52 protein-coding genes (1 of these 52 running past the window's edge) are annotated in these 56,483 nt (G+C 64.1%); 26 read left to right on the forward strand and 26 right to left on the reverse strand.

The features are described 5' to 3' along the window. Together tssF and tssJ are read left to right on the forward strand one after the other, a co-directional pair. The coding region (gene tssF, locus AB4Y35_RS23240; protein WP_368706146.1) for a type VI secretion system baseplate subunit TssF at positions 1–1,827 on the forward strand (1,827 nt) is incomplete at its 5' end. Next, entirely contained in the window at positions 1,827–2,354 is a 528-nt protein-coding gene (gene tssJ, locus AB4Y35_RS23245) for a type VI secretion system lipoprotein TssJ (protein ID WP_368706147.1), read from the forward strand. The genes tssF and tssJ, both read left to right, overlap by 1 nt. A gap of 163 nt (positions 2,355–2,517) precedes the next feature. Here tssJ and AB4Y35_RS23250 read toward each other — a convergent pair whose 3' ends face one another. After that, positions 2,518–3,435 (reverse strand): LysR family transcriptional regulator, encoded by a 918-nt coding sequence (locus tag AB4Y35_RS23250; protein ID WP_368706148.1) that lies wholly within the window; start codon positions 3,433–3,435, stop codon positions 2,518–2,520. Positions 3,436–3,566: 131 nt separating this feature from the next. Between AB4Y35_RS23250 and AB4Y35_RS23255 the strand changes: the two genes are divergently transcribed. The 6 genes from AB4Y35_RS23255 (at position 3,567) to AB4Y35_RS23280 (ending at position 10,304) form a co-directional block, all read left to right on the forward strand. Beyond that, positions 3,567–4,856: an MFS transporter gene (locus tag AB4Y35_RS23255; protein ID WP_368706149.1), complete on the forward strand. Its 1,290-nt coding sequence runs from the start codon at positions 3,567–3,569 to the stop codon at positions 4,854–4,856. A 75-nt stretch (positions 4,857–4,931) separates the two neighbouring features. Continuing rightward, on the forward strand, positions 4,932–6,434 hold the full coding sequence (locus AB4Y35_RS23260; RefSeq protein ID WP_368706150.1) for a M81 family metallopeptidase: 1,503 nt from the start codon (positions 4,932–4,934) through the stop codon (positions 6,432–6,434). A gap of 209 nt (positions 6,435–6,643) precedes the next feature. Next, positions 6,644–6,964 (forward strand): DUF4148 domain-containing protein, encoded by a 321-nt coding sequence (locus AB4Y35_RS23265; RefSeq protein ID WP_368706151.1) that lies wholly within the window; start codon positions 6,644–6,646, stop codon positions 6,962–6,964. Positions 6,965–7,087: 123 nt separating this feature from the next. After that, positions 7,088–7,489 carry a PPC domain-containing DNA-binding protein gene (locus tag AB4Y35_RS23270; RefSeq protein WP_368691355.1) on the forward strand — a complete coding sequence of 134 codons (402 nt, stop codon included), beginning with the start codon at positions 7,088–7,090 and terminating at the stop codon, positions 7,487–7,489. 164 nt (positions 7,490–7,653) lie between these two features. Beyond that, positions 7,654–8,097 (forward strand): hypothetical protein, encoded by a 444-nt coding sequence (locus AB4Y35_RS23275; protein WP_368706152.1) that lies wholly within the window; start codon positions 7,654–7,656, stop codon positions 8,095–8,097. A gap of 89 nt (positions 8,098–8,186) precedes the next feature. Continuing rightward, positions 8,187–10,304 (forward strand): phosphocholine-specific phospholipase C, encoded by a 2,118-nt coding sequence (locus AB4Y35_RS23280; protein WP_368706153.1) that lies wholly within the window; start codon positions 8,187–8,189, stop codon positions 10,302–10,304. Positions 10,305–10,384: 80 nt separating this feature from the next. Here the strand turns inward: AB4Y35_RS23280 and AB4Y35_RS23285 are convergent, their stop codons facing one another. Together AB4Y35_RS23285 and AB4Y35_RS23290 are read right to left on the reverse strand one after the other, a co-directional pair. After that, positions 10,385–10,678 carry a hypothetical protein gene (locus AB4Y35_RS23285; RefSeq protein WP_368706154.1) on the reverse strand — a complete coding sequence of 98 codons (294 nt, stop codon included), beginning with the start codon at positions 10,676–10,678 and terminating at the stop codon, positions 10,385–10,387. A gap of 46 nt (positions 10,679–10,724) precedes the next feature. Beyond that, entirely contained in the window at positions 10,725–11,225 is a 501-nt protein-coding gene (locus AB4Y35_RS23290; RefSeq protein ID WP_368706155.1) for a Spy/CpxP family protein refolding chaperone, read from the reverse strand. Positions 11,226–11,371: 146 nt separating this feature from the next. On the opposite strand from AB4Y35_RS23290, the gene AB4Y35_RS23295 reads away from it, so the two are divergent. After that, positions 11,372–12,736 (forward strand): phospholipase A, encoded by a 1,365-nt coding sequence (locus tag AB4Y35_RS23295; protein ID WP_368706156.1) that lies wholly within the window; start codon positions 11,372–11,374, stop codon positions 12,734–12,736. 207 nt (positions 12,737–12,943) lie between these two features. Then, positions 12,944–13,204 (forward strand): DUF2934 domain-containing protein, encoded by a 261-nt coding sequence (locus tag AB4Y35_RS23300; protein WP_368691348.1) that lies wholly within the window; start codon positions 12,944–12,946, stop codon positions 13,202–13,204. Between the two features lie 61 nt (positions 13,205–13,265). Here AB4Y35_RS23300 and AB4Y35_RS23305 read toward each other — a convergent pair whose 3' ends face one another. Beyond that, complete coding sequence (locus tag AB4Y35_RS23305; RefSeq protein WP_368706157.1) at positions 13,266–13,535, reverse strand: hypothetical protein; 270 nt, start codon at positions 13,533–13,535, stop codon at positions 13,266–13,268. Positions 13,536–13,807: 272 nt separating this feature from the next. Between AB4Y35_RS23305 and AB4Y35_RS23310 the strand changes: the two genes are divergently transcribed. After that, on the forward strand, positions 13,808–14,596 hold the full coding sequence (locus AB4Y35_RS23310) for a hypothetical protein (RefSeq protein WP_368706158.1): 789 nt from the start codon (positions 13,808–13,810) through the stop codon (positions 14,594–14,596). Positions 14,597–14,606: 10 nt separating this feature from the next. Here the strand turns inward: AB4Y35_RS23310 and AB4Y35_RS23315 are convergent, their stop codons facing one another. From AB4Y35_RS23315 to AB4Y35_RS23335, 5 genes are all read right to left on the reverse strand, one after another. Further along, positions 14,607–16,286 carry a tannase/feruloyl esterase family alpha/beta hydrolase gene (locus AB4Y35_RS23315; RefSeq protein WP_368706159.1) on the reverse strand — a complete coding sequence of 560 codons (1,680 nt, stop codon included), beginning with the start codon at positions 16,284–16,286 and terminating at the stop codon, positions 14,607–14,609. Next, positions 16,283–17,398: an OpgC domain-containing protein gene (locus AB4Y35_RS23320; protein ID WP_368706160.1), complete on the reverse strand. Its 1,116-nt coding sequence runs from the start codon at positions 17,396–17,398 to the stop codon at positions 16,283–16,285. Before AB4Y35_RS23320 ends, AB4Y35_RS23315 begins: the two co-directional genes overlap by 4 nt. 238 nt (positions 17,399–17,636) lie before the next feature. After that, positions 17,637–18,113: a VOC family protein gene (locus AB4Y35_RS23325; protein WP_368691343.1), complete on the reverse strand. Its 477-nt coding sequence runs from the start codon at positions 18,111–18,113 to the stop codon at positions 17,637–17,639. A 99-nt stretch (positions 18,114–18,212) separates the two neighbouring features. Further along, positions 18,213–18,473: a hypothetical protein gene (locus AB4Y35_RS23330; RefSeq protein WP_368706161.1), complete on the reverse strand. Its 261-nt coding sequence runs from the start codon at positions 18,471–18,473 to the stop codon at positions 18,213–18,215. 124 nt (positions 18,474–18,597) lie between these two features. Further along, positions 18,598–19,515, reverse strand: coding sequence for a helix-turn-helix domain-containing protein (locus tag AB4Y35_RS23335; RefSeq protein WP_368706732.1), 918 nt, complete (start codon positions 19,513–19,515; stop codon positions 18,598–18,600). Between the two features lie 195 nt (positions 19,516–19,710). Between AB4Y35_RS23335 and AB4Y35_RS23340 the strand changes: the two genes are divergently transcribed. Then, the gene (locus tag AB4Y35_RS23340) at positions 19,711–20,610 is read left to right on the forward strand and encodes a DMT family transporter (protein ID WP_368706162.1); all 900 of its coding nucleotides are present in this window, start codon (positions 19,711–19,713) and stop codon (positions 20,608–20,610) included. Between the two features lie 7 nt (positions 20,611–20,617). On the opposite strand, the gene AB4Y35_RS23345 is transcribed toward AB4Y35_RS23340, so the two are convergent. Beyond that, a complete protein-coding gene (locus tag AB4Y35_RS23345) occupies positions 20,618–21,466 on the reverse strand; it encodes a hypothetical protein (RefSeq protein WP_368706163.1) in 849 nt (282 codons plus the stop codon). Between the two features lie 593 nt (positions 21,467–22,059). Between AB4Y35_RS23345 and AB4Y35_RS23350 the strand changes: the two genes are divergently transcribed. The 3 genes from AB4Y35_RS23350 to AB4Y35_RS23360 all read left to right on the forward strand — a co-directional run bounded on the left by AB4Y35_RS23350 (position 22,060) and on the right by AB4Y35_RS23360 (position 24,321). Then, positions 22,060–22,449, forward strand: a complete 390-nt coding sequence (locus AB4Y35_RS23350; RefSeq protein WP_368706164.1) for a hypothetical protein — start codon at positions 22,060–22,062, stop codon at positions 22,447–22,449. A 106-nt stretch (positions 22,450–22,555) separates the two neighbouring features. After that, positions 22,556–23,050 carry a DUF2844 domain-containing protein gene (locus tag AB4Y35_RS23355; RefSeq protein WP_368706165.1) on the forward strand — a complete coding sequence of 165 codons (495 nt, stop codon included), beginning with the start codon at positions 22,556–22,558 and terminating at the stop codon, positions 23,048–23,050. Continuing rightward, positions 23,047–24,321 carry a DUF3443 family protein gene (locus tag AB4Y35_RS23360; RefSeq protein ID WP_368706166.1) on the forward strand — a complete coding sequence of 425 codons (1,275 nt, stop codon included), beginning with the start codon at positions 23,047–23,049 and terminating at the stop codon, positions 24,319–24,321. Before AB4Y35_RS23355 ends, AB4Y35_RS23360 begins: the two co-directional genes overlap by 4 nt. Before the next feature lie 84 nt (positions 24,322–24,405). Here AB4Y35_RS23360 and AB4Y35_RS23365 read toward each other — a convergent pair whose 3' ends face one another. Then, on the reverse strand, positions 24,406–25,278 hold the full coding sequence (locus AB4Y35_RS23365) for a LysR family transcriptional regulator (protein WP_368691338.1): 873 nt from the start codon (positions 25,276–25,278) through the stop codon (positions 24,406–24,408). A gap of 104 nt (positions 25,279–25,382) precedes the next feature. Here AB4Y35_RS23365 and AB4Y35_RS23370 point away from each other — a divergent pair, with 104 nt between their 5' ends. Then, positions 25,383–26,456: an alkene reductase gene (locus AB4Y35_RS23370; RefSeq protein ID WP_368706167.1), complete on the forward strand. Its 1,074-nt coding sequence runs from the start codon at positions 25,383–25,385 to the stop codon at positions 26,454–26,456. A gap of 79 nt (positions 26,457–26,535) precedes the next feature. Here AB4Y35_RS23370 and AB4Y35_RS23375 read toward each other — a convergent pair whose 3' ends face one another. From AB4Y35_RS23375 to AB4Y35_RS23405, 7 genes are all read right to left on the reverse strand, one after another. Continuing rightward, positions 26,536–27,711 (reverse strand): aromatic ring-hydroxylating dioxygenase subunit alpha, encoded by a 1,176-nt coding sequence (locus AB4Y35_RS23375; RefSeq protein WP_368706168.1) that lies wholly within the window; start codon positions 27,709–27,711, stop codon positions 26,536–26,538. A gap of 9 nt (positions 27,712–27,720) precedes the next feature. Further along, a complete protein-coding gene (locus AB4Y35_RS23380) occupies positions 27,721–28,494 on the reverse strand; it encodes a siderophore ferric iron reductase (protein ID WP_368706169.1) in 774 nt (257 codons plus the stop codon). 2 nt (positions 28,495–28,496) lie between these two features. Beyond that, on the reverse strand, positions 28,497–30,362 hold the full coding sequence (locus AB4Y35_RS23385; RefSeq protein WP_368706733.1) for an IucA/IucC family siderophore biosynthesis protein: 1,866 nt from the start codon (positions 30,360–30,362) through the stop codon (positions 28,497–28,499). 48 nt (positions 30,363–30,410) lie between these two features. Continuing rightward, positions 30,411–31,010 (reverse strand): GNAT family N-acetyltransferase, encoded by a 600-nt coding sequence (locus AB4Y35_RS23390; RefSeq protein ID WP_368706170.1) that lies wholly within the window; start codon positions 31,008–31,010, stop codon positions 30,411–30,413. After that, positions 31,000–32,223, reverse strand: a complete 1,224-nt coding sequence (locus AB4Y35_RS23395; RefSeq protein WP_368706171.1) for an MFS transporter — start codon at positions 32,221–32,223, stop codon at positions 31,000–31,002. Before AB4Y35_RS23395 ends, AB4Y35_RS23390 begins: the two co-directional genes overlap by 11 nt. Beyond that, a complete protein-coding gene (locus AB4Y35_RS23400) occupies positions 32,220–33,575 on the reverse strand; it encodes a lysine N(6)-hydroxylase/L-ornithine N(5)-oxygenase family protein (protein WP_368706172.1) in 1,356 nt (451 codons plus the stop codon). Before AB4Y35_RS23400 ends, AB4Y35_RS23395 begins: the two co-directional genes overlap by 4 nt. Before the next feature lie 497 nt (positions 33,576–34,072). Continuing rightward, the gene (locus AB4Y35_RS23405; protein ID WP_368706734.1) at positions 34,073–34,540 is read right to left on the reverse strand and encodes a YaiI/YqxD family protein; all 468 of its coding nucleotides are present in this window, start codon (positions 34,538–34,540) and stop codon (positions 34,073–34,075) included. A gap of 186 nt (positions 34,541–34,726) precedes the next feature. Between AB4Y35_RS23405 and arcD the strand changes: the two genes are divergently transcribed. After that, positions 34,727–36,190 carry an arginine-ornithine antiporter gene (arcD, locus tag AB4Y35_RS23410; protein WP_368706173.1) on the forward strand — a complete coding sequence of 488 codons (1,464 nt, stop codon included), beginning with the start codon at positions 34,727–34,729 and terminating at the stop codon, positions 36,188–36,190. Positions 36,191–36,218: 28 nt separating this feature from the next. Here arcD and AB4Y35_RS23415 read toward each other — a convergent pair whose 3' ends face one another. Further along, on the reverse strand, positions 36,219–36,809 hold the full coding sequence (locus AB4Y35_RS23415; RefSeq protein WP_368706174.1) for a dimethylsulfoniopropionate lyase: 591 nt from the start codon (positions 36,807–36,809) through the stop codon (positions 36,219–36,221). A 39-nt stretch (positions 36,810–36,848) separates the two neighbouring features. Continuing rightward, positions 36,849–37,778: a DMT family transporter gene (locus AB4Y35_RS23420; RefSeq protein ID WP_368706175.1), complete on the reverse strand. Its 930-nt coding sequence runs from the start codon at positions 37,776–37,778 to the stop codon at positions 36,849–36,851. A gap of 438 nt (positions 37,779–38,216) precedes the next feature. On the opposite strand from AB4Y35_RS23420, the gene AB4Y35_RS23425 reads away from it, so the two are divergent. Then, the gene (locus AB4Y35_RS23425; RefSeq protein WP_368706176.1) at positions 38,217–39,068 is read left to right on the forward strand and encodes an N-formylglutamate amidohydrolase; all 852 of its coding nucleotides are present in this window, start codon (positions 38,217–38,219) and stop codon (positions 39,066–39,068) included. A gap of 77 nt (positions 39,069–39,145) precedes the next feature. Further along, positions 39,146–40,150 (forward strand): LysR family transcriptional regulator, encoded by a 1,005-nt coding sequence (locus tag AB4Y35_RS23430; RefSeq protein ID WP_368706177.1) that lies wholly within the window; start codon positions 39,146–39,148, stop codon positions 40,148–40,150. A 12-nt stretch (positions 40,151–40,162) separates the two neighbouring features. Here AB4Y35_RS23430 and betI read toward each other — a convergent pair whose 3' ends face one another. Further along, a complete protein-coding gene (betI, locus tag AB4Y35_RS23435) occupies positions 40,163–40,825 on the reverse strand; it encodes a transcriptional regulator BetI (protein WP_368706178.1) in 663 nt (220 codons plus the stop codon). A gap of 517 nt (positions 40,826–41,342) precedes the next feature. Here betI and pruA point away from each other — a divergent pair. The 6 genes from pruA to AB4Y35_RS23465 all read left to right on the forward strand — a co-directional run bounded on the left by pruA (position 41,343) and on the right by AB4Y35_RS23465 (position 51,217). Beyond that, positions 41,343–42,953, forward strand: a complete 1,611-nt coding sequence (pruA, locus tag AB4Y35_RS23440) for an L-glutamate gamma-semialdehyde dehydrogenase (protein ID WP_368706179.1) — start codon at positions 41,343–41,345, stop codon at positions 42,951–42,953. Positions 42,954–42,985: 32 nt separating this feature from the next. After that, positions 42,986–44,062 carry an ABC transporter ATP-binding protein gene (locus tag AB4Y35_RS23445; protein ID WP_368706180.1) on the forward strand — a complete coding sequence of 359 codons (1,077 nt, stop codon included), beginning with the start codon at positions 42,986–42,988 and terminating at the stop codon, positions 44,060–44,062. A gap of 171 nt (positions 44,063–44,233) precedes the next feature. Further along, a complete protein-coding gene (locus tag AB4Y35_RS23450; RefSeq protein WP_368706181.1) occupies positions 44,234–45,493 on the forward strand; it encodes an ABC transporter permease in 1,260 nt (419 codons plus the stop codon). Positions 45,494–45,497: 4 nt separating this feature from the next. Then, the gene (locus AB4Y35_RS23455) at positions 45,498–46,334 is read left to right on the forward strand and encodes an ABC transporter permease (protein ID WP_368706182.1); all 837 of its coding nucleotides are present in this window, start codon (positions 45,498–45,500) and stop codon (positions 46,332–46,334) included. Positions 46,335–46,411: 77 nt separating this feature from the next. After that, positions 46,412–50,191, forward strand: a complete 3,780-nt coding sequence (gene putA, locus AB4Y35_RS23460; protein ID WP_368706183.1) for a bifunctional proline dehydrogenase/L-glutamate gamma-semialdehyde dehydrogenase PutA — start codon at positions 46,412–46,414, stop codon at positions 50,189–50,191. Between the two features lie 66 nt (positions 50,192–50,257). Next, positions 50,258–51,217 (forward strand): Ldh family oxidoreductase, encoded by a 960-nt coding sequence (locus AB4Y35_RS23465; protein WP_368706184.1) that lies wholly within the window; start codon positions 50,258–50,260, stop codon positions 51,215–51,217. Positions 51,218–51,291: 74 nt separating this feature from the next. Here the strand turns inward: AB4Y35_RS23465 and AB4Y35_RS23470 are convergent, their stop codons facing one another. Beyond that, positions 51,292–52,356: a polyamine ABC transporter substrate-binding protein gene (locus AB4Y35_RS23470; protein WP_368706185.1), complete on the reverse strand. Its 1,065-nt coding sequence runs from the start codon at positions 52,354–52,356 to the stop codon at positions 51,292–51,294. Between the two features lie 215 nt (positions 52,357–52,571). Here AB4Y35_RS23470 and hutG point away from each other — a divergent pair, with 215 nt between their 5' ends. Beyond that, the gene (hutG, locus tag AB4Y35_RS23475; RefSeq protein WP_368706186.1) at positions 52,572–53,369 is read left to right on the forward strand and encodes an N-formylglutamate deformylase; all 798 of its coding nucleotides are present in this window, start codon (positions 52,572–52,574) and stop codon (positions 53,367–53,369) included. 129 nt (positions 53,370–53,498) lie between these two features. On the opposite strand, the gene AB4Y35_RS23480 is transcribed toward hutG, so the two are convergent. The 4 genes in view from AB4Y35_RS23480 to AB4Y35_RS23495 are tightly spaced (at most 20 nt apart) and all read right to left on the reverse strand, a layout consistent with a single transcriptional unit that may run on beyond the window. Further along, positions 53,499–54,428, reverse strand: coding sequence for an electron transfer flavoprotein subunit alpha/FixB family protein (locus AB4Y35_RS23480; RefSeq protein WP_368706187.1), 930 nt, complete (start codon positions 54,426–54,428; stop codon positions 53,499–53,501). Continuing rightward, positions 54,429–55,178, reverse strand: coding sequence for an electron transfer flavoprotein subunit beta/FixA family protein (locus AB4Y35_RS23485; RefSeq protein ID WP_368706188.1), 750 nt, complete (start codon positions 55,176–55,178; stop codon positions 54,429–54,431). Positions 55,179–55,198: 20 nt separating this feature from the next. After that, positions 55,199–55,792 (reverse strand): HutD family protein, encoded by a 594-nt coding sequence (locus tag AB4Y35_RS23490; protein WP_368706189.1) that lies wholly within the window; start codon positions 55,790–55,792, stop codon positions 55,199–55,201. 10 nt (positions 55,793–55,802) lie between these two features. After that, on the reverse strand, positions 55,803–56,483 hold the 3' portion of the coding sequence (locus AB4Y35_RS23495; protein ID WP_368706190.1) for an NAD(P)/FAD-dependent oxidoreductase. Its footprint extends 507 nt past the window's final position; 681 of the gene's 1,188 nt are visible here — the last part of the coding sequence; its start codon lies beyond the right edge, outside the window; it ends in the stop codon at positions 55,803–55,805.

Consider the following 56,483-nt stretch of genomic DNA (forward strand, 5'->3'; position numbering starts at 1 on the left):
GGCGCAAACCCGTTCCTGAGATATTTCGACGCCGAGATGCGCTACCTGCGCGAAACCGGTCGCGAGTTTGCGCACGACCAGCCCGAGGCCGCGCGGCGCCTGGGCATGCAGTATGGCCAGGAGCACGACCACGTCCGCGCGGTCAACGAAGCCTTCGCATTCGTGATGGCGCGATTGCGCATGAAGCTCGAAGACGGCATGCAGGAACTCACCGGCGAGATGCTCGACAACATTTACGAGCACATGGCGCGCACGATCCCTTCGCTGTCGATCATCGAATGTACGCCACTGAACAGGGGGGCGAAGGTGGCACAGATTCCCGCCGGGGCCGTGGTGCGCTCGGCACCGGTCGGTCCCGATCAGGTGCAGTGCCCGTTCCGCACGACGCAGGCAGTCGAGCTGCTGCCGCTCTCGGTCGAGGATGCGGCGGTGGCAGTACGCGCCGACGGGCGCACGGTCATCCGCCTGGCGTTCGGCCTCTGGTTCGGGGACCAGCGTGAGGCTGTCGACCTGTCGCGTATCCGCCTGTACCTGCATGGCGACCGGCCTGCCGCCGCCGCGCTGTACGCGGCGCTCACGCGCCAGATCGCATCGGTCGGACTGCGCCTGCCGTCGGTGCGCGACGGCTCGCTGCTGCCGCTCGACGGGGTGCATTTCAAGCCGGTGGGGTTCGGCCCGTCGACGCGGTTGTGGCCGGTCACGGACCCCGCGCGCAACGAGTCGGTAGACCGCGAGCAGACACTGCTGGAGTATTTCGTGTACCCGCAGAAGTTCCACTTCGTCGACCTGTGCGGCTTCGACAGCGCGATGGTGCCGGCAGGCGAAACGCGCATGATCCTCGAGATCGAACTGGACGGGCGTATGCCTGGCGACCAGCCGGTAGGGCGCGAGAGCTTTCGCCTCTTCTGCACGCCCGTGATCAACCTGTTCGAGGTCGATGCACGGCCGCTGCAGCCCGCCGACTGGCATGACAGGGAACACCGCGTACGCGTGCATCCCGCCGTGGAGAGCCACGTCGAGCCCTACGACCTGCTTGAGGTGACCGCCGCAGACCCGGAGGGCAGCGCACGGTACGCTTACAGGCCGTTCAGCAGTTTCAGGCATCGCGGATGGATGCTGCACTACGAGAGGCCGGAACGGTACTTCCGTACTTCGACGCGCTACGGCGTGCTGGGGCAGGAGCTGTGGGTGACCCTCTCAGGGCAGCTCTGGGCCGGGACGTACCGCCACGCACCGGACGATGAAGCGCGTCCACGGCCCGACCGCCATGTCACGGTGCGTGCGCTCGCCAACAACGGACGCCTGCCGCGCATGGCGCTTGCGGAGGCAACGATCACGGAGACCGTCACGGGTTTCACCGGCATCGCGTCGGTGCGCAATGTGACGGCGCCGAGCCTGCCGCAGTATCCGCCGCGCTACTACGCGGGTTACGACTGGCGCGTGCTTGGCCACTACGCCGCGAACGGTGCGAATGAATTCAACCGGATGCTGATGGAGGGCGCGCCGGTACTGCGCGAGATCCTCGAACTCTACGACTGGACGCCTGACGACGCGGTACCGCAGCGCATCGACGCGATCCGGACCGTGCATTTCTCGGAGGACCAGGAAATCCTGCAGCATGGTTACGTACTGCGGATCGTGCGCATCCACGTTGACCTTGACGCGGGCGGCTTCGACGGGCTAGGCGACGCGGTCCTGTTCGGCGACGTGCTGAACCACTTCCTGGGACGTTACGCGAGCGCGCAATGTTCCATGCAAGTGGTACTGACCATCGACGGCAAGGAGATGGTGTATCCACGCACCGACTTTAAGGGGGCACCATTCTGATGCGTGCTGGAATCCATACCGGAATCATGTGCGGTGCGCTCGGCGTGGGTCTCGCGCTGTCGGTTTCGGCGTGCGGCATGTGGCAGTCGGTCAGGGACGGGACCGTGCATGCCGCGCGCGCGGTGTTCGAGACGAAGGTCGAACAGATGAATCTTGTCATCACGGCGCGCGGCGCGCTGAACCAGGACGTGCGCGGCGCTTCGCTGCCGGTCGTGCTGCGCATCTACCAGCTCAAGGATGACAAGCCCTTCGCGACTGCGACCTATGCGCAGCTGCTGGAGGGAAACGATGCGCTGAAGGCCGCAACGCTCTGGAGCCGGGACGTGACGCTGGGCCCGGGGCAGACGCTGAAGGTGTCGGAGCCGATCGGCGAAGCGGCGAACTATGTGGGTGTCGCGGCGTTCTTTCGCGACACGGGCAACACCGAATGGTCCGTGCTGGTGCCGAAATCGCAGTGGAAGAAGACCGACCCGGTGAGGCTGGTGGCAGCGGAGCGCACGCTGGAAGTCGACTTGGAGCACCGATAGAGCCGCTGCATTGTCACGCTCTACACGATCGCTGGTGCGACGCGAACGGCGCGCCCCATGCGCCATCGGGTGATCGCCGACAGGATCGGCCACAACCTGCCGAAGAACGTGCCGCAGGCCTTTGCGCAGGCCGTGGTTGACGTGGACGCCTCCCGGCCCGCCCTTACCCCCCGGGCTGAAACATCGTCATGCGCTGCAGGATCCAGTCGAGCAACTCATGCGCGGCCGCGACGAGCGGTCGCCCCGACTTCACGAGCACGCGCGCCTTCGTGCCTTGAAAGAGCGCATGATCGATCGGCACGGTCACGAGTTCGCCGGCCTCGATCTCGCGCGAGGCGGCAAATTCGCCGATCAGCGTCGCGAAGTTTTCCACGGCGACAAAACGCTTGAGCGCGGTAAGCGAATTCGTGGTGAGCGTCGCGCGTATCTCGACGTTCTCCGCGAACGCCAGCATGTTCGCGAGATGGCCGATGCCGAACGTGCTCGGCATCAACGCGAGCGGCCACGCGAGCAGGTCGTCGATCGTCGCGGGCGTGCCCCGCCGCGCGAGCGGATGGTCGCGGCGCACCAGCAGCACGACGGGCTGCGCTGAACTCGCGCGGTACTCGATGCGCTCGTGCGGCGGCGGATTGAACGCGAGCCCGATATGCGCGCGGCTCTCGGCGACCTCATTGAGAACGTCGTCGACGGGGAGCATCGTGAGGCTCACGTCGAGCTTCGGATAGTGCGCGCAGAACGGCGTGACGACCTCGGCGACGAGCGCATCCACGTAGCCCTCGCTCACGGCTAGATCCACGCGGCCTTGCTGGAGGCCGCGCAACGCGTGCAACTGGTCCTCGAACTTCTCCTGCTGCGCGCGATAGCCGCGCCAGAACTCGAGCAGATGCGCCGCCGCTTCGGTGGGCTTCACGCCGCGCGCCTGGCGCTCGAACAGTTGCGCGCCCAGTTCGTCTTCCAGCAGCCTGATTTGCCGCGTGATGACCGAGGGCGAGGTGTTCAGGCTGTCCGCGGCGCCGCGGATCGTGCCGTGCGCGAGCACCTCGTGGAAATAACGCAGCCGCTGCTGATTGATTTCGCGCATCGCGCCCTCATTCGCGTAAACGGACTGTTGCCCAAAAAAGAACGATATGTGAACTTTGTTGCTCTTGCTAGCGAAGTATGCCCTGGCCAGGATGGTATTGCGCACGACGCAAACCAGACAGGAGACAGGACATGGCCGCCATTCTTCCCCGCGCGAGAAGCCTCGACGCTTCCGCGCTCTACAGCAGGATCAACGCGCGCTTGCTGCCGTTTCTGCTGATCTGCTATTTGTTTGCTTACCTCGACCGCGTGAACGTCGGGTTTGCCAAGCTGCAGATGCAGACCGACCTCGGCTTCTCCGATGCGGCCTATGGCGTGGGGGCGGGCATTTTCTTCATCGGCTATGTGCTGTTCGAACTGCCGAGCAATCTGCTGTTGCCGAAGATCGGGGCGCGCAAGACTTTCGGACGCATTCTCGTGCTGTGGGGCATCACGTCGGCGTGCATGCTGTTCGTGCGCAGCGTGCCCGCGTTTTACGCCATGCGCTTCCTGCTAGGCGTGTTCGAAGCAGGCTTTGCGCCGGGCATGATCTTCTATCTCTCGCGCTGGTACGGCCCCTCGCGCATGGCGCGCGCCATTGCGATGGTGTTTCTGGCCGGGCCGATCGGCGGCATTGTCGGCGGCCCGGTTTCGGCGGCCATCATGAGCACGCTTGCGGGGAAGGCGGGCCTTGCGGGCTGGCAATGGATGTTTCTCGTGGAAGGCCTGCCGTGCATCGTGCTCGGCATCGCGACGTTCCTCTATCTGCCCGACCGTCCGGCCGACGCGGCGTGGCTGAGCGACACCGAAAAGCGCCAGATCGAAGCCGAAGTCGGCGCGCCCGAGGCCCACGCCACCTCGTTCGGCAGCGTGCTGCGCGATCGCAAGGTCTATGTGCTCGCGTTTGCGTACTTCTGCATCATCGCGTCGATTTACGCCATCAGCTTCTGGCTGCCCGCCATTCTCAAGGCGCAGGGCGTGAGCAATCTGATCACGCTGGGCTGGTACACGTCGATTCCGTATGTCGCGGCGGCAGTGGGCATGCTCTATATGGGCCGCCGTTCGGACCGGCTCGGCGAGCGGCGCTTTCACTGCGCCGTGCCGGCCGCGGCCGCCGCGCTGCTTTTCGCGCTGTGCGCGGCCACGGGCAATCACCTGGCGCCCACGCTCGCGCTGCTCACGCTCGTGACAATGGCGCTGTGGATGGCCTACACGGTGTTCTGGGCGATTCCGCCCGAGTACATCAAGGGGCCGGCCGCGGCGGGCGGCATTGCGCTCATCAACACCATCGGGCTTTCCGGCGGATTCTGGGGGCCTGCGGCGATCGGCTGGATCAAGACGGCGGCCGGCAGCCTCCAGCCGGCGCTGCTCGCCATGGCGGGCGTGTCGCTCGTCGGCGCGCTGCTGATTCTTTCGGTCAGGCTCGCAGGCGCCAAGCCCTGAACGTACGTTGCTGCCTTCAAGGCACGACACGAAACCGCTTTGCTCAGTCATCCTATGCAAGTGAGGTAAAGGAAAATGAAGATTCTCATCGCGGGCTTCCAGCACGAAACCAACACGTTCGCCCCGACGAAAGCCAGTTATCAAAGCTTCGTCCAGGGCGAGGGCTTTCCGCCGCTCACGCGCGGCGCCGATGTGCTCTCGCTGCGCGACGTGAACGTTCCCGCCGGCGGCTTCATCCAGGCGGCGGAAGCGGCCGGTCATACGCTCGTGCCGGTCATCTGGGCCGGGGCGAGCGCTTCCGCGCACGTGACCGAAGACGCGTTCGAGCGCATTGCCGGCGAAATCGTCGATGCCGTGCGGCGCGGCGGCTTCGACGCGATCTACCTCGACCTGCACGGCGCGATGGTCACCGAGCATCTCGACGACGGCGAGGGCGCGCTGCTCGCGCGCGTGCGGGCCATCGTGGGCCGCGAGATGCCCGTGGTGGTCTCGCTCGATCTGCACGCCAACGTGACCGAGCAGATGTTCACGCACGCGGACGCCATGGTCGCGTATCGGACCTATCCGCACGTCGACATGGCCGAAACGGGCGCGCGCGCCGCGCAGATCCTCACGCGCCTCGTCGCGGAGCCCGGGCGCAGACTCAAGCGCTACGTGCGCCGCATTCCGTTCCTGATTCCCGTGAACGGCATGTGCACGCTCGCGGAACCGGCGCGAGGCACGTACGCCCATCTCGCGCAGCTGGAGGACGATTCGGTCGTCTCGCTTTCGTTCGCGCCGGGCTTCCCGGCCGCCGATTTTCCCGAGTGCGGCGCGGCCGTGTGGGGTTACGGCTTCGATGAAGCCGCCGTCATTGCGGCGGTGAACGAGCTGGCCGCGGCCGTCGTCGAGCAGGAGCGCGACTGGGAAGTGCGCTTTCTCGACCCTGACGCCGCTGTGCGCGAAGCCATGCGCCTCGCCGACCACGCCACGCAGCCGGTAATCATCGCCGACACCCAGGACAACCCGGGCGTGGGCGGCGATTCGAACACGATGGGCCTCGTGCGCGCGCTGTTGCGCCAAGGCGCGCAGGACGCGGCCGTGGGCCTGATCTGGGACCCGCAGGCGGCCGCGAAGGCGCACGAGGCGGGCGTGGGCGCGACGATCGAACTGGCGCTCGCGGGCGGCACGGGCGTGCCCGGCGACGCGCCGCTCGCCGGACGCTTCGTCGTGGAGCACCTCGCCGATGGGCGCGTGCGTTTCGACGGCCCGATGATGAACGGCATGTGGACCGAAATCGGGCCGGTCGCGTGCCTGCGCATCGACGGCGTGAGGATCGCGGTCAGCTCGGTCAAGATGCAGATTTTCGACCGCAATCTGTATCGCGCCGCGGGTATCGAACCGGAGCGCATGAAGATTCTGGTGAACAAGAGTTCGGTCCACTATCGCGCCGATTTCGACGCCATCGCCTCGGCGCATCTCGTGGCGAAGGCGCCCGGCCCCATGGCCGCCGACCCCGCCGACCTGCCATGGCAGCGCATCGATACGCGCTTGCGCCTGCGCCCGAACGGGGTGTCGCTGAGCGAAATGCGGGAGTAGCGAGGGGTTTTGTATCGTTGTGTATCCACCGCGGCGATGGACAAGGAGGCTTGCAAAAGCAGGGGTGCGCGGAAACAAGCGGGATACGTGTGGGGGTTCAAATACACCCATGCCAGTCAGCGACGTCGCACCAGAGACATCGAAAAAGACTGGACGCGCGAGCCACGCCATCGTGGTCCGAACCAACTCATTGCTTACAGGTGGATACCATGAAACTCATCAAGTCGCTGATCGTTGCCGCTGTCGTCGCCGTTCCCGTCGTCTCCTTCGCGCAGTCGGCCGAGCCGCTCACGCGTGCCCAGGTCCGCGCCGAACTGGTGCAGCTCGAAAAGGCCGGCTACAACCCGGCGGCCGACTACAACGACTATCCGCAGCACATCGAGGCTGCCGAAGCGAAGGTGAGTGCGCAGAACGGCGCGGTCGCATCGGCGTTCGGCGGCGTGGCGAATGGTTCGTCGGCAGCGGGCGCGGCCACGGCTGCGGCGCCGCACGACATTCCCGGCTTCGGTTCGATCTACGCGCATCAGTGATCGGCGCGTGAAGGCGCGAATGCAGGAGCGGCCCGCCTCGAGCGGGCCGTTGCCCATGTCGCGACTTGCCTCGTGCTTCGCTCCGGCCTAACCTGTGCCGGATACGACGACCCCGAGGCCAGCATGCAAATCCATCCCGTACGGCTGTCTCCCGGCGACGATCTGCGCGCCGCCGTCGAAAGCTTGCTGGGCCAGCAAGCCTCGCATGCGGCGTTCGTCATGCAGGGCATCGGCAGCCTGAGCGTCGCGCAGCTGCGCTTCGCCGGCGCCGAAACGCCGACCGAACTGCGCGGCGACCTCGAAATCCTCACGCTCGCGGGCTCGGTGTCGCCCGATGGCGCCCACCTGCACATGTCCGTTTCCGACGCGCAGGGCCGCGTGACCGGCGGCCACGTCGCGCGCGGCTGCATCGTGCGCACCACGGCGGAACTGCTGCTGGTGCTGCTGCCCGGCCATCGTTTCTCACGCGAGCTCGATTCCGCGACCGGCTACCCGGAACTGCAGATCCGCAACGCGCCAGGCTGATCCGCCTGCGCCGCACTTCGAGCGAACCCTCGCACCGTCACAAAATTTAAAAGCGGCATCGCTATGCTTCGGCGTTGCCTCGCCGCTGTCTGTGCTGCGCGCGAGGCCCCCGCTCGGGCCGCTCCTCGAGCCGTTGTTGTGCCTCTATCTGGATGGAGACTTCGATGACGGTCGAATCCGCGCCGGCGCGCTTGCCATGGCAAGGCGCGTCGCGCAGACGCTTGAGCCTGCCCGCTGCATTCACGACGATGCGTGCGCCCGCCATGCTGCTTGCATGCGCAGCCGCGCTGTGTGCGCTTGGCGCATGCGGCGCACGCGATAGCGACGCGCGCGCCGCGCTCACCACGAACGCCGCACGCGAACTCGCGCAAGCGCAGCCGGGCAGCACGCCACCGCGCCCGCAGTTAGCCAATGCCTTCACGCTGGCGTCGGATGCGGGCGCATCGAATCTCCCAGATAGTGCGAACAGCATGGCAAACGCCGGCGTCGCCTTGCCCGCGAACGCCGTGCGCTCGCCGGCGAAGCCACCCGCCGGCGGGAGCGCGCAAGACACACAAGCCGCGCAGATCGAACCGCTTGTCACACCCGTTATCCACACCGCCGATTGACGTACCCGGCCGCGCGGCCTTGCCGCCTGCCGCCCGTCAAGGCGGCGTGCCGTGCGTGCCATTCTCAACCTGAAGATGGAAACCACAAGATGACCTCGAGAAGCCGCCGTGACTTTCTCCGCACCGCCGCGATGAGCGCCGGTTCGGCCACCGCCCTGACGATGCTGCCGCAGGGCATCCGCAATGCGCTCGCGATTCCCGCGAACAATCGCACGGGGAGCCTCCGCGATGTCGAGCACATCGTGATCCTCATGCAGGAGAACCGTTCCTTCGACCATTACTTCGGCACGCTGCGCGGCGTGCGCGGCTTCGGCGACACGCGCGCGATCACGCTGCCGACCGGCAAGCCCGTGTGGAACCAGCCGCTCGCGGCCGGTGGTGTGGGCGAAGTGCTGCCGTTCCATCCCACGGCGTCCAACCTGGGCCTGCAGTTCATCCAGGACCTGCCGCACGACTGGACCACGACGCACGCCGCCTGGAACGGCGGCCGCTACGACCAGTGGGTGCCGGCCAAGGGCACGACCACGATGGCGTACCTCACGCGCGACGACATTCCGTTTCACTATCAGCTCGCCGACGCGTTCACGATTTGCGACGCGTACCACTGCTCGACGATGACGGCCACCGACCCGAACCGCTACTACATGTGGACCGGCTGGGTGGGCAACGACGGCAGCGGCGGCGGCCCCGTGATCGACAACGCGGAAGCGGGCTATGGCTGGTCCACGTATCCCGAAGTGCTGCAGAGCGCGGGCATCACGTGGAAGATCTATCAGGACGTCGGCGAAGGTCTCGACGCCAAGGGCTCGTGGGGCTGGACGGGCGACAACGCGTACATCGGCAACTACGGTGACAACTCGCTCCTGTATTTCCATCAATACCAGAACGCGCAGCCCGGCAATCCGCTGTATGACCGCGCACGCACGGGCACGAACGTGCTGGCGGGCGGTGGCTATTTCGACGTGCTCAAGCAGGACGTGGCGAACAATGCGCTGCCGCAGGTCTCGTGGATCGTTGCGCCCGAGGCGTACTCGGAGCATCCGAACTGGCCCGCGAACTATGGCGCGTGGTACGTCGACCAGGTGCTGCAGATCCTCACGTCGAACCCGGACCTGTGGAGCAAGACCGTGCTGCTCGTGAACTACGACGAGAACGACGGCTTCTTCGATCACCTGGCGCCCCCGTTCCCGCCCGCATCGAGCGCGAACGGCCTCTCGACCGTCGACACGACGAACGAAATCTTTCCGGGCAGCAGCAAGTATGCGGCGGGCCCGTACGGCCTCGGACCGCGCGTGCCGATGCTCGTGGTCTCGCCGTGGTCGCGCGGCGGCTGGGTGTGCTCGGAGACGTTCGACCATACTTCCGTGATCCGTTTCATCGAGAAGCGTTTCGGTCTGCATCACGACCTGCGTGAGCCGAACATCACGCCGTGGCGCCGTGCCGTGTGCGGCGACCTCACATCGGCATTCAACTTCGCCACGCCTAACGCGGCGATTCCCGCGCTGCCTTCCACGACGGGTTATGCGCCGCCCGACAAACTGCGTCACCCCGACTATGTGCCGGTGCCGCCAGTCGTGGGCAGCGTGCCGAAGCAGGAAGCGGGCGTGCGCAACGCGCGCGCGCTGCCGTACGAGCTGTTCGTGCGCTTCGATTCGAACGCCGGCACGGGCGACGTCACCACGCGCTTCGTCAATTCGGGCCGCGCCGGTGCCGTGTTCCTCGTCTACACGGCGGGCAGCACCGATGCGCCGCGCACCTATACGGTCGAAGCCGGCAAGCATCTGCAGGACAAGCTCGCGCTTGGCGCGAGCGGCGCGTACGACTTCAGCGTGCATGGGCCGAACGGGTTTCTGCGCCGTTTCGCGGGCACCCAGGTCAAGTCGGGCTGGTTCGGCGGCAACGAAACGGCGCGCCCCGAAGTGGTAGAGGGCTACGACGTGGCGAACGGCAACCTGCAACTGCGCCTCGAGAACAAGGGCGGCGCGCGCTGCCAGTTCACGATCGTCAACGCGTATGACCCGGGCACGAAGATCCAGCGCACCGTGACCGGCGGCGACACCGAGCAGCTCTATCTCGACCTGCGCAACGCGCACGGCTGGTACGACCTGACGATCACGGTCGATAGCGATGCGACGTTCGTGCGCCGCATTGCGGGCCACGTCGAGACGGGTCATCCGAGCTATAGCGATCCCGCGCTCGGCGCCTGATATCGCTGGGGCGTGAGATGAGCCACGGCTTTCGCGAGCCGTGGCTTTTTTTGTTTACCGTGTAATCGGGAGGGGCGTCTCTAGCGCCAGCGTGGCGGCGGCGGTCCCCAGCCGGGATGGCGGACGTGTCGCGGACCCATGAAATGCGGAGGACGGTGCCACGGAGAAAAGCCGTGGCGCGAATACACGACGGGAGGCGGCCACATCGGCGCGGCGGGATGCATGAAGAATACGGGCGGCGGCGGCGCGTAGAACGCCCCCGGAATACCGATGCCCACGCCGACATTGACGTTCACGCGCGCCTGTGCGGTTTGCATCGCGCACAGCGCCGTCGCGATACAAAGGAATGCAAACTTCAACACACGGAGTTTCATCGCCGATCCTCCGTCGCGAGCGCGCGTTGCCAGCGCTCGCGGCTGGTTATTTCGTGTGCGCTTCAGTGGGCCGGAAAGCGGCGTCCGCAAGCTTCTTCTGCGAGTCGGGCATGGCCGCGTAAAGCGCCGAGAAGGCATCGAGCATCGCCTTGCTGCCGTCGGCATTCGCCTGGGCGATCTCGTTCCACGATTGAAGGTTCTCCACCGCGGTTTGCTGCTGGGCATTATCGTGCCGCTGCTGGATCAGATCATCCACCGTTTTGGCGTTATTGCGCATGACGTCGGCCACTTTCGCCCACTGATCCTCTTCGGCGGGAGTAATCTTCAGTTCGGCATGCAGTTCTTTCACGCGGTCGTCGACGGTTTCAACGTGATGCTGATGCGACGACGCAGCCGGAGCGCTGGCCTGGGCCCAGCACGTGGAAGTGCCGAGCAGGGCTAGCGCAAGCAGGACAGGTTTCATTGTCAGCCCTCGCGAAAAGCGTACGCCGGCAATGGCCGGCAAGTCGGAACGAACCATTTTGATCATAGCAGCGGCGACAACCAATTTCGGCATCCTCTATGTAACAGCGAATAACAGGGAATAGGGCACGATTCCCGAATGCACCACGCTTCACTCGTAGAACAGCATCGGCTGGATTCGCCGCGCGGCGAATCATTCTGGCGATACAAGGAGGCAACGTGGCGAGTCGAATGGCATCTTGCAGGATTTCCGCTTCCCGTTCCGATCAGAACGTCCGGCTGCCCTGGGCAAGGCTGGCGTGCCTGACGCTGGCCGTAGCCACGCTCGCGGGCTATATGCCGGCGAGCCGCGCCGCCGTGTCGATCATGCGGCCGCCGCGCGAGGCCAGGTCCGACGAGCCGCTCGTGGTGACGATCGTCTACACGGGCGACGCACCCTCCGGCACCTCGGTGGACGTACCGCGCACTCTGAGCATTGCGCTCACCAACGGCGAGCAATTGCCGAGGGCCGTGCTGCTCACGCGCGAATCCGGCGCGCCCGAGCATGTGCGGCTCGCGGCCGGCGAGATGAAGGCAGTGAGCTATAGCGCGCCCTGGCCCGAGTGGGCGCGCGGCGCCGTGAGAGTGGACGTGCCCGGCGTGGACGTTTCGCCTTCCGTGGTCCTGCTCACGCGCAAGCCGCGCGAGGCCACGGCGAATGCGGCCGCGCCAGCCCCGGCAAGCGCGGCCGCGGCGGCCGTTGCGCCCGCATCGACCCCGCTGGCCATTGGCTCCGCCGAAGGGCCGATGGCGGGCAACGCGTCGCTCGCCGCACAAATGCCGCCTTCCACGGTGAAGCCTTCGAATTCGCTCGTGCCGGATTTGACCACTGCTATCGTGGGCCGCTTTTCGTTTTATCAACCGAATTATTTCGCGGACGGCTTTGCCTCGAATGACTCGGATCTCGCGAAATTCCAGATCAGCTTTAAATTCCGCTTTGTGTTGCCGGACGATCCGCGCTCGAGAGGTTTCGTCGACAACCTTTACTTCGCCTATACGCAAACCTCGTTGTGGGACATCAACGAGTATTCCGCGCCGTTCCGCGATACGAGCTATATGCCTGCGATGTTCTATTACCTCGAGGACACCGGGTGGAGATCGAAATGGTTCACCCGCATGGGTATCGAGGTGGGCTACGAGCACGACTCGAACGGGGAAGACGGACCGGAGTCGCGCGGCCTCGACTATTTTTACCTGAAGCCGATCTGGGACTTCGGCGACCTCAACGCGAACCACTTGACCATCGCGCCGAAGATCTATGGGTACACGCACATTGCCGGAGAGAACTCGAATATTGCCGACTATCGCGGGTATGTCGATCTGCTGGTCAAATACGGCAGCCCGGATGGCTGGCAACTCGCGACCACGCTGAGAAAGGGCACGAAATCGTGGTATGGCAGCGTCGACGCGCAATTTACATACCCGCTTGCCAAGCTGTTCGGCAACGCCTGGGGCGGGTACTTGTGGATCGGCTATTTCAACGGCTATGGCGAGGATCTGCTCGACTACAACCAGCACCGCTGGGCGGCGCGCATCGGTTTCAGCCTGTCGCGTTGAATGGGCGCGGATGTTATGAAACGCTCGTGAGATCGAGCGTCGCTCAAGCCATGGATCGACCCGCTACGAACCGGTGACCGTCCGGTGTGGCCGCGGTGCGCCCGCGCGTCGGGCACCGTGTTTGCTCGCTGCACAGGCAGTGCGCCATCCGCAACCGAGGCTAGCCGGTTGCAGTGCTGCTTACGCGCGCACATCGGAGGAATGACCATGAATGACCAACGGGAAGAGCGCGTCCGGCGACGCGCATATCAACTCTGGGAAGATGACGGCGCGCCGCAGGGGCGGGCGGACGAATACTGGAGCCGCGCCGAAAAACAGGTTGCCGCGGAATATGACGCGGAAGGAGAGACGTCGAGTATCGCCAGCGATCAGGCTGGCAAGCGCCGGCTTGCCGGTGAACCCCTGCAGGAGAGGGACGCCATGCCACCGAACGAACTGGCGCGCGACAAGCGGCGCGGCGGCGGGTGACATCCCGCATGTGCCGCGCTTTAGTCCAATGTCATGCCAGCCTGCGCGACCTGTTCGCACATCAATGATGCGCGAACAGGTCGTTGCGGCCCTCGTGTGACATGAGTACGTCGTGGCGCGACGTTTGCGCAACCGACGCATTCGAGGTGCCCGAGCTTTCCATCCCATAGCCGGAGTCGTCGGTGCGTTGCGTGCTGGCGTGCTGCGGGTTTACCGGTTGCTGCATCTGCATCTGCCTGGTTTGTGCCGCGGGTTCGGTGTTCTGTGCGAAGACGACGGGGGACAATACGACGCCGAGCGAGACAATAGCAGTAGCGAGTAGAAGTTTCATGATGCACGACTCCATATAATAAAATCGATTCGGATGACTAAAAAATGCGCGGATTGCAAAAACCGTTTTTGCAGACGCTCATTCAATCTTGCGCAGTCCGATCACTACGGCGCATGTCCCCAGACTACGCAGCCAACCTTAGAGTTTGCTTATGCGCAGGCAACGGTTCGCGTTTCGTGCGTATTCGGCCGTAGTTAAGGCTTAGTTAAGCAACGGCGGCATATAGTCCCAAGCTGTTTCGTTCCGCCCGTCATGCGGCGCAAGGAGTATTCATGTCCACCACCACACGAAGTCTCATCGAAGATGCGGTCAGCAAGGTCCCCGCCGTGACGCTCGGCTTCTGGATCATCAAGATTGCTTGCACCACGCTCGGCGAAACCGGCGGTGACTGGGTGACGATGTCACTGAACCTGGGCTATCTGGTCGGCTCGCTCATTTTCCTCGCGTGCTTCGTCGTGCTGGTTGGGGCGCAGATCCGCGCACAGCGCTTCTACCCGTGGCTTTATTGGGCGACGATCGTCGCCACGACCACGCTCGGCACGACGCTCGCCGACTTTTTCGACCGCTCGCTCGGCGTAGGCTATCCCGGCGGCGTATCGATCATTCTGCTGTTGCTCGTGGCCAGTCTCGCGATCTGGTACCGGGCAGAAGGCACGGTTTCGATCGAGAGTGTCGCGACGCCGCGCGTCGAGTGGTTTTACTGGATTACGATCCTGTTTTCGCAAACGCTCGGCACCGCGCTGGGCGACTGGGTCGCGGGCGAAGACCGCGGCGGCCTTGGCGTGGGCTACGAATACGGCGCTGCGATCTTCGGCGCGGGCCTCGTGGTCGTGGCGCTGCTGTGGTTGTGGCCGCGCGTCTCGCGCACGGCGCTTTTCTGGTTCGCGTTCGTGCTTACGCGGCCGCTCGGCGCGACGCTGGGCGATCTGCTCGACAAGCCTGTCGCGGACGGCGGCCTGCACTTCAGCCGCTTTTATGCTTCGGCGCTGCTGATGATCTTCATCGTCGGCTGCATCGTGGTGCTGCCTCAGCGTGCCGCTCGCCGGGTGCGCGACGCGTAGCGCGCATGGGTCATTGCGGCATCACGCACGTGAAACTGGTCGCGCGGTTCAGATTGCCCTTGCCCAGATAGCGCGGAAACGCCGGGTAGCGGCACAGCGGCCGCGTGCGGCCGTTCGTGGCCTGGGCAATGTCGGTCGCGAACAACGTTTCCGGCGCGCTGTCGTGCGTGACCCAGTCGTCGAGCGCGCCTAGCAGATCGACGGACGGAATGAACACGCCGTTGCCGTGCTGGTAACCCGGCACCATGTAAAGCCGCATGAAGCTGTCCACGCGCGCTTCGCCGTAGCGCCCCACCAGCCCCTGGTAATAGGCGATGGTCTGGTTCGGGCTGATGACCTCGTCGGCGAGCCCCTGCAAGGTGATGAGCTTGCCGCCTCGCGCGATATAGCGCGACACGTCGGGATTCATCGCGCCGATCGTCGTCGACAGCGTAAAAAGCCGCTCGCGGTAACGGCCGGGGCGCATGACGTCGAAGTTCGTCGAATCGAAAGTCGGGTCGTGCGTGATGAAGTATTTGAGGTAGGCATCGCCCTGCGCGTACAGGTAGCCATTGGAGACGAACCCCAGTTGAGTCAGCCGTTGCGGCGAATGCGCGAGGCCCAGCATGCTCGTGAAGCGCGTGCCCTGGAACACGTTGTAGCCGCGATAGGTGTCCGCATTCCAGGCGAGCGCGTAGGGCAGGCGCAGTCCGTCGCGCAGGCTCTCGAGCGTCACGAGCTGTGGCGGCGTGAGGCAGTCGTCGGGGGCGTGCTGGCGATCCGTCTGATCCTGTTGATCCTGTGAGGCGCAACGCAGCGAGTCGATGATCTCGGGCTCTTTCGCGCGGCAGGCTTCGACGTCGCTGATGAGGCCGTCCGCCGCGCCGTCGAGCGCATCGCATACCTGCATCACGCGCTCGTACACGTGCTCCAGCAGTTGCGGCGACAGATAGCCGCCCGGCGCGCGGTATTCGTGCTGGCCCACCACGACGCCGGTCAGGCGCACGCCCGAGAAGTTCAGCGCGGGAGAGTTCGCGATCACGCCGTCGTAGTCGTCGGGAAAGCGCTGGATTACGGTGTAGCCTTCGCGGCCGCCCGTCGAGCCGCCCGCGAAATACATGTGCTCCGGCGGCCGCCCATAGCCGAGCGTGATCAGTGCGAGCGCAACGTCATGCGCCTTCTTCAAATGCGCGTAGCCGAAGTTGGTCACGGCTTCTTCAAGCAGTCCGAAGTTGGCTTCCGACGACGTGCCGTTGTGGCCGGAGTCGTCGCCGAAGGTCGCATAGCCGCGCGCGAGCGGGGCGCGGTCGGGCGAGAAGGGCATCGGGCCGGTTCCCGTCACCACGACGCCGCTGTAGCCGCCACCGCCGAATTGCAGCGCGCGGCCGTTCCAGCGGCTCGGCAGGTTCACTTCGAAGCGGATGTCCGGCGTCCCGGCGCTCTGGGCGCGGATCACGCCGGTCAAGCGGCAGAAGTCGCCGTTGAGATTGCCTGTGGCGGTCGCGGAGATCATCGCCGCGCTCTGCACCAGCGCGCCGTTGGTCGGCAGGCCGATGCTCGCGGGCGGCAGCAGCGCGCCGGCAAGGTCGGTGCAATGCAGCGGCAGCGAAGGCGTGTGCTGGGCGAAAGCGGGGCCGCTGGCGATGAGCGTGAGCGTGGCGATGGCGATCGCCTCGAGGGATCCGATTGCGCGCGTGCCCCGTCGTATCATCCGCAGCCGGCTCCGTTGACGCACGCACGGGCCTTCTCCTTCTGGCGCCCGAGCGTGCCGCGCCAGGCCCTCGCGAGCATGAGCGTCGCGCCGATCGCGACGATGTCGCCGGCCAGCGCCGCCGCGAACGCCGCCGCGCCGTGCAGCGCGTGTGGCGTGGCGGTGTCGACGATCACCGAGATCAGCGTGCCGCCGACGAAGCATACGAGCCCCGTGCGGCCCACGGTCACGACGGCGGGCACGCGCGCGGCGATCCGCGCGATCATGCCGCGATGAACGAAATACGCTGCCACCAAGGCAATGCTGATGAAGTTGACGACGCGCGCGAAGGCCAGATGCTGTTTCATTGTCCCAGGCATGGGTTGAGTCAGGACGAACCATTTAACCGCCGCGAACAGCGCCACCGCGGCGAACGCGCATCGTACCAGCCAGCGTGCGGTTTCGGAGGTCCCGAAGCCGGACGGAACCGGGTGCAGCCGGCAGAGCATGCCGAATACGAACATCAGCTGCCACGCGAATGGGTTGAACGGCCAGTTCGCGAACGTGCTCGCGCCGATGAGCGCAGCCAGCAGCGGCGCGAAGGCCCAGAGCAGCAGGCTGCAGACCAGCGTGGCGAGCGGCGCCCGGCGGGCGAAGGGCACGGCCGCGGGCACGCACAGCGCAAATATGACATACATCGGCAGCACGCTCGACAGATACGGCTGGCGTGCGAGCAGGACGACGTGGAAGGTTTCGCGCATGGGATGCGTGGCGAACGACGCCCAGCCGCTCAGGTCGGCGGCAGCGGGGTTCAGGTGCAGGAGCGCGAGTATCGCGCCCGAGAGCAGTGTGAGCACGGCGGTCAGCAGATAGGCGCGGTAGATTTCCCAGCTGCGGCGCAGGAAGCGGCCTTGTGCGGCGCTCATGCCGCGGTGCGCGCGCACGGCCATAAAGGCCGCGGCCGACGCATAACCGCCGAGAAACACGAACACTTCGGCGGAGTCGCACAGCGCGTAAGCGTGCAACGTCAGCTGCGACAAGGCGCTGCCCGGAATGTGATCGAGCACGATCACGATCAGCACGACGCCGCGGAAAAAGTCGACTTCGATCGAACGCCCCTGGCGAGACTCCATGGTGCCCTCGCAAGCATCGCGGCGGCGCCGCTCAGGCTGGCGTCGACCGCTCGATGAATGGCCGGGCGGCGGCTCATGTATCGTGGCGCCGCCCTTGTGCGTACGAGGGCATCTCGCAGGTATCGTTCCCTGCGCGCGGCGTGGTTAGCGCATTGTGCGCCCGATATGACGCGCACGCCATGTTGGCGCCATCTGCATGCCAGCTATGCGGCGCTTGCGATGTCCGGCGGCGTGCCGCTTACTTCGCGGCAGCGGCGCGCTCGATCGCGGCGATGTCGATCTTGCGCATCGTCATCATCGCTTCCATCGCGCGCCTGCCGGCTTCGCGATCGGCGCCGAAGACGCATTCGAGCAGGCGCTTCGGCGTGATCTGCCACGAAAACCCCCAGCGATCCTTGCACCAGCCGCAGTCCGACTCCTCGCCGCCGTTGCCGACGATGGCGTTCCAGTAGCGGTCGGTCTCTTCCTGGCTGTGGGTCTCGACCATGAAGCTCACGGCCTGGTTCGCCTGGAAGTTGGGGCCGCCGTTCAGGCCCACGAAGCGCCGGCCGAGCACCGTGAATTCGACCACCAGTTCCGCTCCCGCGCCGATGCCAGGTATCGGGGAAACATGGCCAGCCCCGACATGGCTGTCCGGAAACGTCGCGGCGTAGAACTCCGCCGCTTCGCGTGCTCTACCTTCATCGAACCAGAGGCAAGTCACAAGCTCCGTCATCACGATCTCCTTTGACAAGGCGCCTGATTGCCGGCGCGTAGCGCCCATTGTGACAAAGCCTCGGCGGTATGGGGGATTTTTGCTGGTGGAGCAGGGTGGCTAGTCGATGCAACGTTCGATCGCGAGGGACTGGGCGTTGTGTGCATCTATCCTTTCGTGTTTCGACAGTGATTCGGACTGCGATGCAAGACACAGCGCAAGATTGGCGCGGGTGCTGTGGGGCGCGAACATGAGTGCAAGGATTAACGCCATCACTGCCGCAACCAGAATGACGACGCCGCGCAAGCTTGCGCGCAGAGCGGGCGACAAAGGGGTATTGGCGCTAAAGCGCGAAGTCTGTTCGACGATGGTTCGGAACATGGCGGGCTCTTTGCGGTGAGCGTCTAGGGCATGACGTCACGATAGGCAGGCCCGGCAGCCGCGACAAGACCCAGCCGCGCCTCAAAACATGGAGCCACGCACGGCGGGATCGGGGGACCTACGACTACTTCAGGAATGCTTGACGATAGCCATTCGGCGCGGCGCCAAATGCGTCGCGAAAGCGATGGCTGAAGTGACTCGCATTCGCGTACCCGCACTCCGACGCAATCTGCGCGAGCGGCAGGGCGGTCGTGCGCAACAGCAAACGCGCCCGCTCCAGACGCTGGGCGGCGATCCACGCATGCGGCGGCCGCCCGAACGAGGCGCGAAACATGCGCGCGAGATGGTACTCGGAAAGGCACGCGACATCGGCCAGTGCGCCGAGCGTCAGCGTCTCGCCCAGGTGGGCGTCGATATAGTCGTGCAGGCGCCGCCGTGTCGACACGGCGAGGCCACCCTTGAGCGCCGCGCCCGCGCGACGCACGCCCTGGCTGCGCAGCAGCAGGCTCAGCACTTCGTGCGCCGTTTCGTTGCTGCGCAAAAGGCCGTCTGGATCGGCCCAGTTTTCGTTGGCCAGCGTCTGGCAGAGCACGGCGATCCGCTCGTCTTCGAAATACGTGCGGTCGGCCAGCGTGAGTTCGCGCGGTTCCCGGTCGAGTTCGCGCACCGCGCGCTGCGTGAAGTGCTCGGGCAGGAAGTACAGATGCATGAAATGCATATGGCCGCGCACCCACCAGCGCGATTCGTGGTCGCCCGGAAGCGCGCAGAGGCGGCTTGGCGCGCCGTACACGCCGGGCAGCTTCTGCCGCTCCGTGCGGTAGCCGCCGTCGAGATAGCACGACAGCGTGTGATGGCCGGGCCGGTCATAGACGGTCTCGGCCTCGCGCGTGACGCGCGTCCAGACGGCGGCCGCAAACTGGTCGCCGAGCCACGCAAAACGCTCCAGCGTCGCGTTCGCCGCGCTCAGCGTGCGGCACACCGAATGCAGCCCAAAGGGCGTCTCGGCGAGGGCGGGCGCGGGAAGCGGCACCTGGGCGTTCATGGTCGGGGCGGCGGGCTGCAAGGCGGCGATGGGGTCCACAAAGCGGGTAGTCAAAGCGGGTTTGCAAAGTATACGCTCGCGCCCCCGCTGTTGCTGGCCGTGGCCGGGCGCAGGCAAGAAATGCGCAATCCTGGACAAGTCCGCGCCGCCCCCGTGCGCCATAGTTGGGGCATCGACTCGAGGTTTTTTCCGGCAATGAATCTTTTACTCTACGTGCTCACCGTCCTGATCTGGGGCACCACCTGGATCGCTATCAAGTGGCAGCTCGGCGTCGTGCCTGCGCCTGTCTCGATCGCCTGGCGTTTCGGGCTCGCGGCGCTCCTGGTGTTCGCGCTGCTGGGCGTGATGCGCCGCCCCATCTGGCCGCCGCGCGCGGCGTGGCGCTACCTCGTCGCTCAGGGGCTGGCGCTGTTCTGCCTCAATTTCCTGTGCTTTTACTATGCCGAGAACATCGTGCCGAGCGGGCTCGTGGCCGTGGTGTTTTCGACCGCGCCGCTGCTGAACTCGATCAACGGACGCATTTTCATGGGCCGGCCGCTGCAACCCAGCGCCGTGGGCGGCGCCGTACTCGGGCTGATCGGGATCGTCTGCCTCTTCCTGCAGCAGATGGCCGGCCATATCGGCGACCAGACCGCGTGGCTCGGGCTCGCCGTGGCGTTTCTCGGCACGCTGTGTTTCTCCACCGGCAATCTGCTGTCCAGCCGCATGCAGTCGATGGGGCTCAATCCGCTCGTCACGAATGGCTGGGCCATGCTGATCGGCACCGCGGTGCTCGTGGCGGGCAGCGCCTTCGCCGGGTTGCCGTTCAGGCTCGAAATGGATGCGCGCTATCTCGGCGCGCTGGCCTGGCTCGTCGTGGCAGGGTCGGTGATCGGCTTCACGGCCTATCTGACGCTGGTTGGCCGGATCGGGCCCGAGCGCGCGGCGTATTGCACGGTCTTGTTCCCGATCGTGGCGCTGGCGGTTTCGACGGTTTACGAGGGCTACCGGTGGTCCTTGCTCGCCGTTGTCGGGCTTTTGCTGGTCGTTTCGGGCAACCTCGTGGCGTTCGATCTGACGCGGCGCCTGTTCTCGCGGCGCGCGCCCGCTGCCTGAGCGGGCTTCAGCGGGCCAGGCTCGCCTTCAGGGTGTCGCCATAGCGTCGATATAGCCAGGCGGAACACGGCGCGCCCAGATAGAGCGCGCCGAAAGCGGCGAGTGCGGTGCCCAGCAGATTGTGGGTGTTGAGCGAAGCGAGAGCCTGGTGCCGCGTCGCGAGGCCGGATGCGGCGACGATGACCGAGGCCGAGAGCGTTGGCAGTCCTGCGCACAACTGGATGAGCCAGATGCTCCAGCAATGCCCGCGCGTATCGGTCCACACTTCCCGTATCCTGAGCGTGCCGCCAATGGCGACATGCGTGTGCAGCAGGCTCAGCCGCGTAAGCACGAAACAAGTGATGCCTCCGGCAAGCAGCACGAGACCTGCGCCAACAATCATTATCAGGAGGCGCGCCTCCACAGGATGCTGCACAATCGCGGCTTTCGCTGTGGGGTCGAGCCCGATCATCAACTCGACACACAGCGCCAAGGCCAGGCCGACGAGCGCCAGCACCAGGCAGACGAGCACTGGTGCGAGCATGGCCAGTCCCCAGGTGCAGCCAAGATATCGCCAATAGCTCGGGCCTGAGATCGGCTGTGCGTTCGCCGAATCATTGTCAAGCAATACGAAGCGTATGGCGTGAATGACGAGAAGCGAAAATAGCGCGCTCTCCAGCAGTGTGAAGACACCCAGCGGAACGTAAGTGAGGAGCCGGAACGGCGGCGTGCGGTCGGGGCGCAGGGCGTTCACGGCGTACGACGACAGCCACGCATAGGGCAGTAGCAAAACCGCAAGTGCGGGGCGGTGGCAGAGGTATCGCCAGCCATCGCGCCATGCACCCTTCACGCACTGACCAAATGTGATCGACTCCATTCGAACCCCTTTTGCGTTGTTATTTGCGGTCGTCTCGAAGCGCCGGTCGGCGTTTATGTGTTTTGCATCATGCGCCGCTGGCCCGGGCGGCCGCGTCGATTGTGACGGGATATGGGGCACGAGTATGTGGGATGGCAAACCAACCTTCCCGTGAATGATTATTCAATTGAAATTCGGATCCCTTCATTCTTATTACAAAAGAGGCGGCCTTCATAAATTCATCGTTTGCGCTAAAGATTCGTCTGACGGTTGCCGATACCCTCGGATGAGCAGATAAATATGAATGCAAACACGCGGCGTGCCAGCCGCTCCGGGGTTACCGCGTGGGCCCGCACCTGCGGGGACTGAAACGAATGCAAAGCCGATGGCCTGTCTGCGCGTGCAGCCCACGCCCGCGCTCGCTTTTCACCCTCCTGGCGGACGCGGTCCCCCCAGCGCTGTTCAGATTCGCAGCCGCACTCAAACCCGATGGCACGGCCACGACTCCAGCGGGCGGATAAGGACATGGCACGGCAGACAATGCGGAATTCGTCCAGTGCATCGCGTGATCTTCGCCGGGGACAGGGACAAGACAAGGACGGGAGAGGCCATTAATGAAGGTTCACGCTAGTGCGCTCACGCTGCTGCACTGGCTGGCGCAACGCGAAAGCGCGTCGGTCAGCGAGATTACTGCGTCGGGATTGATGAGTTCGCGCGAAGCCTCGGATGTCGTTCGCTACGCCATGCGCAACGGCGCCGCCGAACGCGTCAACAAGGGCGTGAGTGCGCGAGGAAGCGCGCGCTACCGCTCGACCGGCGTGCCTTTGCCGGAGCCACGGACGGCGCCGGCCGGTGCCTCGTTCGAAGGCTTGCTGAGCGCATGGGGAATCGCTAAGGAGCCGCCCGAGCTTCCCGCGGTGCGTACACGCGTCTACCAGATCGAAGATAACAGCCAGGAAAGCCGAGGTGATGCTCGCCTCGGCAAACAAAAACTCAATGGTTGAAATTGACTGAGGGCGACTGAGAGAATAAACGATGTGCCAACACGAGGCCGCATCCACTTCCTGTGCGGGTGCCCTCGATTAAAAAGAGAGTAAAGACGAGAAAAACATGAGAGTACGTCCTTATCAATTCCGGGGTAAACGCGCCTTGCTGATTGCCGTATTGGCAGGCGTCGCTTCATTTGCAATTTGCGAGTCTTCTGCACAGGCCGCCTTGGGCGGGAAACTCGACTCACTCCAGATCGAAGCGTCCGCGCTCAGAGGTCAGTTGTCCTCGACGGCATCGACGTCGACCTACACCACCCAGGTCATCACGCTGCCCACCGGCACGACGGTACGCGAATACGCGAACGCGGCCGGGCAGGTTTTCGCCGTGTCCTGGAGCGGGCCGCGTCCGCCGGATCTTTCGCAGTTGTTCGGCACTTACTTCTCCGAATACAAGGCCGCGCTGCAGACGCCGACCCATGCTGACCTGCATCGACATGTAGCGGTCGAGTCGGCGCAGATGCGCTATGTGGGAGGGGGCCGGATGAACAACATGCGAGGCACGGCCTGGTTGCCGGCTGCGGTTCCTGCGGGTGTCACGCCGGAGGACCTGAAATGAGCTCGACTCGCAACGCATTTTGGGCAATGGCGCTCTGTCTCGTGCTGGCCGCTTGCGGCGGCGGCGGTGGCAGCAGCGGTAACGGCGGCCAGACCGCGCAATCGAGCACACCGGGTTCGGGCACGAGCAACGGTGGGAACTCGAGCGACCCGACGCTGGGCACCGGTAACGTCCTGCCGATTCGGGTGGACACCTCATTGGCGCCATCCGGTAGCGGCTATGCGCCCAATCTCCCGGTGGCCACGGTGACGGTGTGCCTCCACGGCACCACGCAATGTGCGGTCGTGAGTGATGTTCTTGTGGACACCGGCTCGGTCGGCCTGCGTCTTACGTCCTCGGCGCTCGGTGCCCTGGCGAGTGCGTTGCCCGAGCAAAAGGACGGCAGCGGCAACGTGCTTGGCGAGTGCTATCCGTTCGCGGACGGCCGGTATTTCTGGGGGCCGGTGGCTACCGCCGATATCAAGCTGGCCGGCGAAGTTGCCAGCAACGTGCCGATGATGATTGACGGTACGCCAGGCGGATTTCCTGCCGCACCCAGCGCCTGTGGCGCCACCCTCGCGGACACGCCCTCGCTCATTGGCGCCAACGGGATTCTGGGCGTAGCGAATCTCGTGGAGGATTGCCCGGGCTGCACGAGCAACGCGTCGAACGGCTTCTACTATTCCTGTAACACGACGACCGGAACCTGCACGTCGACGGCAGTCACCGCATCGGCCCAGACTCAGAACCCGGTGGCGCTCTTCCCGCAGGACAACAACGGCGTCATCGTCGAGTTGCCCGCCATTTCGGCTGCGGGACAGGCGTCCGTCGATGGTTCGCTCGTCTTCGGGATAGGAACGCAATCGAACAATACGTTCAGTGCGACGTCGGTGCTGGGCTATGACGCCAGCCTGTTCATCTCGACCCAGTACAACGGGCAGGTGATGGCCGAGTCATACGTCGACAGCGGATCCAACGGCCTGTTTTTCGCTGACAGCTCGATTACCCAGTGTGCCGGTGGGACCGGGTGGTACTGCCCGACGGCCACCCTGGCATTGAATGCGACAGCCTTCGGCAACGCAGGGGCCACGACGCCGGTGAACATGTCCTTCATGGTCGCGAACGAAAATACGCTTGCAAGTACACGCGCCTCGGCTTTCAACAATCTCGCGGCGACCGGAAGCAGCAGCACCTTCGACTGGGGATTGCCATTCTTCTTCGGGCGTAATGTCTACTTCGCGATTGCGGGCAGGACGGCGCCTGGCGGGACCGCGCCTTACGTCGCGTTCTAATGGCTGATTGACCGCGTGCAGGCCTGACGCGGCAAAAGGGCGATCACGCTGTTGATGCGTGATCGCCCTTTGTTTTTGGGCGCGCTAGCGCGCCAACCGTTCCCGTAGAAACTCGATGAAGCGCTGCGTCTTCGCCGGCAGCAGACGCGTTTCCGTAATCGCGTAGACCGGCGTGGGCGTGCCATGCCACTGCGGCAAAATTCGCCGCAACGCTCCGCTGGCCACTTCGTCGGCCACGATTTCTTCCGGCAGCAGCACGATGCCCATGTCGAGCGTGGCGAGGCGGCGGATCATGCCGACGCTGTTGAGCGTGAAGCGTCCGCCCACCTTCACCGTGCTCGTGCGCTTTGCGTCGTGCAAGGTCCACGTGTCAGCCTTCAGGATTACCAGGCATTCGTGCCGTTCCAGATCAGCCGGCTTGCCTGGCTCGCCCGCGCGCTGAAGATAGCCCGGCGACGCATACAGGTATGGCGTGAGCGACGCCAGCGGACGCGCAATGAGTTGCGAGCTTTCGGACTCCCCCATGCGGATCGCCACGTCGAACGGGTCGCTCACCAGATCGACACGCCGCGGATTCAATTCGAAATCGAAGGAGATGGCGGGGTACAGGCCGGCAAATTCGGCGATCAGGGGCGCGAGGTAGGTGACGGCGAAATCGACCGGAAACGAGGCCCGCAGCACGCCGCTCGGCTGCGCAACCATGTCGCCTAGCTGCTCGTGCGCGAGGCGGGCTTCATCGACGATGCGCTTGCAGCGCTCGAAATAGATCTGGCCTGCTTCGGTCAACTCGATCTTGCGTGTGGTCCGATGCAGCAGGCGCAGTCCGATCGCTTTTTCCAGGCCGCTGATGCGGCGTGAAAGGGTGGAGTTCGGCATGCCCGTCACGTCTGCGGCGCTGCGAAACCCCCTGGCTTTGACGACCTCGACGAACAAGGCCATGTCGTTCAGTAGTTCCACCTTGACTGCTCCATTAACGGATCAATGATATCCAAATTACCATATTTATCCCAATCGTGAAGCAGGCGATGATGCACCCATCCAAACCAGTCGAGGTGATCATCATGAGCAAGCTTTTCGAATCCGTGCGCGTCGGGCGTTACACGCTGCCAAACCGTCTGGCCATGGCGCCCATGACCCGTTCGCGCGCGCTGGCCGACGGCACGCCCGGCGAACTGGCCGCCGAGTATTACGGCCAGCGCGCGAGCGTCGGCTTGATCGTCACAGAGGGCACGCAGCCTTCGGAAGAGGGACAGGGCTACATAACGACCCCGGGCATTTATAGCGACGCGCATGTCGCCGGATGGAAAAAAGTCACTTCGGCCGTGCATGCGAGAGGCGGCCATCTCTTCATCCAGCTCATGCACGCCGGCCGCATGTCGCATCCCGACAATACGCGGCACCATCGCGCGGGCGTCGCGCCTTCCGCCATTGCGCCGGGCACGGCCATGTTCACGGCCAGCGGCATGCAGGACATTCCGGTGCCGCGTGCCTTGACCATCGAGGAAATCCGCCGCACGGTCCAGGACTTCCGCACCGCGGCCCGCCGCGCGGTCGATGCCGGCGCGGACGGCGTCGAAATCCACGGCGCGAATGCCTATCTGGTTCAGCAGTTTTTCGCGCCGAGCGCCAATACGCGCACCGACGAATACGGCGGCCTGATCGAAAACCGCGCGCGCTTTGCGCTCGAAGTCGCGGCCGCCATTGCCGGGGAAATCGGCGCGGACCGCACGGCCATCCGCCTCTCACCGGGCACGACGCTGTGGGGCATCGACGAGGGCGCGCAAGGCCCCGATCTTTACCACTATCTGGTGGCCGAACTCGACAAGCTGGGGCTCGCCTATCTGCATATCGCGCATCAGGGCGACGAGGCGCTGCTGGCTGACATTCGCAAGCTGTGGAAGGGCGCGTTGATTGTGAACCGGGCGGGCCGCCCGCGCGAACAGGTCGGCGCCGACGTGGCCACGGGGCTGGCGGATCTGGAGTCCTACGGTCAGATGGTGCTGGCGAATCCGGACTTCGTCACCCGCCTGCAGCGCGACGCGGCGATGAACGCGGCGGATCGCAACGGCTTCTTTGGAGGCGCCGCGCAAGGCTATACGGACTACCCCAGCTTGAGCGAAGTGGCCGACGCCTGACGCGGCGGGCAGACGCGCGGCGTGTGCTCCATTCGCCGCGCCCGTGCGAAGCCGCCTGCCTTGCGCGGTTTCGCATGGCTCACCCGAGCGGACCCGCAAGGGCGCGCCGATACCACGCATGGAAATGGCGCATGCCGTCTTCGAGCGGCGACTGATACGGCCCGGCGTCGCTGATGCCGCGCCGGTGGAGCCGCAGGCGTCCCGCATCCATGCGCTCGGCGATCTCGTCGTCCTCGATCATCGTCTCCAGATACGCCGCGCGCTGGGCTTCGATGAATTCGCGTTCGAATGCCGCGATTTCTTCGGGGTAATAGAACTCCACCACGTTGAGCGTTTCCTGCGGGCTTTTCGGATAGAGCGTCGAGACCACGAGCACGTGCGGATAGAGCTCGATCATCTGGGTGGGGAAATACGCGAGCCAGATGGCGCCGAACTCGGGCGCTGCGCCGCCGCGATAATCGAGCAATCGATCGTGCCACGCGCGATAGATTTCCGAACCCGGCTGCGCAAGCGCGGCGTGCACACCCACACGCTGCATGCTGTACGTCTCGGCGAATTCCCAGTCGAGCGTTTCGCAGGTCACGAAGCGCCCGAGGCCTGGGTGGAATGGCGCGACGTGATAATCCTCCAGATAGACTTCGATAAAGGTTTTCCAGTTGTACCGGCAGGAATGCGTTTCGACGTGATCGAGCACGTACCCGGAGAAGTCGAACTCGGGGCGCTCGAACACGCGCGCCATGTCGCGCGCTGGCTCACGTGGCCCTTCGTAGAGCAGTCCATGGCAATTTCGCAGTTCGAAGCGTTCGAGATTGCGGCACGGTTTGCGCTCGAACTCGGGCGCGCCGATCAGCTTGCCGCCGGGGGCGTACGTCCAGCGATGCAAGGGACACACGATGTTGCCGCCGCTCGCGGCGAGATTGCCTTGCGCAGGAGGGCCGCCGCTCGCAGCGACGTTGCCGGCCTTGCCGCCCAGCATGAGCGACTGACGATGGCGGCAGACGTTCGAGAGCAGTTGCACGCCGTGCTCGCCGCGCACCAGCACGCGGCCGCCTTCGTCCTGCGGCAGGTGCCGCCAGTCGCCGCGCTCGGGCACCGACTGTTCGTGGCCCACGTATAGCGCCGAGTGCGCGAAGATACGCGCCATCTCGCGCTCGAACAGCGCCTCGTCGAAATAGGCGCTCGCGGGCAATTGCTCATGCGCTTCCTCCGTATCGGGCGGCAGCGCGAGATGCGCGAGGTCACTGATATCGTTCATCGGTCGGTTTCATCCTGTTTCGTGTTGCGCGTTCAGGCGCACGATGCGTTCATGCTTTGCGAGCCGCGGGCAGGTGCTGCAGAGTTCGCCGTCGCGGCGGCGATAGTGGTAGCAGCAGGTGCGGCGCTCCAGCGCGAGCGCGCTCGCGCCGTCCGTGCGCGAGAACGGGAGATAGCCTGAGCAGCCTTGCAGGCCGAGCGCCGCGAGCCACCGCTGCCCATGCGCCTCGACCTGGGCGTCGCTCCATTCGGGCCGCGCCTTGCGTGCCGCAAGCAGTGCGGCGAGCACCACGTCGGCCTGCGTGCCGCGCGCCGCCGCCGGATTGAGGCGGATCAGCGGCATCAGCTCGTCGTGCATCTGCTCGCAGCACGAGGCGATTTCGCGTGCGGCGTGCGCGATCAACACGTGCGTGTCGCCCTGCGCCGGTGCGTGATCGCGTATGCGGACCTCGCGGGTCCAGCCCTCGGCAATGGGCTGCGCGATGTCCGCAAGCGACAGCGACACGCCAGCCGCATGCACCCCGATCACGCTCAAGTAGAGCGGTTGCCAGATCAGGATGCCCCAGCAGCGCGACGACCAGTAGGGGCGGCCCGCTTCGGGGTAGGTGCGCGACCAGAAGGCAAGGAGCGCCTCGAGCGCAGCGCAATTGGCGTCGCCGTTGGGCGGCGCCGGGCGCGTATGCACGATGCCTTGTGCGGGGCGCGCTGCTACTACACCCTGCAACCCCGGTACGAGCCGCGCGGCGAGTTGCAGCATGTCGTCGAGCGCGCGGTTTGCCGCCATGCTTATGCCGCGACCGCTTCGGCGTTCATGCCGTTCGCCTGCGCGGCGTCTCGCGGTGCGCCGCGCCTGCCCGCCAGGGGGTTCTGCAGATTGCCCGCCATCTTCAGATTGCCCGCTGGGTCGGCGAGATTGACCATCTGCAGGTTGTTTCCGAGCTGCAGACGGTTCAGGCACGAGTGCAGGAACTCGGGCGCGAAGAGGTCGTATTCGGCATATTTGCGCGCGAGCTGCGGGTGCTCGTCCTGATAGCGCGCGACGCAGCGCGCCACGGTGTTCCAGAACACGTCTTCCGTGCAGCAGCCGTGCTCGACGAGTATCTGATTCATGTAGCGGAAAAAGCCGTCGAACACGTCGATGAAGATCGCGAGCAGCTTGACGCGCTCGGGCACGTCCACGGCGAGGCGCTTGACGTTCTCCGGCAGCTGCGCGTCCTTGTTGAGGATGGCGGATTCCTCCGCGATGTCCTTCATGATCGCGCGCACGGGCACATGGTTTTCGAGCACGAGGATGAGGTTCTCGCCGTGCGGCATGAACACGAGATCATGCGCATAGAAGCAATGGACGAGCGGTGCCAGATACGCCTCCATGTAGCGTTCGAGCCAGGCTTGCGCCGTGAGCCCCGAAGCCTCGATCAAGGCGGGCAGCAGCGCCGCGCCATGGCGGTCCGTATGCAGCAGCGCGGCCATGGTCATGAGCCGCTGGCCGTCTCCCGCGAGGCCGAGCGGATTCTCGCGCCAGAGCGCCGAAAACATCTTCTTGTAGGGGCTGTCCACCTGCACGGCCGCTTCGTAATAGCGATTGCGAAAGCCGATGGACGCGACTTCGCGCAGGATGGTGAACCCTTGGTCCTGCAGATACGGATCGCTCGCCACGAGACCCTTGATGAAGTCGTTGATGGCGGGCGTGCCCGACATGTAGTACGGCGAGAGTCCGCGCATGAAGCCCATGTTGAGAATCGACAGCGACGTCTTCACATAGCGTTTCGAACGGTCCGAGAGATTGAAGAACGTGCGGATCGACTGCTGGGCCTGATAATGGTCCTCGCCGAAGCCGAGGCAAATGATGCGGTTGGTCGCGACATAGCTCGCAAACGCGATCGAAAGTTTGTTGAACCACTGCCACGGGTGCGCCGGCATCAGCCGATAGTCGGCAAAGTCCACGCCGCGCGCTTCGACCATCGAGCGAAAGCGCGCGACGGTCTCCACACCCAGTTCTTCTTCCATCAGCTGTTCGTAGTCGAGATCGGCGGCGCTGTGGAACGCGGCGTTCTCCTTGTGCACGGCGAGCCAGACGATCTGGAGCGGCGAGCCCGCCTCGGGTGCGAACGCGCGATAGTCGCCCGCGTCGAAACCGAGCCTGCCGTTGTTGGCGACGAAGCCGGGATGGCCCTCGCTCATTGCGGTTTCGATCGCCTGAAAATCGGCGTCGAGGAGTTCGGCCGAATCCGGGCCGTCTTTCACAGCTTTGTAGGCCGCGCCGTACAGCGTGCTGCTGATTTCGTCGAGGTAAATGGGCAGCATCTCCTCCTTGATGCCAAGCCGCGCTTTCACATCGAGGATGAAGGCGAGCGCGTCGAGCGGTTGCGGCGCGCCGTCCTGCGAGCACACGATGGTTTCGGGGCGAATGCTCCAGTGGCGCAGTGCGAGCAGGCGCGCCTCGAACGTGTAGACGCGGGTGCCGTCGTCGGATTCGAGCGCATAGCGCGCGTAGTGCTCGCCGGACGCATCGCCCACGCACTGCGGTTCGACGATCAGTTCGTGCGCATACTCGGCAATGGCCTTGCGCACCAGCATGCGGTTCGCGCGCTGCCAGACCTCGGGTGTGAGGTGCCCGGTAGCCTCGTGGGGCGTGAGGAGAACGTGTTGCATGGAAGCCTGGGTTGCGAAATGATTCATGTTGCGATGTCCTTATGGAATTTAGTGATCCTGCGTAATGGCAGCGTAAAAATCGGCTCGTGTGCAGAACGCGAGCGAGGCGGTTTTCTCGCGAAACGTGACGTCCTTCGTATATACGAAGCCCATCGCGCGATTCAGCGCGTGGATGCGTGCGTTGCGCGCATCCGGCTCGACGACGACGCGTTGCGCGCCAAGGCGCTCGAACAGGAACGCCATGAGCGTTTCGAACACATGGCGCGTATAGCCCGAGGTACGCCGGGCAGCGGGCCCGACGAACAGATGCATGCCGAGGTCGCCGGCGCACACATCGTAGTGCTCGCCGATCTCTTCGTGAGCCGGTTCGTAGCTTTCGAACAGGAAGGCGGGTACGTCATCCTGCAAGCCGAGCCAGGCGCGCGCGTGCCCGGAGTCTTCGATCGCCTGATAGAAAGCGGCCACGTCCGCCACGCTCTTGTCGCGCATGTTCCAGAACGCGGCGCGTTCTTCGATGAACCATTGATGCAGCGTGGGTGCGTCGCGTTGCGCGTCGAGCGGGCGGATGTGAAAGGCCTCGGCTCTGGCCATGCGTGCAGGCGGGACATGACGCAACGCGATTTCGTCGGCAGCGATTTCAGTTCGCACGGGCGGTGACTCCTGTTTCGGCAATCGGGTTGGAAAGGGCGGCGTCCTCGGCGCGCGGCCGGGCGAGCAGCCAGACGCTCACGAGCGCCGTGAAAACGAGGCCCACGGATGCCACGAAGAACGGCGCACGCAAGCCCGCTTCGTCGACAATGGCGCCGGCCGCGAACGAGGCGAGCAGCACGCCGAGGTTCTGGAAGAAGTTGATGACGCTGTAATCGGCGGCATACGAGGCGGGCGTGCTCAGTGCGAACATCGTCACGTCGAGCTTCACGACGATCTGGAACAGCGCCCAGCCGAACATCACGCGGCCCACGACGATCCACAACGGCGCCTCCACGCCTTGCAGCAGCATGCCGGCGGTGCACAGCAGCAGGTTCGCGAGCATGTGGTCGGGCACGCGCTTGCCCTGCATGGCGAGGCGCTTGTTCAGGCGCAGCGCGACGAGCGCGACCATGCCTGGAATGGCGAACACGAGCCCTGGAACCAGCTCGCCGGGCGCGTCGGTGACCGCTTGCCAGTACGACGCCATGAACGGCCGGATGAGATACACGCAGAAGTCGAACGCGAGCATGAGCAGCGCGAGGCGCAGGATCGGCATGCGCGCACGCAGTCCTCGCTTGACTGGCGCCTCATCGGCAACGCCCGCGAACCGGCAGCGCCGCGCAATGCCATGCGTGCGGATCAGCGAAAGGCAGATCGCCATCTGCACGAAGTCGCCGGCGGCCATCGCGAAGATGCAGTGATGCGCGTCCCAGACCTGCATGACGAAGCCGCCCGCCACCGCGCCCGCAATCGCGCCGAAGTGCACCACCACCGACAGCACGCCGATGGTATGCGCATGCGATTCTTTCGCTTCGAGCCGCATCATGTACGGGTACATGAGCAGATAGCTGCTTTTGCACATGAACATCGCGAGCGAGAGCACCCAGAAGAGCGGCACCGTCGCCGCGAAATAGCTCGCGACCGAAAGCACGCCCGCGGCGCACTGCGTATAGACGAGCAGATGCATGGCGTCGAGGCGTTTCGCAATGCGCGCCCAGAGCGGCAGCGTGAGCATCACGACGATGGAGATGAACGCCACGTAAGCGCCCGCATGCACGGGGCTCGTCACGCCATAGCGCGCGGCGAAGAACTGCGGGTAGAACGGAATCAGGATCGCATCGCTGACGACGGCGAAGGTCGTCATCAGGATGATCGTGCTGCGCAGCTTCATTGCGCCTCCAGCGGCATCTTCACGAACGCTTCCGTGTCGGGCACCGAGAAGTCCTGCAGCGCGATGCGCCGCTCGATCTTGTAGTGCTCCACACCGGTCAGCTCGCGCAGAATGCAGGAGTTGCGATAGCAGCTCATGCCGAGGTCGGGGTTGGTCAGGCCGTGGCTGTAGAGCCCCGCGTTCTGCACGAAAACCTCGCGCCCGCTCACGTCGATCGCATAGTTGCGCGAGAGCCGGTAGCGCCCCTTGTCGTCCCAGCGGATGCGAGCGCGAATGCCGTCGATGAAGCCGGGCACATTCTGCCCATAGCCGGTCGCGAAGATGGCGCCGTCCGTGACATGGGTGTACTGCACGCCCTCGTCGCGCTGCACGAAGCGCAGGTGAAAGCGGTCTTCGATGCGGTCGTGATGACAGGCGCTCAGCTCGGAATTGGTGATGAGACGCGCACTGTTGCTGCCGCGGCTGCGGCGGTCGTCGAGCAGGTCGTAAATCTGGTTGATGAGCGAGGCGTTCACGCCTTTGTAGAGACTGTCCTGCTTGGCGATGATGTTTTCGCGCACGCCGTCCGGCAGGTTGTAGAAGTAGTCGATATAGTCGGGCGAGATCATTTCCAGCGTGAGCTTCGTGTTCTCCATCTGGAAAAACCGCGGCGAACGCGTGATCCACGTGAGCGTGTAGTCGTGCTCGTCGCTTTCCTTGAGCAGGTCGTAGAAGATCTCGGCTGCGCTCTGGCCGCTGCCGATCACGGCGATCGAGCGCTTTTGCTGCAGCTCGGCTTTGCGCGCCACGTAATGCGCGCTATGGATGCAGCGCTCGCGCAGTTCGCCGCAGCACGGCGGCAATTGCGGCACGGAACCCACGCCGATCACGAGGCGCGCGGCGCGATGCATGAACGGCTGGCCGGTGCGCACGTGCCGCCCGCGCACCACGTAATGGCCTTGCTGCGCGTCGTATTCGACGTGCTCCACACTCGAGCCGAACGCGATGCTCGACAGCTGGCCGATGGCCCATTTGCAGTAACGGTTGTATTCGGCGCGGCTCAGATAAAAGCGCTCGCGGATGTAATACGCATAGAGCTTGCCTTCCTGCTTGCAGTAATTGAGGAAGCTGAACTTGCTTTGGGGATCCGCGAGGCTCACGAGGTCGGCCAGAAACGGATTTTGCAGCGTGGTGTCGTCGATCAGCATGCCCGGGTGCCAGTCGAAATCCTCGTTGCGCTCGAGGAAGAGGCCGCGCAAATCACGGATCGGCTCGGCCAGGCAGGCGAGACTCAGATTGAACGGCCCGAGGCCGATCGCCACGAAGTCGAGCACGGGCGAGGGCGGACCTGGTTTGACATTAGTTGTACTCAAGATTGAACTTTCACCTGGAGCGGAAAGGACCATGTCGGGTTACCTCATCGAAAGACGAAGACGGCGAAAAGATTCACGAGGCGCAACCGCGCAACCGTTTGCGCGGGCGTATGGCAATTCGATGCGAATGAGAGTGATTCGCGTTTGAGGATCATAGGAAAGACGCCGCCCAATGGCAAGAGCGAAACGCAGGGCAATGAGGATGCCGAACTATCGTGCCTGCCCAATACGCATCAAGACGGGCAGGGGCAATCGGCGGCAAAGTCCGGCTGCGCCGGGGCGGGCGGGGGATCGGCGACTTTCGGGAACCAGCGGGGTTCGCGGTCGCGCCGCCTCGTTTTTGGCGTCAAATCACCTGACAAAAACCCTGCACTTTGCAGGGGTTAGCGGCGCGCAGGGAGAATTTCGGCTCTAATCGCGCGCGATTCGCGCGTGCGGCGCCACGGCGCAGGGGCATCCATGACGCGATGATCCCAAACGTCTCATCGCTTCCGCCATCACTCGGTCTTGCGCGGCGGCGGGCTATGCCGCGCGAGAAATCGATCGAGCTGGCCGGCAAACGCCTTGCTGTCGCGCGCGCTGAACGGGGCTGGTCCGCCCGTTTCGACGCCGGCATTGCGCAGTTGATCCATCACGTCGCGCATCGTCAGCCGTTCCTGAATATTTTCGCGCGTGAACCAGTTGCCGCGCGGATCGAGCGCCTGCGCGTTCTTTTCGAGCACCGCGGCGGCAAGCGGGATGTCGGCGGTAATCACGAGGTCGCCCGGCTCGACCAGTTCGACGATGCGGGCGTCGGCTGCGTCGAAACCCGCCGGCACCTGAATCGACTTGATGAAGGGCGAAGGCGGTGTGCGCAGATATTGGTTTGCCACCAGCGTCACCGGGACCTCGGCACGCCGCGCGGCCCGAAACAACATGTCCTTGATGACGGCGGGGCAGGCGTCAGCGTCGACCAGCACTTGCATGTAGGGAATCCCGGCACAGTAAAGCGCGATCATATCGCAATGCCGGCGATGCGCCGCGCATGGCCCGACGTTTCCTGTCGTTTCCGGTTGCACTGCGTTTTCCTTGCATTTGCCTGCATACCTGCCAACATTGATTTCGCAATGGAGCCGGATACCCCGACCTGACACTGCGAAGACGGAGCGGATATGAGCGACGCCACCCACGGGTTCGATGCCGCCGGGGAACACAGGGACACAAACGGGCTGCGGCTGGGCGCGCTCGTTGCCCTCGTCGTGGGCTCGATGATCGGCGGCGGCATCTTCTCGTTGCCGCAGAATATGGCCGCTTCCGCGGGTGTGGGCGCCGTGCTGATCGGCTGGGTCATTACGGCCTTCGGCATGCTGGCCCTCGCGCTGGTATTTCAGACACTCGCGAACCGCAAGCCGAATCTCGATGGCGGCGTCTACGCGTACGCCAAGGCCGGATTCGGCAATTACATGGGCTTCGCCTCGGCCTGGGGCTACTGGATCAGCGCGTGGCTCGGCAACGTCGGCTACTACGTGCTGCTATTCAGTACGCTCGGCTATTTTTTCCCCGTCTTCGGCGAAGGCAATACCTTACCCGCAATCGCCTGCTCCTCGCTGCTGCTATGGAGTGTGCATTTCCTGGTGCTGCGCGGCATAAAAGAAGCGAGTTTCATCAATCAGATCACGACGATTGCGAAGATCGTTCCGCTCGTCCTGTTCATTCTCATCTGCCTCCTCGCGTTTCGCCTGCATATTTTCTCGGCCGATATCTGGGCGCGCTCGAATCCGGCGCTGGGCGGTGTGCTCGATCAGGTCCGCAACATGATGCTCGTCACGGTGTGGGTGTTCGTCGGCATCGAGGGGGCGACCGTTTTTTCGGCGCGCGCCGCGGACCGCAAGAGCGTCGGCAAGGCCACGGTGATCGGATTTTTCGTCGTGCTTCTCGTGCTGGTGCTCGTCAACGTGCTGGCGCTCGGCATCATGACGCAGCCGCAACTCGCCGGGCTGAAGAATCCCTCGATGGCAGGCGTGCTCGAACACGTTATCGGACACTGGGGCGTGGTGCTGGTGAGCGTGGGGCTCGCCATTTCCCTGGCCGGGGCGCTGCTTTCGTGGGTCATGCTGTGTGCGGAGATTCTGTTCTCGGCCGCGCGCGACCGCACGATGCCCGCGTTCCTGCGCAAGGAAAACGCGAGGCAGGTCCCGGCCAACGCGTTATGGCTGACCAACGGCATGGTGCAACTGTTTCTGCTCATCACGCTGGTGTCGAAAGGCACGTACCTCTCGCTCATCTATCTCGCCACCTCGATGATTCTCGTGCCTTACTTCTGGTCGGCGAGCTACGCGTTGCTGCTCGCCATTCGCGGCGAGACTTATGAACTGTCGCAAAAGGAACGCCGCAGGGATTTTCTGATTGCTGCGGTTTCCGTGCTCTACGCGGTCTGGCTGCTTTATGCCGGGGGCGTGAAATACCTTCTCCTTTCCTCACTGCTTTATGCGCCGAGCGTCGTCCTGTTCGCCAAGGCGAGGCGCGAGGCCGGGCAGCACGTGTTTACGCATCTGGAGAAATTCGTATTCGCAGCCGTGCTCGTTGCCGCGGTCGTGGCCGGCTACGGCTTGTATCGCGGGCTGCTGAGCCTTTGATTGAGCCGCCGATAGTCGAAAAGCGCGCTCATACCAGCAGGCACCACAGCGCGAGGAGCGGAGTGGTGCCCGAGCGCATGGCGTGCAGGCTGTTGGGCGGATTGTGGAGGCCGCCGCCGATGCCCGGATCGAACCAGTCGCCGTCGCGCTGGCGGAATTCCCCTGCGCTGAGCAACACATAGGCTTCTTCAGGGGGATGTCGATGATCGGGGTATCGCGTGTGCGGCGCGAGCAGCGAAAACCCCAGTTGCAAGTCGTATCGGCTCTCCATGCCGCCGGGGCCGCAAATCATGCCGTTCACATGCTTTTCGACATAGTCCTTGCTTCCATTCGCTCCGGACGTTCGCCGCTGCCAGCCGATAGCGGGTTCGAGCGTTGTGATGGCGCGGGCCGCATCGCCGAGACTGGTTGAGTCGTCAAGCAGCGGTGCGAGGGATGCATCGAGGAGATCGCAGGCGGGATAGCGTGCGCGGTTGCGCTTGCCGTCGTCGGACGGCTGTTCGAGACGCTCGAATACTTTCACGGCCATCTGGCGGCCAGCCTCCGGCAGCGCTGGCGCCTGAAACAGCGTTCGCGCAACGCGAATGAAATGCTCGAGGTTCTCATGGCGCTGATACATGGGGGCTCCGGTAATTGCGTTGCCGCGCTATGCGCGTGGTCACTCAAGGCTAATGGCGCTCTGGACAGGCGTCACTTCTCTTTGAACGGTCCGCTGTCGCCCGATTTCGAGCATGGCGATGCTGCCGAGGATCAACAGCATCGCCACGATTTCGAGCTGACCTACGTGCTCACCCGCCGCCCAGCCTATCAAAAGCGCAATCACAGGGGTGATATAAACCGCACCGGAGGCCGCGACGGCGCCCAACTCCTGCAACAGTAAGTAGTAAAGCAGGAACGATGAGCCTGTACCCAGCAAACCCAGGCCGATCACCACCCCGGCCGTTGCGCGTCCGTCCTGCAGAATCTGGCCGGTGCCGTGGAGGTCGGTCAAGGCAAAGAGTATCAGCAATGCGAGGCCCATTTGCCAGGTCACGATAGCGAGCGGGGCGAGGTTGGCCGGAGAGAGAAAGCGCCGGACGTAGATATACGACAGTCCAAAAACGATTGCGCCCGCGATCATCCACGCGACGCCCGCGAGGCTGATAGGGTCATCGCCACTGAGAGCGGACCACGGGCGGGCAATGAGCGTAATGCCCGCCATGCCCAGCGCTACGCCGCCTACCATCAAGCGGTTCATCTTCTCGTTGCGCAGAAACACCGTCGACGCGATCGAGGTGAAGATGGCCGGCGACCCACCGAGCACGCCGGCAATGCCGGACGGAAGCAGTGCGGTGCCTTTTGCCATGGCGAAGTAGCTGAAAGCGGTGGCGAGCGCCGCCATCATCGAGAAGTGATGCAGATAGCGGATCTGGCCAGGTTTCAATACCTGCTGACGCCAAGCGAGAACGGCGAGCGGGATGAAGCCGAAGAGGACGCGCAGGAACGATATCTGTCCTGGGCTGATGAATGGTGCCGCCCATTTCATGTAGATGAAATTCGATCCCCAGAAGAGTCCGAGGAGAAGGAAGGCGGTATAGGTCCGTATCAAGGTACGATCCAGGCAGGGTTGTCAGCCACGGGCAAATCGGCACTGCCAGCATAGCGAGCGGCATCCGCGCGAGCGGGTGCTTCAACTGCGCTTATAGATAGCAGAAGCGGCGTGCGCCAGTTTCCTCTTTCTCATTCGATATGCTAAGCGGCCCGCAGAGAAGGCCAGCCTCGCAAGTGTGATGTTGCCTGCGTGCGGGCCTGCGTGCGGCTGTTCGCTGAGTATTGGATCGGGACGAAGACGCGTCAATGCGCTTTATTTTCACGCTGGCATTCCTTGAAGTTATTCGTGCCTCGCGACGCATCGCGTCTTTGATTAAGCCGCGGTTATGAAAAGTGAAAGCGTGGCTTACGCTAGTGCGCGCCGCCGGGAATCGATGTACGTTCGCATGAGGGCCGCAGCCTGGCGGCGGTCATGCATCGTGACGGGGGTGAGTGCATGCAGAGCGAACATTTCGGGACCATGGCTCGCGGCGATATGCCGGTGATGCTGGTGGCACCCCACATCGGCAGCCGGGTGCCGGCTGAGCTGCTGTCGAATCCGGCGTGGGCGCCGATCGATGGACGCCTTTCGGACCCAGCGGGCGTTGCGTGGATTGCGACCGCGCGCGAACGCGGGCTGTCGACTGTCACGGCGTCGGTGCATCCCTGTGTGATCGACTTCAACGTGGCAACCGACAACCGCTCGCTTTCGCCGCGTTTGAACCGTGTGGGACTGTGCCGGACGCACACGTCGCGCGGCGAGCCGCTGTATCCGCAGGGCTGCGAACCGGACGAGGCCGTGGTCGATGTGCGGATCGCCGCTTACTGGCAGCCATTTCACCAGACGGTGACGGCCGAGATCATTCGCCTCAGGAAGCTTCACGAAAATATCGCGGTGCTGGTTTCGCACGCGAGTTCGTGGCTCTCGCCGTATCGCGAGCAGGCGGGCGGAACCGACTTCAATCTGGGCACCCATCAGGGCGCCGCGTGCGATCGTCTGCTGGTTGCCGCGCTGACCGACGCCGCCCAGGCGCACGCGCGCTCATGGGTCGTCAACGGGAAGCTGGGCGGCGTCTTCGCTGCGCAGCACTATGGCGTGCCCGAGAGCGGCGTCCATGTCGTGGAGGTCGAGATTGCAGGCAAATGGCGTAACGAACTCGAGGCAAGCGGTGAGGCAGGCCTCGTTTGCAATTCGCCCCAGCGCGACATGGCCGCGCTTCTGGATAGTGCGTGCGCTGCGGTTCGGCAGCTCCCCGCGGGTGCCGATAATGTGCTCGCTGCACTCGAAGCCGTGAGGTGCGCAGACTAAGCATGCAAGGCGGCCTGAATCGCCCAAACGCCGCGTCAGAGACGTGTTAAATTTTGGGGAAGCATTCGTCAACAGCCATGAAAGACAACGCGTCGCCAGAAAAATATCCTGATTGGGATCTCCTCGCCAGCTGGGTCGCGGTGGTGGAGGCCGGCTCGATTTCGGATGCCGCCAATCGGCTCGCCATCTCGCAGGCCGGGGTTTCGCAACGCATCAAGGCGCTCGAAACCCTGCTGGACACGACCTTGCTCGACCGGGCAACGCGCCCGGCCCGGCCAACAGCGGCAGGTCAGCGCCTGTTCGAGCACGCCACCGTATTGCTGCAGGGCGCAGACCAGATGGTCGAAAGCGTGCGCAACGTGACGCGCGCGAAGCGCGTCGTCGTGCGCCTCGGGTGTGTCGATTCGTTCGCGGCGACGATCGGGCCCATCGCCATTAAAGCGTTGTCCGGCACGTCGCACCATATTCGCCTGTGGTCCGGCATCACGCCCACACTCGACGGGCAACTCGAAGCCCGCCAACTCGACATGGCCGTGACGACCAGCAGCGCCTCGCATGCTGCCGGCATCCGCAAGAGAAAGCTGTTTTCCGAGCCGTATGTCGTTGTGCTGCCGGGCAGCTTCGAAGTCGACCGCTTCACCACACTGGCCGAGTTGAGCACCCATCTGCAATTCATTCGCTACAGCGCGCGCTCGGTCATTGGCCAGCACATCGACTCGTATCTGTCTTCGCACGGCGAAAACATCGAACGCACCTGCGAATTCGACGCCACGGACCCCATGCTCAGTCTTGTCGCGGCGGGCCTCGGCTTCGCGATCACGACACCGTTGTGCCTGTGGCAGTCGCGTCACTATGTGCCCGAAGTGCGCGTGGTTCCGCTGACTGCGTTTTCCCGCCACGGCCGGCCTTATGGCCGGCTGACCCGTTCGTTCTTTCTTTCGTATCGGGAAAACGAACTCGGCCATCTCCCTAACGACCTCTACGATCTCATTCGACGCGCGTTCGAGAGACAGGTCGCGCGCGATATCGCCAGGGCCCTGGCGCTGCAGCCGGGAGAAGTCGGCGACACCGACGACGAATAACGTGAGGCTTCGTCAGTGTCGTGAGGGGGGGAGGCGGCGAATGCTCGCTTTCCACCCTTGATTCGTCGCGTCGTCGATCATGCCGTGAAATATTCCCAGCACCTCGTCGATCGAAATCGTGCCGGCCACGCGATGTTCGATCCACAAACCATGCACGAGCGCCAACGACTGGATGGCGTAGATGTTTGCCATCGTTGCATCGCAACCGGCCTGGCGAAAATCGTGAACGAAATTCGAACGCAGGCGCCGCGAAAACGCTGCACATAGACGTTGAACCTGGACTTCATGGGCCGACGAACTCCACATGTGCGGCCAGACGTTGGCTGCGCCGGGGCTCATGACTTCGTCGCTAAAGCACAGGTCGACCATGAATTTCACGCGCTCGATCGGGTCGCGAATATCGCGCCGGCCCGCAATCAGCTGATTGCGAACGCTGCGGATCATGTAGACGAATGTCTTGTAGACGAGATTGCTCTTGTTCTCGAAGTGATGATGCACGAGGCCCACTGAAACGCCGGCGTGTTCGCTCACCTTCCTGATCGTCAGGTTTTCCAGGCCGACCTGGCCCACGACGTCCAGCGTCGCGTCGATCAATTTCAGGCGCATGCCGTCGTACTCCACGGGTTCTTCCTTGCGCGTATCGGCCTTAACGATGGGTTCCGCGTCGTGACGCATGGTGCTGTCCTCAGTCAGGGAAAGGGCGCTGCGACGCCGCAAATAAGCTGAACATTCGTTCACGGGAAGCAGAAGTATAGCGGCTTCCATTATCCATAAACGCTGAACGATTGTTCATCCATGCGTCACCGCCTGTCTTCGGTATTTACCCTCTTCGCGCGACGGTTACAGTACCAGTGTCCGTACAAACCCTGAGTAAATCATTTTTGACATCCATCCGGGTACATATATAGTCGTTTCAGCGTGTCTAATATTGAACATGTGTTCAGTAACGACAAGAAACCAGACCGACGTCTGTTCAGCCCTATTGCCTCCGCTGTCGTTCATAAGGGGCAACGATCCACAACATAAAGCCAGGTGAAATAAGCAGCCGTTCTTTTTGCACCCTCTAGTCTGGACACTGAGCGTCGCTGGTGCCTTGAGAACCCCGCAAACCTGCACCGGGTAAGGGTTCTCCCGGGGTGAGCCCCGGTGGGTTGCTGGGCGACTCGTCCAACTTTTCTGGAAAGGAGCAAGCGTGATTTCAGGTCCACAATTTCCGTTGCCGGCGAACGAAGCCGAAGTTCAATTTGGCGAAGGCACCGAATCTGGCGCCGCGCTGCGCCGTGCGCTCGAGCAGCGTGAAGTCGTAGAAATTCCGACCGTCATCGGCGGCAAGCGGTACTTCTCCAACGAAGTCACGGAGGTTCGGGCTCCTCACGATACGCAGCGCTTGCTCGCGCGTATTCATCGCCCGTCGGAATCGCAGATCAGAGAAGCGATTTCCAGTTCGAAAAGCGTTGCGCGCGACTGGGCGAGCCTCACGCACGCCAGCCGCGCCACGATCCTTCACCGCGCAGCCGATATCGTCGCGACGCGCCTGCGTGCGAAGATCAACGCGGCGACGATGCTCGGTCAAAGCAAGACGCTCGATCAGGCGGAACCGGACAGCGCCTGCGAACTGATCGACTTCCTGCGTTTCAATGCCTACAACGCGCAGCGCGTGTACGCCGAGCAGCCGATGTCGGTCCCGACCGCGGTGAATCGCGCGGACTGGCGGCCGCTCGAAGGCTTCGTCTATGCGGTGTCGCCGTTCAACTTCACCGCGATCGGTGCGAACCTGACCACGGCTCCGGCCATCATGGGCAACACGGTGCTGTGGAAGCCGTCCGAAAAATCGGCGCTCGCGAACTACCTCTTCTTCGAAGCGCTCGAAGAAGCCGGCTTGCCGCCGGGCGTGATCAACTTCGTCCCCGGCGATGCCGAATTGACGACGCGTGTCGCGCTGTCATCGCCGGATCTCGCAGGCATTCACTTCACCGGGTCGTCCGCGGTGTTCCAGTCGCTGTGGAAGGGCGTGGCTTCGAAGGTGGACGCGTTCCGCACGATTCCGCGTCTCGTCGGCGAAACAGGCGGCAAGGACTTCGTGCTCGCGCATCCGTCGGCCAACGCCTCCGAGGTTGCGATCGCGCTCGTGCGCGGCGCGTTCGAATATCAAGGCCAGAAGTGCAGCGCCGCCTCGCGCGCATACATTCCGCGCAGCCTGTGGCCCGCGGTCAGCCAGCAGCTTCGCGAGCGTCTCGCCGAACTCAAGGTGGGCGATGTCGCCGATTTCAGCACCTTCATGGGCGCCGTGATCTCGCAGGCTTCACATCAGAAGCTGAGCCGCGTGATCGACGCGGCGAAGGACGACGCTGCCGTGAAGCTCGTTTCGGGCGGCAAGACCTGGACGGAGCCCGGCTGGTTCGTCGAGCCGACCGTGTTCGAAGTGAGCGACCCGCAGCACGCGCTCATGAAGGAAGAACTCTTCGGCCCCGTGTTGTCGGTATTCGTCTATGAAGACGCGAAGTGGGACGAAACGCTCAAACTGATCGATGCGACGAGTCCGTATGCGCTCACTGGCTCGATCTTCTGCACGGACCGCTTCGCGCTACACCAGGCCGAGAGCGTGCTCGTCAACGCCGCGGGCAACCTCTATCTGAACGACAAGCCGACTGGCGCGATGATCGGCCAGCAGCCGTTCGGCGGCGGGCGCGCCAGCGGCACCAACGACAAGGCGGGTTCGTATTTGAACCTCCTGCGCTGGGCCTCGCCGCGTGTGGTGAAGGAAACGTATCTGCCGGCTCGCGACTGGAAGTTCGGCGCCTGACCACCGAGTATGGCTTCTCCTGGAGAGTTGTGATGTCGACCATTGTCTCTTTCAAGAACGTTCAAAAGACCTACGACGGTGCATCCCTCGTGGTGAAAAACCTCAACCTCGATATTCGCGAGGGCGAGTTTCTCACAATGCTTGGACCGTCCGGGTCGGGCAAGACGACATGTCTCATGATGCTGGCCGGCTTCGAGACGGCAACGCACGGCGAGATTCTGCTTCAGGGGAAGCCGATCAACCGTATTCCGCCCGAGCGGCGCAATATCGGCATGGTTTTCCAGAGCTACGCGCTTTTCCCGCACAAGTCCGTCGCGGAGAACCTGGCATTTCCGCTGAAGGTCCGCAAAGTCGCGAAGGATGAAATCGCACGCAAGGTGAGCCGCGCGCTCGCGATGGTGAACATGGAGAAGTTCGCGAACCGCATGCCCGGCCAGCTTTCCGGCGGGCAGCAGCAGCGCATTGCCGTTGCTCGCGCCCTGGTCTTCGAGCCCGCGCTCGTGCTCATGGACGAGCCGCTCGGCGCGCTGGACAAGCAGCTGCGCGAGCAAATGCAATATGAAATCAAGCAGATTCACGAACAAAGCGGGCTGACGGTCGTGTACGTGACGCACGATCAGAGCGAAGCCATGACGATGTCGGACCGCATCGCGGTCTTCAACAACGGCATCATTCAACAGCTTGCGCCACCCGCGGATCTGTATGAAAAACCCGAGAACGCCTTCGTTGCGCGCTTCATCGGCGAGAGCAACGAACTGAAGGGAACGGTGGCAACGGTCGAAAGCAAGGCGTGTACCGTCAAGCTCGATGGCGGTGCCACGATTCGCGCGAGCACGGGCGCCGCGATCCGCGCCTCCGGTTCCGCCTGCGTGTCGCTCAGGCCCGAGCGTGTGGCCGTAGGCGAGCACGCACGCGTGTGTGACAACGTGTTCAACGGCGGCGTGAAGGACCTCATCTATTACGGCGACCACCTGCGCATTGTCATGCAGGTGTGCGGGCGCAATGACTTCATCGTGAAGCTGCCCAATGACGGAGCGGCGCGGCAGCTGCGTATCGGCGACTCCGTGCAGATAGGCTGGATGGCCGACGCCTGCCGCGCCTTGCAGTAGCCACGGCGCAGACCGGTACTCCGATGCGGACGGCTTCGGATCAATACGAAGCGAATCCGCGAATTCATCAGGCATCCTGATCGGATGAACCCCGCATAAACGTATCTGCAGTTGCATTGACGAGGAGGGCGCGGTCGCTACCGCTGGACTACGATGATTCTACCGACTGATATGGTTATCCCGACAGGCGACGCCGCCCAGGTTGTCGTCGCAGATTCGAAAAGCCTCAAGGCGAAACTCCGTAGCGCGGAGCGCACGGAGCGCACGAAGGCCATGCTGCTGGTCTTTCCGTTGTTCGCCTTCCTCCTCGTCACCTTCCTCGTCCCCATCGGCAGCCTCCTGACGAAGAGCTTTCGCGACCCGACGGTCTCGCAGGAACTGCCGCATGCCGCGGCGCTGTTGCGCGCGTGGGACCCCGCAAGCGGCCAGTTGCCCGGCGAACAGATCTACGCCGCATTCGGGCAGGACCTGAGCGCTGCCAAGGGGACGGACGGCGTGAGCCGCGTGGCTTCCCGCCTGAACTACGACGAGAGCGGCATGCGCAGCCTGATCATGAAGACCGCGCGCCACATCGACGAGAGCAGCGAGGGAACGTGGCGCGAGCGTCTGTCGAACATCGATTCACGGTGGGGCGATTTGCAGGCGTGGTCGACGCTCAAGTACGCCTCGTCGCCCTGGACGTTCGGGTACTACCTGAAAGCGTTCGATTTCGAGCGCGACGAGCACGGCGCCATCGTGCGCCAACCGGACGGCGAGCGGCTCTATGTGGGCGTATTTCTGCGTACGGCGTGGGTGAGCCTCGCGGTCAGCCTGCTTTGCCTCCTGCTCGGCTATCCCGTTGCCTACTTTCTGGCGAACCTGCCGGCGAAATACAGCAACCTCTTCATGATCATGGTGCTGCTGCCGTTCTGGACGTCGATTCTGGTGCGCACCACGGCATGGGTCGTCGTGCTGCAAACGCATGGTGTGCTGAATGACCTGTTGATTCACCTGGGGCTGTCGAAGCACGGCGTGTCGCTGATCTACAACCGCTTTGGCGTGCTGGTGGCGATGACGCACATTCTCCTTCCGTACGCGATTCTTTCGCTCTACAGCGTGATGAAGGGCGTGCCGCCCATCTACGTGAAGGCGGCGCGCTCGCTTGGCGCGGGTCCCGTGCGTTCGTTCTTCCAGGCCTACTTCCCGCAGACGCTGCCGGGCGTCGGCGCCGCCGGCATGCTGACCTTCATTCTCGCGGTCGGCTACTACATCACGCCGGCGATCGTCGGCGGCCCCGATGACCAGCTCGCGAGCTACTACATCGCGAATCACGTCAATACCACGTTGAACTGGGGGCTCGCGAGCGCACTCGCGTCCATCCTGCTCGTGGGCGTGCTCATCATCTACAGCCTCTTCGTGAAGCTCACTGGCGGCGGCATCAAACTGGGGTAATCACATGTTCAATTTTCCAGCCTATGTGACGGTCTGGGGCCGTGTTGGACGGTTCCTGCATCTGGGTGTTTCGCTTGCCGTGCTGCTGTTCCTCGTGCTGCCCGTGCTCGTGGTGATGCCGCTTTCGTTCAGCTCGCAGCCGTACTTCACGTACCCGCTGCCGGGCTTGAGCCTGCGGTGGTATCAGGACTTTCTCGGCAGCCCCGACTGGATGCTGGCGCTGAACAACACGCTCATCACGGCGTTCTCGTCGACGGCGATCGCGACGGTGCTTGGCGTGACCGCTTCGCTCGGGCTGACGAGCCCGCGCCTGAAGGGGAAGGCGGTGATCACCGGTCTGCTCGTGTCGCCGATGATCGTGCCGCTCATCATCACGGCCGTGGGCGTGTATTTCGCGTTCAGCCCGCTGGGCCTGACGAGCAGCCTCAGCGGGCTGATTCTCGCGCACGCGGCGCTGGGCGTGCCCTTCGTGGTCGTGACCGTGACGGCCACGCTGGCCGGGTTCAATGAAACGCTCTCGCGGGCGGGCCGAAGCCTCGGTGCCTCGCCGCTTCGCGTGTTCCTGCAGGTGAAGCTCCCCATCATCGCGCCAGGCGTGATTTCCGGTGCGCTCTTCGCCTTCGCGACGTCGTTCGATGAAATCGTCGTCGCGCTCTTCCTGACCGGCCCGGATCAGAAGACGATTCCGCGGCAGATGTGGTCGGGTATTCGCGAACAACTCAGTCCGACCATTCTCGCCGTGGCGACGATTCTGGTCGTGATCTCGACGCTGCTGCTCGTGACGCTCGAACTGCTGCGGCGCAGAACCGAACGCCTCAGAGGCACGGCCAACGCGATTTAGCGAGGTTGATCCACCGGTCGGTTAAACCCGCTGCCTGTCATTCGTCATCCTAAGCAACCCTACCAGGTCATCAAATCATGTTGTCAGAAATAAAAGTCACGCAAACTGGCACGGCGAACCTGTCCGTCCTGCGTCAACGCATTGCCGAGGCTTCTGCGCTTCCCGAGGAGGCGGTGGTTCAGACGCTCATGCGCCGCGCGCAAATGGATGCTTCCACGCTGGCGAAAGCGCAGGAACTCGCTGCGCGCCTGGCGCAAGGGGTGCGCGACGCGCGCATCGACGCGGGCGGCGTCGATCTGCTCACGCAGGAGTTTTCGCTGGACAGCCGCGAAGGCATTGCGCTCATGTGTCTCGCGGAGGCCATGCTGCGCATTCCCGACACGGACACGCGCAACCAGCTCATTCGCGACAAGATCGTCGATGCCGACTGGCGAGCGCACGTAGGCAAGTCGCCTTCGATGTTCGTCAATGCGACGGCCTGGGGGTTGCTCGTCACGGGAAAGCTGCTGAAGCAGCCCGATGAAAACGCACTCGCCGAAGCGCTGACACGCGTCGTGCGCAAGGGAGGCGAGGCCGTGGTACGCGCGGGTGTTGCGTACGCGATGCGCATGCTCGGCAAGCAGTTCGTGACCGGCCAGACTATCGAAGAGGCGATCGGCGCGGCGAAGGGGCGCGAGAGCGGCGGCTACCGCTACTCGTACGACATGCTGGGCGAGGCCGCGCTCACCGACGAAGATGCGCAGGCCTATTTCGAGTCGTACCGGCACGCCATCGAGGCAATCGGCAAAGACGCACAAGGCCGAGGTCCGATTGACGGGCCGGGCGTTTCCGTGAAGATTTCAGGGCTCCATCCGCGCTACGAACTCGCGCAGCGCGAAAGGGTGCTCGCGGAACTCTACCCGCGCCTGCTCGAACTGGCGCAACTGGCGAAGCAGTACGGCATCGGTTTTCACCTGGACCAGGAAGAGTCCGCGCGCTTCGAACTGACGCTGGAGATGCTCGAATTGCTCTGCAACGATCCGTCGCTGCGCGGCTGGAACGGTATCGGCATTTCGCTGCAGGCCTACCAGAAGCGCGGTCACGCAGTCGCGGACTGGATCGTTGCACTCGCTCGCTCGACGGGCAGGCGCATCAACATTCGTCTGGTCAAAGGCGCGTACTGGGACACGGAAATCAAGCTCGCGCAGGACGCGGGTTCGCAGGGCTATCCTGTGTTCACCCGGAAAGTGCATTCGGACGTGAGCTACATTGCGTGCGCGAAGGTGCTGCTCGATGCGCCGGATGCCATCTTTCCGCAATTCGCATCGCACAACGCCTTCACGATTGCGGCGGTTCATACGCTCGCAGGCAACAAGGACTATGAGTTCCAGTGTCTGCACGGCATGGGCGAGACGGTTTACGACCAGGTAGTCGGCAAAACGAAACTGGGCCGGCCCTGCCGCATTTATGCGCCAGTCGGCCCGCACGCAACGCTGCTCGCGTATCTCGTGCGCCGCCTGCTCGAGAATGGCGCGAATTCATCGTTCGTGAACCAGATCGTCGATCCGGCGGTGAGCATCGCCGATATCGTCGAAGACCCGGTTGCGAAGGCCGCGCGCACGCAGGGCAAGCCGCATGCGGGTATCGCGAGTCCCGTCAACGTGCTTCCCGGGCGGGTGAATGCGGCTGCGATTTCGTACGGCAATTTCGCGGCTTTCGACGCCGCCGTAAGCGCCATTCGTACCAACCGTATTTCCGCACAATCGCTGGTGGCCTCGCTCGATGCGGGTAGCGGCGAGATCGAATCCGATTCGACGCATCTCGTCTACAGCGCGGGCGATACGACCGAAGTCGTCGGCAGCGTTTCGTTCTGCCGCGCGTCCACGGTTGCGCGGGCCATCGCCGCGGCCAAAGATGCGTCCGCGAACTGGGCGCAATCCCGTGTCAATCAGCGCGCCGACATGCTCGACAGGATGTCCGCAGAACTGGAAGCGTCGAGCACGCACCTGGGCGCGCTGCTGGTTCTGGAGAACGGCGCGACGCTCGCAGAGGCCGCAGAAGAAGTCCGCACCGCGGTCAATCTGTGCCGCCTCTATGCGCTGCAGGTCAAGGCAGACGCGCGACTGAGTTCGCGTACCGGCCTCGGCGTCGTCGCGAGCGTCACGCCGGTCTCGTCACCGCTCGCGACCTTTGTCGGGCATGTGGCGGCATCGCTCGCCGCGGGCAATGTCGTCGTCGCGAAGCCTTCCTCGAAGGCCTCACTCGTTGCCTACGAGGCGGCGCGCGCCTTCTATCGCAGCGGCCTGCCCAGGGACGTGCTCCAGTTGCTCCTCGGCGCGGGCGCGGTGGTGGGCCGCGAGTTGCTGAGCTCTGAAGAAGTGGCGGGCGTTCTGTTCGCCGGATCGGCGGAATCGGCAAGAGCGGCGGGCGTCCTGCTCGCGAAGCGCGCGCGCCAGCCCAGGTTCCTCGCCCAGGTGGGCAGCGTCAACGCGATGATCGTGGACAGCTCGGCGCTGCCCGAGCAGGTGATCTCGGACGCCACGGTTTCCGCATTCAGTCACGCCGGGCAAAGCGCTTCGTCGCTGCGGCTGCTCTGTCTGCAGGATTCGACGGCGGAAAAAGTGCTGAAAATGCTCAAAGGCATGCTCAGCGAACGCAATACAGGTAATCCGCTGTTTGTCGGGACGGATATCGGGCCGCTCGCGACGCGCGAGGCGAAGGATCGCACGGAAGCTTATATCGACCAGATGCGCCGCCTCGGCTACACGGTCGTTCGCGGGAAGGTCTCTGCGGAGCCGACAAAGGGCAACTTCGTCGCCCCGGCCATTATCGACATACGCGATGTAGGCGCGCTCGCTACGATCAACGCGAGGATGTCCGGCCCGGTGCTCCATGTCGTCCGGTACAAGACCGGCGAGATGGACGCATTGCTGGCAGCCCTGAACGCCATTGGCTGTGGTGTGCAGGGCCTGCATACGCGCATCAACGAGGCGGCCGGCAAGCTGCTGTCGGCCTCGAATGCGAACAGCGTGTGTGTGAACCGTGCGATGCATGGCACGGTGCCCGGGATGCAGCCGTTCGGCGGCGTGGGCGCCTGCGGGACCGGACCGATGCTCGGCGGGCCCCTCACGCTGTACGCGCTCTGCGCGTCGCCCGCGCCGGCTTTCAACGCCGAGGCAGGGCCATTCGCGCAAACGGCTCGCGCGCTCAGCGAAAAGTTTTTCGAATTTCCGGTCGAGTCCGCGGGCGGGAAGCTCAAGAGCCGCGAAGGGGAAATGGCCAGGGCGAAGCGGTCCGGCCTCGAAAACTTGAACGCACTGTTCGCGCTCGCGACGGCGCGGAGCACCGATTCCGGCCAGCGCGCGGCGCTCGCAACGTGCAAACAGAACCTCGATGAACGGGTGAACCGCACCACGACGATCAGCTTGCCGGCGCTGACCGGCGAAGAGAACACGGTAGAACTTCTGCCGCGAGGTCAGGTGCTCTGTACCGGCGAAACGCCCGCTGTCGTGCTCGAGCAGGCGATGGCTGCCAGTGCATTCGGCAATACGGTGCTGCTGTTCAGGTCCTCGGCGTCGGACGAGATTGCCCGGAGTCTGGGAGCGGCGTGTCGCGTTGTCGAAGCGAGCGAAGGCGCGGCGCTCATCAGAGGAGAAGTCGCTGGCGTGAAGCCGGATGCCGTCATGGTAGCGGCGCACCATTCCGCGCTTTCGGACCTGCGCATGGCGGCGGCCGAGTCGATGACGACGCTGGTTCAGCCTGGCGCGGACGGGCAATACGACTGGACGCAACTCGTGCGCGAGCGTGTCACGACCGTGAACGCGAGCGCCGCGGGCGGCAACACGCAACTGATGGTGTTGAGCGAAGACGCGGTGTAGATTGCGGCTGTGGGCATACGCTACCCATTGTGAATGTTCCGTCACATCAATCGAAAGGAAGTGACTGTGCGCCTCGAAACTCAGGAAGCCCACGATATCGCCCGGCGCGCGGCTGTTAAAGCCGGCGCGAGCGACGACGTCGCCGATGCACTCGCGAATGCGGTCGTGTCCGCCGAATGGGCCGGCAGTCGCGCGGTGGGATTCGCCCATCTGTTCGACTATCTCGACGGGTTCGTCAAGGGACGCGTCGCGAAAGACGCTCGACCCGAGGTGACGTTTCCCGCCCCGGCCGCCATCGCGATCGACGCGAAACGTGGCATCGCCCAGCTCGGATTCGATCGGGCATTCGATGAACTCGTGCACCGCGCGAAGGACTATGGCGTGACGGTGCTGCTTCAATCGAACAGCTTCACGGTTGGCGAGCTCGGCTATTACACGCGCCGCCTGGCCGAAGCGGGACTCGTTGCCATCGCAACGACCAATGCCACGGCGCAGATGACGACGCTGGAAAGCCGCAAGGCCGTCTACGGCACCAACCCTTTGTCGTTTGCCGCGCCGCGCGCGGGCGCCAAGCCGTTTGTCATCGACCAGGCGTCGAGCGCAACGGCCTTCGTGAACATCCGCGAGGCGGCCGCGCGCGGCGAGTCGATCCCCGAGGGCTGGGCCGTCGATGCGCAAGGTAATCCCACGACTGACGCGCGCGAGGCGGTAAAGGGACTCTTGCTGGCGTTTGGCGGGGCGCGCGGCGCCAACCTTGCGATGATGCTGGAGTTTCTGGTTGCGGGACTGGCCGGCAGCAACTGGTCGATGGACGCGCCGAATTTCGCCGAAGGCAGCGCGTCCCCCGGCGTCGGCCTGTTCGTGCTGGCCATCAAGCCGGAACTCGTGGTGGAGGACTTCACCGCGCGCCTGTCGTCACAAATCGAGCGGCTGGCCGCGCAAGGCGTACGGATTCCCGGCAGTCACCTGAACATCACGGAGATCGATGTGCCGGATGCGCTGCTCAAGAGGCTCGAAGAAGCATAGCGTCCACTATCATTGACAAGCGCCTGCTTCACCGAAGCTTCGGGAGGCAGGCGCTTTTTGCATCGACAATGACTTCAGTTCTGACCGAGCCAGACAGCGAAGCGCTGGTTCAGATCGTCGGTGTGATCCGCCCAGAAGGCGACATCTGAGTCGACCGCGCCTTTCTGGTTGACGGGGGCGGTAGGAAGGTAGGGCAGCAGCTTGGGCGGCACCATCGAAATCGACGATTTGCGAGTCGGACCGTAGGCGGTGAGCGGCGCGAGTTTCGACAGCACGTCGGGCTGCGTGGCATAGCGCACGAAGTCCTGCGCGGCTTTCAGGTTCTTCGTGCCCTTCACGATGGCATAGCCCTCCAGGTATTTGACCTGACCGTCCCAGATAAAGCCGAAAGGCTTCTTGTCGTCGGCGATTGCGCTGTAGATGCGGCCGTTGTACGCGCTGCTCATCGTGACCTCGCCGTCAGCGAGCAGTTGCGCCGGCTGCGCGCCGGTTTCCCACCAGACGATGGACGACTTGATGGTGTCGAGCTTCTTGAACGCGCGGTCGACGCCGGCACGCGTGGCGAGCACCTTGTAGAGGTCGGCCGGCGCCACGCCATCGGCAAGCAGGGCCCATTCCAGCGCGCCTTCGGGCGACTTGCGCAGACCGCGCTTGCCGGGGAATTGCTTGAGGTCGAAGAAGTCGGCAATCTTCGTCGGCTCGTGGCCTTTGTACTTGTCGGTGTTGTAGGCAACGAGCGAAGACCAGACGATGTTGCCGGCCATGCAGCTGGACACGGCGCCCGGCACATAGTCTTTCGCGGCGGGCGTGCCGTCCGGCGCGGGGGCGAGCGAGGCGGGATCGAGCTTTTCGAGCAGGCCTTCGTCGCATGCGCGGGTCACGTCGGAGAGTTGCAGGTCGACGACGTCCCACGTGACGTTCTTCGTTTCGACCTGGCTGCGAATCTGGGCGATGCCACCGTTGTACGAGTCGTTTTTGACCTGAATGCCTTTGGCGGCGGTGAAGGGCGCGACGGCGGTCTTGTCTTGCGCGCCCTGGTACGAGCCGCCCCAGGAGACGAAGGTCATTTGCGCGGCAGCCGCAGAGGCGCTCATCACGCCACACGCCAGCAGCATTCCAACGTTGATTGATGTTTTCACTTTGTGTACTCGACTAGAGAGTTGAGGAGGTCCCGATCGCACCGTGACGCTACGGTGAAGACTGACCTGGACAAAATCCACCGCAGCCAGGATCAAGCCTTCTTATGGCGAGATTCACGGCGGTTGATATTCGGGCCGCAGAGGGGACGATTCACTATGTTCGGGAGACGGGCCGAGGGAATCGGCCGGCGAACCTTTGAATCAGGAGAAGGACCTTGAATACCGCGGTATATGAATTCCATGAAGGCACGCTTCCGTTGCTGGTCTCCATTCCGCATCTGGGAACCGGAATTCCGGACGGGTCGCGCGTGCAGCTGACTGAGATTGCGGGAGAAGTGGCCGACACGGACTGGCATCTGGATACGTTGTACGACTTTGCGCGCCGTGCCGGCGCGTCTATGCTCGGGGCCAGGATTTCCCGGTATGTGATCGACCTGAATCGTCCGTCTACAGGAGCGAGTCTCTATCCCGGGCAGACGACCACGGGCCTTTGCCCCACGGAGACGTTTCGCGGCGAGCCGCTCTACCGCAACGGCGCGGGCCCATCGGCAGCCGACAAGGCGCAGCGGCTCGATCGTTACTGGCGGCCGTACCACGAGAAGCTGCAGGCGGAGCTGGAGCGCCTGCGGGCCATCCACGGCCGCGTGCTGCTGTGGGAGGCGCACTCGATCGCGAGCGTCTTGCCGCGCCTCTTCGAGGGCAAATTGCCCGATCTGAATCTGGGCACGAATTCGGGACTGAGCTGCGATCCGCGCATCATGGAAGCGGTAACGGCCCGCCTCGCCGGGCAGCCTTTTACGTGGGTGCACAACGGACGCTTCAAGGGCGGCTTTATCACGCGCGAATACGGACGGCCCGAGCATGGCGTGCATGCGATTCAACTGGAGATGTGCCAGTCGACGTACATGAACGAAGCGGCGCCGTTCGAGTACCGGCCGGATCTGGCGGCGAAGGTGAAGCCGGTCGTGCAGGGGATGGTCGATGCGGCGCTCGGGGCGCTCGAGAAACTGTAGCGCTCACGCCTGTCTCGTCGCCAATCAAGCGCAAACACAAAATAGCCGCCATGGCGCGATCTCTCGCGCGAGGCGGCAAGGTCCTGCTGAGAAGCCGGTCGCCGTTGAGCGAGCCGGCGCCCGGCGTCGTTAGAGCGCTTTCACCAGCGCCGGCACGGCGTCGAAGAGGTCGCCAACGAGGCCGTAGTCGGCCACGCCGAAGATCGGCGCTTCGGCATCCTTATTGATGGCGACAATGATTTTCGAATCTTTCATGCCGGCAAGGTGCTGGATGGCGCCGGATATGCCCACGGCGACGTAAAGTTCCGGCGCCACGATCTTGCCGGTCTGACCGACTTGCAGGTCGTTGGCCGCGAAGCCCGAATCCACGGCGGCACGTGAAGCGCCAATGGCGGCGCCCAGCTTTTCCGCGAGCGGATCGAGGATCGCGAAATTCTCGGCGCTGCCAAGACCGCGGCCGCCGGAGATCACCACGCGCGCGGACGTGAGGTCAGGGCGATCACTTGTGGCAATCTCGCGGCGGATGAAGCGCGACAGTCCCGTGTCGGCAACGGCGGGCGCCTCCACGACCGCCGCGTTGCCGCCGGTCGCCGCGGCGGCATCGAATGCCGTCGTGCGGATCGTGGCGACTTTGACGGCGTCTGCCGATTGCACCGTTGCGATGGCGTTGCCCGCGTAGATGGGACGCTGGAACGTATCGGCGGCGTCGATCGCGATGACGTCGGAAATCTGCGCGGAATCCAGCTTCGCGGCAACGCGCGGCGCGGCGTTCTTGCCCGCTGCCGTTGCCGGGAAGAGGACATGCGAATAGTCCTTGGCGAGCGCCACGATCTGGGCCGCGATGTTCTCCGCCAGTGCGTCGGCGAAATGGGGCGCGTCGACGAAGATGACTTGGTCCACGCCCGCGACCTTGCTGGCTGCATCGGCTACGGCGCGCGCGCCGCGGCCCGCGACGAGCACGTGCACGCCGTTGGCAAGCTGTTGCGCGGCGCCGATGGTGTGAAGCGTGGCAGCCTTGAGCTGCGCGTTGTCATGTTCGGCAATAACCAGAGTCGTCATTTAGATCACCTTCGCATCGTTTTTGAGTTTCTCGACGAGCGCCGCGACGTCCGGCACCGTCACGCCCGCCTTGCGCGCGGCAGGCTCGACGACCTTGAGCGTCTTGATCCGCGGCGACGGGTCGACCCCCAGTGAGTCCGGCGTCACGGTTTCCAGCGGCTTCTTTTTGGCCTTCATGATGCTCGGCAGCGTCACGTAGCGCGGTTCGTTCAGGCGCAGGTCGGTCGTGATGATGGCCGGCAACGGCAAGGCGATCACTTCGAGGCCGCCGTCGACTTCGCGCGTCACGGTGGCTGTCGAGCCTTCGATTTCGATGTGGCTGGCGAAGGTCGCCTGCGGCCAGTCGAGGAGCGCCGCGAGCAACTGGCCGGTCTGGCCGGCGTCGTCGTCGATCGCCTGTTTGCCGAGGATCACCAGCTGCGGCTGTTCTTTTTCGATGACCGCCTTGAGCAGCTTCGCGACCGCGAGCGGTTGCAACTCGGCGTCCGTCTCGACCAGTACGGCGCGGTCGGCACCGATGGCGAGCGCGGTACGCAGCGTTTCCTGGCTCTGGGCAACGCCGCAGGAAACGGCGATCACTTCGCTGGCCTGGCCCGCTTCCTTCAGCCGTGTGGCGGCTTCCGTTGCGATCTCGTCGAACGGGTTCATCGACATTTTCACGTTGCCGATGTCGACGCCCGAGTGGTCGGACTTCACGCGCACCTTCACGTTGTAGTCGACGACACGTTTCACTGCGGTAATCACTTTCATCTCATCTTCCTCAGATTCAATCATTCGTGCGGGCTGGCGGGCTCGATGGTCACGAGCACGGGAAGCCTGGTGCGCATCGACTCGCCAATGGCGGGAACGGCGGGCGAGAACTGTATGGCGCGATCCAGGCGTTCGGCGCTCAGAAACTGGCCCGCTTCGACATGGCCCGATGCATGACCGTCGCCCGCGCGCCAGGCGCAGCCGGCGTGAAGCGCAACGACGGCGAGCGCACAACCTGGCAATACGCTGACCGGCTCGGCAATCGCCCGGACACTCGCGCGATAACGGCCTCTGGCGGTCATGACGTTGAGCGCAGTCACCGGGCCGTCGATGAGCGTCGCTTGCCAGTCCAGGCCGCCATCGTATTCGACGGCTACGCACGGCTCGAGCGTCACGGCCGAATTCGTTTCGCGCAGCATGACGCCTGCGCCGCGCAGCACGAACGACAGCCGGTCGATGCCGTCGAATCGCGAATACGGCCCATCGCGTTCCACCTCGGCAAGACTGATGCGCCAGTGGGAACCGCCCGATGCAATCGTGCGCGTGACGCCGCCGCCGTTGCGCCAACGCTCCACGGGCATCGAATCGAGCGAACGAACTTCGATTGCCGACATATCCGGCGCCTCAGGACACCGCGCCGAGGCCGTATTTGCCCGTGAGCAGTTCGCCCGTTTCGAAGCGCTCGATCGAATACGGCTTGAGCGAAACGTCGGTCGGCAGGCCCAGCGCTTCCTGTGCGAGCACGCGGCCCACCGTGGGCGAGAGCTTGAAGCCGTGGCCCGAGAAGCCGTAGCCCACCACCAGACCATCGATGCCCGGCAATTGCCCGAGCACGGGGTTCCAGTCGGGGGTCACGTCGTACACGCCGGTCCACGAGGAGGCAATGCCCGCGGTCTCGTACTCGGGGAAGCGTTCAGCGACCTGTGCGCCGACTTCGACGACGTAATCCATCGGGATATCGCCCTGCTCGGTTTCCGCCGTGTTCAGCTTCTCGCCGACCACGCCTTCGCTGACGAGCATCTGGTTGCCGCCGTAGCTTCGGTAGTACAGCATGCCGGCGGAGGCGAGGTCCTTGAAGACCGGCATGTTGAAGGTGTATTTGGCGGCGTCGCACTCCAGCGCCAGCACGGCATGGCGTTCCGGCATGATGGGAAGCGCGCGGCCGGTCCAGCCGGAAAGTTCTGGAGTCCAGATGTTTTGCGTACTGATGACCATCGACGTCGCGAAGTCGCCAATGCTCGTCGAAACACCGACGACCTTGTTGCCTTCGAGCAGAATCTTGTTCACCGAGGCGTTCTCGCGAAT

The organism is Paraburkholderia sp. EG286A, assembly GCF_040965375.1.
GTDB lineage: Bacteria > Pseudomonadota > Gammaproteobacteria > Burkholderiales > Burkholderiaceae > Paraburkholderia.

What these genes read in the sequence shown, in the direction of transcription:
- tssJ (WP_368706147.1), top strand. Translation starts at nt 1,827, where the DNA reads ATGCGTGCTGGAATCCATACCGGAATCATGTGCGGTGCGCTCGGCGTG.
- AB4Y35_RS23250 (WP_368706148.1), bottom strand. Translation starts at nt 3,435, where the DNA reads ATGCGCGAAATCAATCAGCAGCGGCTGCGTTATTTCCACGAGGTGCTC.
- AB4Y35_RS23255 (WP_368706149.1), top strand. Translation starts at nt 3,567, where the DNA reads ATGGCCGCCATTCTTCCCCGCGCGAGAAGCCTCGACGCTTCCGCGCTC.
- AB4Y35_RS23260 (WP_368706150.1), top strand. Translation starts at nt 4,932, where the DNA reads ATGAAGATTCTCATCGCGGGCTTCCAGCACGAAACCAACACGTTCGCC.
- AB4Y35_RS23265 (WP_368706151.1), top strand. Translation starts at nt 6,644, where the DNA reads ATGAAACTCATCAAGTCGCTGATCGTTGCCGCTGTCGTCGCCGTTCCC.
- AB4Y35_RS23270 (WP_368691355.1), top strand. Translation starts at nt 7,088, where the DNA reads ATGCAAATCCATCCCGTACGGCTGTCTCCCGGCGACGATCTGCGCGCC.
- AB4Y35_RS23275 (WP_368706152.1), top strand. Translation starts at nt 7,654, where the DNA reads ATGACGGTCGAATCCGCGCCGGCGCGCTTGCCATGGCAAGGCGCGTCG.
- AB4Y35_RS23280 (WP_368706153.1), top strand. Translation starts at nt 8,187, where the DNA reads ATGACCTCGAGAAGCCGCCGTGACTTTCTCCGCACCGCCGCGATGAGC.
- AB4Y35_RS23285 (WP_368706154.1), bottom strand. Translation starts at nt 10,678, where the DNA reads ATGAAACTCCGTGTGTTGAAGTTTGCATTCCTTTGTATCGCGACGGCG.
- AB4Y35_RS23295 (WP_368706156.1), top strand. Translation starts at nt 11,372, where the DNA reads ATGGCATCTTGCAGGATTTCCGCTTCCCGTTCCGATCAGAACGTCCGG.
- AB4Y35_RS23300 (WP_368691348.1), top strand. Translation starts at nt 12,944, where the DNA reads ATGAATGACCAACGGGAAGAGCGCGTCCGGCGACGCGCATATCAACTC.
- AB4Y35_RS23305 (WP_368706157.1), bottom strand. Translation starts at nt 13,535, where the DNA reads ATGAAACTTCTACTCGCTACTGCTATTGTCTCGCTCGGCGTCGTATTG.
- AB4Y35_RS23310 (WP_368706158.1), top strand. Translation starts at nt 13,808, where the DNA reads ATGTCCACCACCACACGAAGTCTCATCGAAGATGCGGTCAGCAAGGTC.
- AB4Y35_RS23315 (WP_368706159.1), bottom strand. Translation starts at nt 16,286, where the DNA reads ATGATACGACGGGGCACGCGCGCAATCGGATCCCTCGAGGCGATCGCC.
- AB4Y35_RS23320 (WP_368706160.1), bottom strand. Translation starts at nt 17,398, where the DNA reads ATGGAGTCTCGCCAGGGGCGTTCGATCGAAGTCGACTTTTTCCGCGGC.
- AB4Y35_RS23325 (WP_368691343.1), bottom strand. Translation starts at nt 18,113, where the DNA reads ATGACGGAGCTTGTGACTTGCCTCTGGTTCGATGAAGGTAGAGCACGC.
- AB4Y35_RS23330 (WP_368706161.1), bottom strand. Translation starts at nt 18,473, where the DNA reads ATGTTCCGAACCATCGTCGAACAGACTTCGCGCTTTAGCGCCAATACC.
- AB4Y35_RS23335 (WP_368706732.1), bottom strand. Translation starts at nt 19,515, where the DNA reads ATGAACGCCCAGGTGCCGCTTCCCGCGCCCGCCCTCGCCGAGACGCCC.
- AB4Y35_RS23340 (WP_368706162.1), top strand. Translation starts at nt 19,711, where the DNA reads ATGAATCTTTTACTCTACGTGCTCACCGTCCTGATCTGGGGCACCACC.
- AB4Y35_RS23345 (WP_368706163.1), bottom strand. Translation starts at nt 21,466, where the DNA reads ATGGAGTCGATCACATTTGGTCAGTGCGTGAAGGGTGCATGGCGCGAT.
- AB4Y35_RS23350 (WP_368706164.1), top strand. Translation starts at nt 22,060, where the DNA reads ATGAAGGTTCACGCTAGTGCGCTCACGCTGCTGCACTGGCTGGCGCAA.
- AB4Y35_RS23355 (WP_368706165.1), top strand. Translation starts at nt 22,556, where the DNA reads ATGAGAGTACGTCCTTATCAATTCCGGGGTAAACGCGCCTTGCTGATT.
- AB4Y35_RS23360 (WP_368706166.1), top strand. Translation starts at nt 23,047, where the DNA reads ATGAGCTCGACTCGCAACGCATTTTGGGCAATGGCGCTCTGTCTCGTG.
- AB4Y35_RS23370 (WP_368706167.1), top strand. Translation starts at nt 25,383, where the DNA reads ATGAGCAAGCTTTTCGAATCCGTGCGCGTCGGGCGTTACACGCTGCCA.
- AB4Y35_RS23375 (WP_368706168.1), bottom strand. Translation starts at nt 27,711, where the DNA reads ATGAACGATATCAGTGACCTCGCGCATCTCGCGCTGCCGCCCGATACG.
- AB4Y35_RS23380 (WP_368706169.1), bottom strand. Translation starts at nt 28,494, where the DNA reads ATGGCGGCAAACCGCGCGCTCGACGACATGCTGCAACTCGCCGCGCGG.
- AB4Y35_RS23385 (WP_368706733.1), bottom strand. Translation starts at nt 30,362, where the DNA reads ATGCAACACGTTCTCCTCACGCCCCACGAGGCTACCGGGCACCTCACA.
- AB4Y35_RS23395 (WP_368706171.1), bottom strand. Translation starts at nt 32,223, where the DNA reads ATGAAGCTGCGCAGCACGATCATCCTGATGACGACCTTCGCCGTCGTC.
- AB4Y35_RS23405 (WP_368706734.1), bottom strand. Translation starts at nt 34,540, where the DNA reads ATGCAAGTGCTGGTCGACGCTGACGCCTGCCCCGCCGTCATCAAGGAC.
- arcD (WP_368706173.1), top strand. Translation starts at nt 34,727, where the DNA reads ATGAGCGACGCCACCCACGGGTTCGATGCCGCCGGGGAACACAGGGAC.
- AB4Y35_RS23415 (WP_368706174.1), bottom strand. Translation starts at nt 36,809, where the DNA reads ATGTATCAGCGCCATGAGAACCTCGAGCATTTCATTCGCGTTGCGCGA.
- AB4Y35_RS23425 (WP_368706176.1), top strand. Translation starts at nt 38,217, where the DNA reads ATGCAGAGCGAACATTTCGGGACCATGGCTCGCGGCGATATGCCGGTG.
- AB4Y35_RS23430 (WP_368706177.1), top strand. Translation starts at nt 39,146, where the DNA reads ATGAAAGACAACGCGTCGCCAGAAAAATATCCTGATTGGGATCTCCTC.
- betI (WP_368706178.1), bottom strand. Translation starts at nt 40,825, where the DNA reads ATGCGTCACGACGCGGAACCCATCGTTAAGGCCGATACGCGCAAGGAA.
- AB4Y35_RS23445 (WP_368706180.1), top strand. Translation starts at nt 42,986, where the DNA reads ATGTCGACCATTGTCTCTTTCAAGAACGTTCAAAAGACCTACGACGGT.
- AB4Y35_RS23450 (WP_368706181.1), top strand. Translation starts at nt 44,234, where the DNA reads ATGGTTATCCCGACAGGCGACGCCGCCCAGGTTGTCGTCGCAGATTCG.
- AB4Y35_RS23455 (WP_368706182.1), top strand. Translation starts at nt 45,498, where the DNA reads ATGTTCAATTTTCCAGCCTATGTGACGGTCTGGGGCCGTGTTGGACGG.
- putA (WP_368706183.1), top strand. Translation starts at nt 46,412, where the DNA reads ATGTTGTCAGAAATAAAAGTCACGCAAACTGGCACGGCGAACCTGTCC.
- AB4Y35_RS23480 (WP_368706187.1), bottom strand. Translation starts at nt 54,428, where the DNA reads ATGACGACTCTGGTTATTGCCGAACATGACAACGCGCAGCTCAAGGCT.
- AB4Y35_RS23485 (WP_368706188.1), bottom strand. Translation starts at nt 55,178, where the DNA reads ATGAAAGTGATTACCGCAGTGAAACGTGTCGTCGACTACAACGTGAAG.
- AB4Y35_RS23490 (WP_368706189.1), bottom strand. Translation starts at nt 55,792, where the DNA reads ATGTCGGCAATCGAAGTTCGTTCGCTCGATTCGATGCCCGTGGAGCGT.